General features: G+C 57.5%; 61 protein-coding genes (2 of these 61 running past the window's edge). 3 read left to right on the plus strand and 58 right to left on the minus strand.

Translation table 11 applies throughout. The features are described from left to right. From ADJ74_RS02235 to ADJ74_RS02435, 41 genes are all read right to left on the minus strand, one after another. Nucleotides 1-1,668, minus strand: partial view of a translocation/assembly module TamB domain-containing protein gene (locus ADJ74_RS02235; RefSeq protein ID WP_050341588.1) — the start only. Its footprint begins 2,667 nt before the window's first position; 1,668 of the gene's 4,335 nt are visible here — the first part of the coding sequence; its start codon is at nt 1,666-1,668; its stop codon lies beyond the left edge, outside the window. 39 nt (nt 1,669-1,707) lie between these two features. Then, a complete protein-coding gene (locus tag ADJ74_RS02240) occupies nt 1,708-3,234 on the minus strand; it encodes a TolC family protein (RefSeq protein WP_050344171.1) in 1,527 nt (508 codons plus the stop codon). A 345-nt stretch (nt 3,235-3,579) separates the two neighbouring features. Further along, a complete protein-coding gene (gene rplQ / locus ADJ74_RS02245; protein WP_009753893.1) occupies nt 3,580-3,912 on the minus strand; it encodes a 50S ribosomal protein L17 in 333 nt (110 codons plus the stop codon). Nucleotides 3,913-3,931: 19 nt separating this feature from the next. Next, nucleotides 3,932-4,891: a DNA-directed RNA polymerase subunit alpha gene (locus ADJ74_RS02250; RefSeq protein ID WP_050341591.1), complete on the minus strand. Its 960-nt coding sequence runs from the start codon at nt 4,889-4,891 to the stop codon at nt 3,932-3,934. A 50-nt stretch (nt 4,892-4,941) separates the two neighbouring features. Further along, nucleotides 4,942-5,535, minus strand: coding sequence for a 30S ribosomal protein S4 (gene rpsD, locus ADJ74_RS02255; protein WP_009753891.1), 594 nt, complete (start codon nt 5,533-5,535; stop codon nt 4,942-4,944). Nucleotides 5,536-5,555: 20 nt separating this feature from the next. Next, nucleotides 5,556-5,948, minus strand: a complete 393-nt coding sequence (gene rpsK / locus ADJ74_RS02260; protein ID WP_006307536.1) for a 30S ribosomal protein S11 — start codon at nt 5,946-5,948, stop codon at nt 5,556-5,558. Between the two features lie 15 nt (nt 5,949-5,963). After that, nucleotides 5,964-6,332 carry a 30S ribosomal protein S13 gene (rpsM, locus tag ADJ74_RS02265; protein WP_050341598.1) on the minus strand — a complete coding sequence of 123 codons (369 nt, stop codon included), beginning with the start codon at nt 6,330-6,332 and terminating at the stop codon, nt 5,964-5,966. 15 nt (nt 6,333-6,347) lie between these two features. Then, complete coding sequence (gene rpmJ / locus ADJ74_RS02270; RefSeq protein WP_006307538.1) at nt 6,348-6,461, minus strand: 50S ribosomal protein L36; 114 nt, start codon at nt 6,459-6,461, stop codon at nt 6,348-6,350. A 156-nt stretch (nt 6,462-6,617) separates the two neighbouring features. Then, on the minus strand, nt 6,618-6,836 hold the full coding sequence (gene infA, locus ADJ74_RS02275) for a translation initiation factor IF-1 (protein WP_006307539.1): 219 nt from the start codon (nt 6,834-6,836) through the stop codon (nt 6,618-6,620). 18 nt (nt 6,837-6,854) lie between these two features. Next, complete coding sequence (locus tag ADJ74_RS02280) at nt 6,855-7,502, minus strand: adenylate kinase (protein ID WP_050341602.1); 648 nt, start codon at nt 7,500-7,502, stop codon at nt 6,855-6,857. An 18-nt stretch (nt 7,503-7,520) separates the two neighbouring features. Beyond that, the gene (gene secY / locus ADJ74_RS02285) at nt 7,521-8,777 is read right to left on the minus strand and encodes a preprotein translocase subunit SecY (RefSeq protein ID WP_009753888.1); all 1,257 of its coding nucleotides are present in this window, start codon (nt 8,775-8,777) and stop codon (nt 7,521-7,523) included. A 1-nt stretch (nt 8,778) separates the two neighbouring features. Then, nucleotides 8,779-9,222: a 50S ribosomal protein L15 gene (rplO, locus tag ADJ74_RS02290; RefSeq protein ID WP_009753887.1), complete on the minus strand. Its 444-nt coding sequence runs from the start codon at nt 9,220-9,222 to the stop codon at nt 8,779-8,781. A gap of 19 nt (nt 9,223-9,241) precedes the next feature. Next, nucleotides 9,242-9,427, minus strand: coding sequence for a 50S ribosomal protein L30 (rpmD, locus tag ADJ74_RS02295; RefSeq protein ID WP_006692907.1), 186 nt, complete (start codon nt 9,425-9,427; stop codon nt 9,242-9,244). A gap of 15 nt (nt 9,428-9,442) precedes the next feature. Then, nucleotides 9,443-9,949 carry a 30S ribosomal protein S5 gene (rpsE, locus tag ADJ74_RS02300; protein WP_009753886.1) on the minus strand — a complete coding sequence of 169 codons (507 nt, stop codon included), beginning with the start codon at nt 9,947-9,949 and terminating at the stop codon, nt 9,443-9,445. Between the two features lie 12 nt (nt 9,950-9,961). After that, the gene (gene rplR, locus ADJ74_RS02305) at nt 9,962-10,321 is read right to left on the minus strand and encodes a 50S ribosomal protein L18 (RefSeq protein ID WP_009753885.1); all 360 of its coding nucleotides are present in this window, start codon (nt 10,319-10,321) and stop codon (nt 9,962-9,964) included. A 21-nt stretch (nt 10,322-10,342) separates the two neighbouring features. Then, on the minus strand, nt 10,343-10,894 hold the full coding sequence (rplF, locus tag ADJ74_RS02310; protein ID WP_009753884.1) for a 50S ribosomal protein L6: 552 nt from the start codon (nt 10,892-10,894) through the stop codon (nt 10,343-10,345). A gap of 22 nt (nt 10,895-10,916) precedes the next feature. Next, nucleotides 10,917-11,315 carry a 30S ribosomal protein S8 gene (gene rpsH / locus ADJ74_RS02315; RefSeq protein ID WP_009753883.1) on the minus strand — a complete coding sequence of 133 codons (399 nt, stop codon included), beginning with the start codon at nt 11,313-11,315 and terminating at the stop codon, nt 10,917-10,919. A 26-nt stretch (nt 11,316-11,341) separates the two neighbouring features. Continuing rightward, a complete protein-coding gene (locus ADJ74_RS02320) occupies nt 11,342-11,527 on the minus strand; it encodes a type Z 30S ribosomal protein S14 (RefSeq protein WP_009753882.1) in 186 nt (61 codons plus the stop codon). A gap of 19 nt (nt 11,528-11,546) precedes the next feature. Continuing rightward, on the minus strand, nt 11,547-12,086 hold the full coding sequence (gene rplE / locus ADJ74_RS02325; RefSeq protein ID WP_006691167.1) for a 50S ribosomal protein L5: 540 nt from the start codon (nt 12,084-12,086) through the stop codon (nt 11,547-11,549). 27 nt (nt 12,087-12,113) lie between these two features. Further along, entirely contained in the window at nt 12,114-12,440 is a 327-nt protein-coding gene (rplX, locus tag ADJ74_RS02330; RefSeq protein ID WP_009753881.1) for a 50S ribosomal protein L24, read from the minus strand. 15 nt (nt 12,441-12,455) lie between these two features. Continuing rightward, nucleotides 12,456-12,824: a 50S ribosomal protein L14 gene (rplN, locus tag ADJ74_RS02335; protein WP_009753880.1), complete on the minus strand. Its 369-nt coding sequence runs from the start codon at nt 12,822-12,824 to the stop codon at nt 12,456-12,458. A 15-nt stretch (nt 12,825-12,839) separates the two neighbouring features. Beyond that, on the minus strand, nt 12,840-13,097 hold the full coding sequence (gene rpsQ, locus ADJ74_RS02340; protein WP_006691170.1) for a 30S ribosomal protein S17: 258 nt from the start codon (nt 13,095-13,097) through the stop codon (nt 12,840-12,842). Nucleotides 13,098-13,269: 172 nt separating this feature from the next. Further along, entirely contained in the window at nt 13,270-13,461 is a 192-nt protein-coding gene (gene rpmC, locus ADJ74_RS02345) for a 50S ribosomal protein L29 (RefSeq protein WP_006307553.1), read from the minus strand. Further along, complete coding sequence (rplP, locus tag ADJ74_RS02350; RefSeq protein WP_009753878.1) at nt 13,451-13,888, minus strand: 50S ribosomal protein L16; 438 nt, start codon at nt 13,886-13,888, stop codon at nt 13,451-13,453. Before rplP ends, rpmC begins: the two co-directional genes overlap by 11 nt. Beyond that, nucleotides 13,888-14,559 (minus strand): 30S ribosomal protein S3, encoded by a 672-nt coding sequence (rpsC, locus tag ADJ74_RS02355; protein WP_009753877.1) that lies wholly within the window; start codon nt 14,557-14,559, stop codon nt 13,888-13,890. The genes rplP and rpsC overlap by 1 nt, the downstream gene beginning before the upstream one ends. Before the next feature lie 16 nt (nt 14,560-14,575). Continuing rightward, on the minus strand, nt 14,576-14,914 hold the full coding sequence (gene rplV, locus ADJ74_RS02360; RefSeq protein WP_009753876.1) for a 50S ribosomal protein L22: 339 nt from the start codon (nt 14,912-14,914) through the stop codon (nt 14,576-14,578). A gap of 18 nt (nt 14,915-14,932) precedes the next feature. Further along, entirely contained in the window at nt 14,933-15,214 is a 282-nt protein-coding gene (gene rpsS, locus ADJ74_RS02365; RefSeq protein WP_006695832.1) for a 30S ribosomal protein S19, read from the minus strand. Between the two features lie 122 nt (nt 15,215-15,336). After that, nucleotides 15,337-16,164 carry a 50S ribosomal protein L2 gene (gene rplB, locus ADJ74_RS02370; protein ID WP_009753875.1) on the minus strand — a complete coding sequence of 276 codons (828 nt, stop codon included), beginning with the start codon at nt 16,162-16,164 and terminating at the stop codon, nt 15,337-15,339. A gap of 20 nt (nt 16,165-16,184) precedes the next feature. After that, nucleotides 16,185-16,466: a 50S ribosomal protein L23 gene (rplW, locus tag ADJ74_RS02375; protein ID WP_009753874.1), complete on the minus strand. Its 282-nt coding sequence runs from the start codon at nt 16,464-16,466 to the stop codon at nt 16,185-16,187. Then, on the minus strand, nt 16,466-17,089 hold the full coding sequence (gene rplD, locus ADJ74_RS02380) for a 50S ribosomal protein L4 (RefSeq protein WP_009753873.1): 624 nt from the start codon (nt 17,087-17,089) through the stop codon (nt 16,466-16,468). Before rplD ends, rplW begins: the two co-directional genes overlap by 1 nt. A gap of 18 nt (nt 17,090-17,107) precedes the next feature. Further along, nucleotides 17,108-17,761 (minus strand): 50S ribosomal protein L3, encoded by a 654-nt coding sequence (rplC, locus tag ADJ74_RS02385; protein ID WP_039981354.1) that lies wholly within the window; start codon nt 17,759-17,761, stop codon nt 17,108-17,110. Nucleotides 17,762-17,776: 15 nt separating this feature from the next. Then, the gene (gene rpsJ, locus ADJ74_RS02390; RefSeq protein WP_006695835.1) at nt 17,777-18,088 is read right to left on the minus strand and encodes a 30S ribosomal protein S10; all 312 of its coding nucleotides are present in this window, start codon (nt 18,086-18,088) and stop codon (nt 17,777-17,779) included. 261 nt (nt 18,089-18,349) lie between these two features. After that, nucleotides 18,350-19,537, minus strand: coding sequence for an elongation factor Tu (tuf, locus tag ADJ74_RS02395; protein WP_050341608.1), 1,188 nt, complete (start codon nt 19,535-19,537; stop codon nt 18,350-18,352). Between the two features lie 14 nt (nt 19,538-19,551). Further along, entirely contained in the window at nt 19,552-21,630 is a 2,079-nt protein-coding gene (gene fusA, locus ADJ74_RS02400) for an elongation factor G (RefSeq protein WP_050341610.1), read from the minus strand. A 31-nt stretch (nt 21,631-21,661) separates the two neighbouring features. Then, nucleotides 21,662-22,132 (minus strand): 30S ribosomal protein S7, encoded by a 471-nt coding sequence (gene rpsG / locus ADJ74_RS02405; RefSeq protein ID WP_006691183.1) that lies wholly within the window; start codon nt 22,130-22,132, stop codon nt 21,662-21,664. Nucleotides 22,133-22,160: 28 nt separating this feature from the next. After that, nucleotides 22,161-22,538 (minus strand): 30S ribosomal protein S12, encoded by a 378-nt coding sequence (gene rpsL, locus ADJ74_RS02410; protein ID WP_006691184.1) that lies wholly within the window; start codon nt 22,536-22,538, stop codon nt 22,161-22,163. Between the two features lie 104 nt (nt 22,539-22,642). After that, nucleotides 22,643-22,894, minus strand: coding sequence for a ribosomal L7Ae/L30e/S12e/Gadd45 family protein (locus ADJ74_RS02415; RefSeq protein ID WP_050341612.1), 252 nt, complete (start codon nt 22,892-22,894; stop codon nt 22,643-22,645). Nucleotides 22,895-23,020: 126 nt separating this feature from the next. Next, a complete protein-coding gene (locus ADJ74_RS02420; RefSeq protein ID WP_050341614.1) occupies nt 23,021-25,033 on the minus strand; it encodes an LTA synthase family protein in 2,013 nt (670 codons plus the stop codon). A gap of 61 nt (nt 25,034-25,094) precedes the next feature. Continuing rightward, nucleotides 25,095-26,279, minus strand: a complete 1,185-nt coding sequence (locus ADJ74_RS02425) for an FtsW/RodA/SpoVE family cell cycle protein (protein ID WP_009753868.1) — start codon at nt 26,277-26,279, stop codon at nt 25,095-25,097. After that, on the minus strand, nt 26,279-26,938 hold the full coding sequence (trmB, locus tag ADJ74_RS02430) for a tRNA (guanosine(46)-N7)-methyltransferase TrmB (protein ID WP_009753867.1): 660 nt from the start codon (nt 26,936-26,938) through the stop codon (nt 26,279-26,281). Before trmB ends, ADJ74_RS02425 begins: the two co-directional genes overlap by 1 nt. Before the next feature lie 83 nt (nt 26,939-27,021). After that, nucleotides 27,022-28,686, minus strand: a complete 1,665-nt coding sequence (locus ADJ74_RS02435) for a ShlB/FhaC/HecB family hemolysin secretion/activation protein (RefSeq protein WP_050341616.1) — start codon at nt 28,684-28,686, stop codon at nt 27,022-27,024. 245 nt (nt 28,687-28,931) lie between these two features. Between ADJ74_RS02435 and ADJ74_RS11455 the strand changes: the two genes are divergently transcribed. From ADJ74_RS11455 to ADJ74_RS02445, 3 genes are all read left to right on the plus strand, one after another. Then, a complete protein-coding gene (locus tag ADJ74_RS11455; RefSeq protein ID WP_071586108.1) occupies nt 28,932-29,057 on the plus strand; it encodes a secretion protein HlyD in 126 nt (41 codons plus the stop codon). A 120-nt stretch (nt 29,058-29,177) separates the two neighbouring features. Continuing rightward, nucleotides 29,178-29,366 carry a hypothetical protein gene (locus ADJ74_RS02440; RefSeq protein WP_039981351.1) on the plus strand — a complete coding sequence of 63 codons (189 nt, stop codon included), beginning with the start codon at nt 29,178-29,180 and terminating at the stop codon, nt 29,364-29,366. Beyond that, nucleotides 29,363-29,839: a low molecular weight protein-tyrosine-phosphatase gene (locus ADJ74_RS02445; protein WP_050341618.1), complete on the plus strand. Its 477-nt coding sequence runs from the start codon at nt 29,363-29,365 to the stop codon at nt 29,837-29,839. The genes ADJ74_RS02440 and ADJ74_RS02445 overlap by 4 nt, the downstream gene beginning before the upstream one ends. 220 nt (nt 29,840-30,059) lie before the next feature. Here the strand turns inward: ADJ74_RS02445 and ADJ74_RS02450 are convergent, their stop codons facing one another. The 17 genes from ADJ74_RS02450 to ADJ74_RS02530 form a co-directional block, all read right to left on the minus strand. Then, entirely contained in the window at nt 30,060-30,287 is a 228-nt protein-coding gene (locus ADJ74_RS02450; RefSeq protein WP_050341620.1) for a PBECR4 domain-containing protein, read from the minus strand. 350 nt (nt 30,288-30,637) lie between these two features. Beyond that, complete coding sequence (locus ADJ74_RS02455; RefSeq protein ID WP_050341622.1) at nt 30,638-42,142, minus strand: YDG domain-containing protein; 11,505 nt, start codon at nt 42,140-42,142, stop codon at nt 30,638-30,640. A gap of 151 nt (nt 42,143-42,293) precedes the next feature. Beyond that, nucleotides 42,294-43,124 carry a PD-(D/E)XK nuclease family transposase gene (locus tag ADJ74_RS02460; RefSeq protein WP_050341624.1) on the minus strand — a complete coding sequence of 277 codons (831 nt, stop codon included), beginning with the start codon at nt 43,122-43,124 and terminating at the stop codon, nt 42,294-42,296. Between the two features lie 127 nt (nt 43,125-43,251). Continuing rightward, nucleotides 43,252-44,634 carry a flagellin gene (locus tag ADJ74_RS02465; RefSeq protein WP_009753861.1) on the minus strand — a complete coding sequence of 461 codons (1,383 nt, stop codon included), beginning with the start codon at nt 44,632-44,634 and terminating at the stop codon, nt 43,252-43,254. A gap of 203 nt (nt 44,635-44,837) precedes the next feature. Continuing rightward, a complete protein-coding gene (locus ADJ74_RS02470) occupies nt 44,838-45,179 on the minus strand; it encodes a hypothetical protein (RefSeq protein ID WP_216594521.1) in 342 nt (113 codons plus the stop codon). A 110-nt stretch (nt 45,180-45,289) separates the two neighbouring features. Then, nucleotides 45,290-45,679, minus strand: a complete 390-nt coding sequence (locus ADJ74_RS02475; RefSeq protein ID WP_006690221.1) for a biotin/lipoyl-containing protein — start codon at nt 45,677-45,679, stop codon at nt 45,290-45,292. A 51-nt stretch (nt 45,680-45,730) separates the two neighbouring features. Further along, on the minus strand, nt 45,731-45,868 hold the full coding sequence (locus tag ADJ74_RS11345; RefSeq protein WP_006690222.1) for a hypothetical protein: 138 nt from the start codon (nt 45,866-45,868) through the stop codon (nt 45,731-45,733). Between the two features lie 18 nt (nt 45,869-45,886). Beyond that, entirely contained in the window at nt 45,887-47,416 is a 1,530-nt protein-coding gene (locus tag ADJ74_RS02485; RefSeq protein WP_009753858.1) for an acyl-CoA carboxylase subunit beta, read from the minus strand. A gap of 68 nt (nt 47,417-47,484) precedes the next feature. Beyond that, nucleotides 47,485-47,901 (minus strand): methylmalonyl-CoA epimerase, encoded by a 417-nt coding sequence (gene mce / locus ADJ74_RS02490; protein WP_006690224.1) that lies wholly within the window; start codon nt 47,899-47,901, stop codon nt 47,485-47,487. A 42-nt stretch (nt 47,902-47,943) separates the two neighbouring features. Next, the gene (meaB, locus tag ADJ74_RS02495) at nt 47,944-48,885 is read right to left on the minus strand and encodes a methylmalonyl Co-A mutase-associated GTPase MeaB (protein WP_050341627.1); all 942 of its coding nucleotides are present in this window, start codon (nt 48,883-48,885) and stop codon (nt 47,944-47,946) included. 129 nt (nt 48,886-49,014) lie between these two features. Then, nucleotides 49,015-49,410: a cobalamin B12-binding domain-containing protein gene (locus tag ADJ74_RS02500; RefSeq protein WP_009753856.1), complete on the minus strand. Its 396-nt coding sequence runs from the start codon at nt 49,408-49,410 to the stop codon at nt 49,015-49,017. An 85-nt stretch (nt 49,411-49,495) separates the two neighbouring features. Further along, nucleotides 49,496-51,142, minus strand: a complete 1,647-nt coding sequence (locus ADJ74_RS02505; protein ID WP_006690227.1) for a methylmalonyl-CoA mutase — start codon at nt 51,140-51,142, stop codon at nt 49,496-49,498. 107 nt (nt 51,143-51,249) lie between these two features. Then, a complete protein-coding gene (locus ADJ74_RS02510) occupies nt 51,250-52,746 on the minus strand; it encodes an acetyl-CoA hydrolase/transferase family protein (protein ID WP_050341629.1) in 1,497 nt (498 codons plus the stop codon). Between the two features lie 519 nt (nt 52,747-53,265). Further along, nucleotides 53,266-53,928, minus strand: coding sequence for a redox-sensing transcriptional repressor Rex (locus ADJ74_RS02515; protein ID WP_050341631.1), 663 nt, complete (start codon nt 53,926-53,928; stop codon nt 53,266-53,268). 2 nt (nt 53,929-53,930) lie between these two features. Further along, the gene (locus ADJ74_RS02520; protein ID WP_009753853.1) at nt 53,931-55,274 is read right to left on the minus strand and encodes an O-antigen ligase; all 1,344 of its coding nucleotides are present in this window, start codon (nt 55,272-55,274) and stop codon (nt 53,931-53,933) included. A 5-nt stretch (nt 55,275-55,279) separates the two neighbouring features. Next, a complete protein-coding gene (locus tag ADJ74_RS02525; protein WP_050341633.1) occupies nt 55,280-56,581 on the minus strand; it encodes a folylpolyglutamate synthase/dihydrofolate synthase family protein in 1,302 nt (433 codons plus the stop codon). Between the two features lie 9 nt (nt 56,582-56,590). Next, nucleotides 56,591-57,376 carry the end of a valine--tRNA ligase gene (locus ADJ74_RS02530; RefSeq protein ID WP_050341635.1) on the minus strand. Its footprint extends 1,878 nt past the window's final position, so only the last 786 of its 2,664 coding nucleotides appear in the window; its start codon lies off the right edge, out of view; its stop codon occupies nt 56,591-56,593.

Genomic DNA, 57,376 nt, shown 5'->3' on the forward strand with positions numbered 1-57,376 from the left:
CGCCGACACCTTCATCTCCACGTGTGGATCCACGATATCGCCGTGCACCTCGCCGCTGATGTCCGCGAGTCCTGCAAAGCTCAGCCGATCATCGAGGCGGTTTAGCAGGGAGAGATCGACATGTCCGCCGTAAAAGCGGAGATCGAGCGCCGACCCGCCGCGGATCGTCCCCTCGACGCCAAGATCCGTTCCATGGGGAAGGTTTAGGCTGAGAAAATCAATCGTCAAATCCTGACCGCGCAGGGAAAAGGATGCATTCGCGCGCTCAATCGGCACGGCGCGGTACATCCCATCCAGCACCTCTGCGCTGCCGTAAACGGCAAGCCCCGTACGCTCCGTTCCCTGTCCCTCGATGCCGAGATCGGCAGAGAGTATGCCGCTGAGATCCGCAGGGAGCGGCAGCTGTGCGTCCGTCCGCAGGCGGTCAAGGGGAAGGCCCTCGATTTTCAGATGTGCCGCATAGGAGAGATCTGCCGCCGAAAGCGTGCCCTCACCCGCGATATTCCCGCCGAACGCCTCCGCTGCAAGATTTTGGAACGAGAGTATTCCGTCCGCGTATGCGACATCGGCATCGGCGCGGGTGACATCGATATCGCTGACCGTCCCGCCCTCTGCCGACACGTGCCCATCGACCGTCGGAGCATCCATCGTCCCCGTCACGCGGACATCGGCAGAGACAGTTCCCGTATAGGGGCTCTCGGCATAGACCGCCGCGGGGGCAAAGCGCTCCGCACGCACGCGCAGATCGAGATAGGGCGCATCCGTATCGAGGTGCACCGTACCGTCGACGCGCGCCGTCTGCTCCGCCGCCGTCGCCGTTGCCGCCACGAAGATAGCGCGCTCGTCAAAGCGCAGAGCCGCACTTGTCAGCGTCGTCTGCGTGCCGTAGAGATCGGCATCCGCCCGACCCCCCTCGATCCGCCCCTCCATCGTGCGCGCCCCGTCCACGAGACGCAGCCCCGCGCGCACGCGGTCAGCGTGCAGTGCACGGATCTGCACGCGCTCGGGCAGTGTCCCCTCGGGCAGGAGGGAGAGGAGCGGCGTCAGATCTGCATCATCTGCCGTGAGCTGCACATCCTGCACATCGCTCGTTTTCTCTCCGCGTACGCGCAGGGGGATCCCCATGAACTGTGCCGAGGCATCATAGGAGAATGCACCGCGGTCGATGTCCACCGCACCGCTCAGATCGGTCAGTTCATAGCTGCGCCCTGCCACAGTGGCATCCGCCGTACCGTCTGCGATGCGGATGCGCCCGACAAAGGCACTCGGCTCCGCATCGTCCGAGACGAGATCGGCATAGTTCCACGAGCCGTCCTCCCGCTGCACGAGATGCGCATGCACCCCCGTCAGCATGATCTCATCCACCGAGGTCGCCGGGGATAAAAGCAGAGAAAACAGACGAAGCGTCACCCGCGCCCTGTCGGCGCGGAGGACTTCCTCCGTCTGCTTATCGTAAATCACAATATCATCAATGGCGAGTTCATGCAGAGAACGTATCTCCACCGCGCCGATCTGCACATCCGTCCCAAGCTGCTGCGACGCGATGCGCCCCGCCGCCCGTCCGACCTCTGCCATAAAGGCCTCTGCCCGCACAATATGGACAGCGACCGCCGCGCAGAGGAGCACTGCCGCCAGCGCAATCGCGCAGACCCATGTCCTCTGTCTCATAGAACTCCCCTAAACGGACATCCGCAGATGTCCGCCGTCTCATTTTGCCATCGTCATCTCGTAGGCTGCATTGGCCGCACGGACGCGCTCGATGGAGGCAGCTGCCTCCTCCGCCGTCGGTGCCGGCTCCGCGGGACGTACCTGCGCCCCCTTCGGGGTCTCGAGCACGGCATCCTCATGGAGCACGGCTGCCTCACGGGCGGCACGGGCGCGCTTGCCATGATCGATCACACGACGATACTGCATTGCATCGAGATCGACAGGCACGCCCATGGCATTGTCGAGCGCCGCCTTGCTCATATTGTAGTTGTAGAGTGCCGTCGCGTAATTCGTGCGCGCCGTCGTCAGATTGTCCGAGGCACGCATGACCTCAAGGTTCGTCCCGACGCCCGCATTGTAGCGCACGCGGGCGATGTTGTAGTCCTCCTCCGCCTGCTTGACCGCCTTTTCTGTCGTGTCGATATTCTGTTCGGCGGCGCGCAGATTGAGGTACGCCGTATGCACATCGAGGCGGATGCGCTCATTCGTTGCCGCCAGAGCTTCCTCGGCTTTGCGCAGTTTTGCCTTCGCCTCGCGGATCTGCGCCGTCGTCGCCTCGTTGTCAAAGATGCGCCACGTCGCACTCAGGCCGAGGGTCCACATATCCTTGTCCCGCATGCTGTTCTTAAAGGCGTGCTCGCCCGCAATCGAGCGCGTCGCAGCTGCATTCAGCGTCGGAAGGTTCGCCGCCGACGCCTGCTCAACCGCCGCCTCTGCCTGCTTGACCGTATAGTGTGCCGCCGCCGCATCCGCACGGTAGACGAGGCCGTAGTCCGTGCAGTCCGACAAAGCGAGATCATACACCGTATAGCGCATCTCGTCGCTCGTCTCCAGCGTCGTATCCGTCGGCAGGCCGATCACGTTGTTCAGCGTTGCGACGGCGACGGCATAGTCGTTCTTCGCCGAGGTCAACGCCTGCTGCGCATTCGCGAGCTCCACCTCGGAGGCGAGCACGTCCGCACGTGCCACCGTGCCCGCGCGGAACTGCGCATTCACATCATCGAGATGCTTCGCGAGCGTCGCTACCGTCTCCTCGCGCACCTGTACCATATTGCGCGCCTGCAGAATGTTGAAATAATCCGTCGTTGCCGTCAGGCGAATGGTCTGCTTCGTCTGCTCCAGCGTAAGATCCGCCGCGTTCAGCCCGTAGCGTGCCTCCTTGCGCTGGGCATTGATCGTCGGATCAAAAAGTGCCATCGAAAGAGTCGCCTTATTTTCGTATGTATCCTTGTAGGGAGTGGGGTTGAGCTCCTTCACCTTGCCGCCGACGCGAGATCCCGTCCAGTCCCACGTAAGCAGGGGCCCTGCACTGCGGTTTGCCGCATGCAGCTGCTCATGCGCAGCGTCCACATCCGCGAGCGACTGCTTGATCGTGCGGTTGTTCGCGAGCGCCATCTGCACGCTATCCGCAAGGCTGAGCTTTACCGTCTCCGCCGACACGGGCGCAGCAAATAGTCCAATCGCCGCACTGAGTGCGAGAGCACACGCAATACGCCCTGCCAGATTTCCCTTTGTCTTCAAGGCCATTTCCTCCTCATCCGCTCCATGGAAATACGTCAGTGCAGCGGACTGCATGGCAGTCTGCGCACACAAAACTGTAGGTAGGTCCTATTATTTTACCAGCTTCCCAATCTTTTTTCAAATAAATTTATCGTTAACTCCCAGAGCATACAAAAAGACCGCCCGCAGGCGGTCTTTTTTATGATGGAATCGCTGATAAAATGAGGTCTGCCAGATTGGCGTAGATTTTTTCGTCCGAACGAGGTGGAAAACCGGACGCAGAGTGGTGCTCTGTGGAGGATTTTCCGCCGAAGTGCGGGCAAAAAAGATGCGTCAAGATGGTTGTACCGAATTTATCAGTGCTTCCTTAAATTAGACGAGCTCGATGATGGCCATCGGAGCGGCATCGCCGCGACGGGGACCGAGCTTCAAGATGCGGGTGTAACCGCTCTTCTTGTCCGTGTACTTCTCTGCGATTTCGCCGAAGAGCTTGCGCACGACATCCTCTTCCGCCAGAGCCGCAAGAGCCTGACGACGCGCACTGAGATCGCCGCGCTTCGCGAGCGTGATGAGGCCGTCGGCGAGGGAGCGCAGCTCCTTTGCCTTTGCCTCGGTCGTCTCAATGCGTCCATGCTTGAAGAAGGATGTGAGGATGCTCCTGAAGAGAGCCTTGCGGGCCGCGGAATTGCGTCCGAGCTTTCTCATGTGTTTCCCACTCCTATCGTTATTCGTTGTCCTGTCTCAAGGAGAGTCCAAGCTCCTCAAGTTTTTTCTTCACTTCATCCAGAGATTTGCGTCCCAGGTTGCGCACCTTCATCATATCGTCCTCGGTCTTCTGCGCGAGATCGGCAACCGTATTGATGCCGGCGCGCTTGAGGCAGTTGAAGGAACGAACGGAAAGATCCAGATCATCGATGGTCATCTCGAGCACCTTCGCGCTGTCGTCGACCTCCTCGGGCGGGAAGTTCGGAACTTCCTCCTCCTCCTCGACCACGCTGCCGTCCATGTTCTGGAACAGACGCAGGTGCATGACGAGGATCGCCGCCGCCTTGCTCACCGCTTCCTCCGGACGGATGGAGCCATTCGTCCATACGTCGAGGATGAGACGGTCATAGTCCGTGACGTTGCCGACACGCGTGTCCTCTACCGTGTAGTTGACACGCTGCACAGGTGAGAAGATGGAGTCGATGGGGATGACGCCGATGACGTCATCCGGTTTCTTGTTCCGATCCGCCGGAACGTAGCCGCGGCCGCGCTCAACGGTCATCTCGATCTTGAGTTTCCCCGTCTCCCCCATCGTTGCAATATGCAGTTCGGGGTTGAGGATCTCAATGTCGCTGCCGCACTCGATGTCGGCGGCGGTGACTTCGCGTGCGCCGGCCGCCTCGATGCGGATCGTGCGCGGCTCGCTGTCCTGCATGCGGATGCAGAGCTGCTTGAGTGCCAGCACGATGCTCGTCACATCATCCCGTACACCGGGAATGGTGGAGAACTCGTGCAGAACGCCGTCGATTTGGATGGAGGTGACCGCCGCTCCGTCCAAGGACGAGAGCAGCATCCGCCGCAGACTGTTGCCGAACGTCGTGCCGTAGCCTGGCTCGAGCGGCTCGCAGATGAAGCGGCCGTAACGTCCGTCCTCGCTGATCTCTGCGATCTCGATTTTCGGTTTCTCGATATCTGTCATCTATGTGCCTCCTCCATAATAAACGCGTAATGCAGACACATTCACATTCATTATTTGGAGTAAAGCTCGACGATGGCCTGTTCGTTGACCGGAACGTCAATCTCCTCACGATGGGGGAAACGTGTCACCGTGCCCGTCAGGTTTGCCTGATCGGCAGTGAGCCATGCGGGTGCGGAGAGTGCATTGCTGCTCTCCTTAAGCTCCTTGAAGAACGCGCCGGAGCGGCTCTTTTCGGCGACCTCGATCACATCGCCCTCATGGACGAGTGCGGAGGGGATGTCGACGCGCTTGCCGTTCACCGTGAAGTGTCCGTGGCGGACGAGCTGACGTGCCTGACGGCGCGTGTTAGCGAGGCCGAGGCGGAACACGACGTTGTCCATGCGGCGCTCGAGGAGGCAGAGGAGGTTTTCACCGGTGACGCCGGACATCTTCTTTGCCTTCTCATAGTAGCCGCGGAACTGACGCTCGAGAACTCCGTAGATGAACTTCGCCTTCTGCTTTTCCTTGAGCTGAAGTCCGTACTCAGAGACCTTGCGGTTCGTGCGGCGGAGCTGACGCGTCGACTGGCGCGAACGACCGAGGGTCGCCGGCTCGAGGCCGAGGGCACGGCAGCGCTTTAAGACTGGTACTCTATCAATTGCCATGTTGTTTCATCCACCTCCTGTTAGACGCGGCGACGCTTCGGCGGACGGCATCCATTGTGCGGGATGGGCGTCACGTCTTTGATCATGTTGACTTCGAGGCCCGTTGCCTGCAGCGAGCGAATGGCAGCCTCACGGCCGGCACCCGGTCCCTTGACATAGACCTCAACGGACTTGAGTCCGTGCTCCATTGCGGCCTTTGCCGCCGTCTCTGCTGCCATCTGTGCAGCGAACGGCGTGCTCTTGCGCGAGCCGCGGAAGCCGAGACCGCCCGCACTCGCCCACGAGAGCGCATTGCCGCTCTTGTCGGTGAGCGTGACGATCGTATTGTTGAACGTCGAGCTGATGTGTGCAACGCCCGACTCTATGTTCTTGCGAACTTTTTTCTTGGAACGTGTTGTTTTCTTAACAGCCACCTCTACGAGCCTCCTTTACTTTTTCTTGCCTGCGACGGCCTTCTTCGGGCCCTTGCGCGTGCGCGCATTGTTCTTCGTGTTCTGTCCGCGGACAGGCAGGCCGAGACGGTGGCGGCGGCCACGGTAGCAGCCGATATCAACGAGACGCTTGATGTTCATCTGAATTTCGCGGCGAAGGTCGCCCTCCACCACGGCGTTCTTGTCGATGGCATCACGAAGTCTGACGACTTCATCCTCCGTGAGGTCGCGCGTACGCGTATCGGGGTTCACGTCCGCAGCTGCGAGCAGCTTCTTCGAGGTCGTGAGACCAATGCCGAAGATGTACGTCAGCGCAATTTCAATTCTCTTGTCACGGGGCAAATCTACACCGGCAATACGTGCCATAAGTGCACCTCCTTTTTATCCTTGTCTTTGTTTATGCTTGGGGTTCTCGCAAATGACCATAACGCGGCCCTTGCGCTTGATGATCTTGCATTTTTCACAGATTTTCTTGACAGACGGTCTTACCTTCACTGCGCTTGCCTCCTTCCGTCTCCCTGCGCACGGGGCAGCGGAGCTGTGCCGCATACCCGAAAACGTCGATCTTATCTATTCTAGCATAAAAACCTCGTTTTGACCAGTTTTTCCTGCTAATCAGCCGAACGCCCTATAATCGGTGCTTTCCTCGTATTACTTAAAGCGATAGGTAATGCGTCCACGGGTCAGATCGTACGGGGTGAGTTCGATGGTCACCTTGTCGCCCGGAAGGATACGGATGAAGTTCATGCGTATTTTTCCGGAAACATGAGCGAGGACGACGTGTCCGTTCTCAAGCTCGACCTGGAACATCGCATTGGGAAGCTTCTCAACAACTCTTCCCTCTACCTCGATGACATCCTGCTTTGACATTCTTCCCTTTCGCTCCTTTTACGCCTCAAGGACGGCGGCAAGATCCGCCTCCACCTTTGCGATGTCCTGTCGGCCGTCGATCTCCTTGTAGACGCCCGCTTTCTTATAGTAGTCGATCAGCGGACGCGTCGAGGACTCATAGACGGAAAGACGGCTCTTCATTGTCTCCTCGCTGTCATCAGCACGCTGGTAGGTCTCACCACCGCAGTCGTCGCAGACCCCCTCCACCTTCGTCGGGTTGAACTTCACGTGGTAGGAATGTCCGCAGCTCTTGCAGATGCGGCGTCCGACAGCGCGCTCGATGAGATCGGCGGCGGGGACGCTAATGTTGAGAACGGCGGTGAGTGCCATCCCGTTGTCATTCAGGATCTCTGCGAGGGCATCCGCCTGCTCGACGGTGCGCGGGAATCCATCGAGGATGAATCCCTTCTCCTTGCAGTCCGGCTTACTGAGCCGCTCACGCACGATGCCGATGGTGACGGAATCGGGAACGAGCTTCCCTGCGTCCATGTAGGACTTCGCCTCTTTGCCGAGGGGGGTCCCCTCTTTCACGGCTTCACGAAACATATCGCCCGTGGAGATGTGAAGAACATTGTAGCGTTTTACAAGGTTTACCGCCTGCGTGCCCTTGCCGGCACCCGGGGGACCCATCAAAATGATCTGCATAGGGATCTCCTTCGTACGTTATTTCATAAAGCCTTCGTAGTGGCGCATGACCACCATCGACTCGATCTGCTTCATCGTCTGGAGGGCAACGCCCACGACGATGAGAAGTGCCGTGCCGCCGAAGTACACGCCCTGGATGTGCGTCGCCTCTGCGATGAGGTTCGGCAGAACCGCGATGAACGCGAGGAAGAACGCACCCGCGAGGGTGATGCGCGTCAGCACATAGTCGAGATAGTCCGCCGTCGCCTGACCGGGACGAAGCCCGGGGACGAAGCCGCCGTATTTTTTGAGGTTGTCCGCCATATCCTGGATCTTCACCGTCACCGATGTGTAGAAGTAGGTGAAGAAGATGATCATGAGGACATAGAGCGTCGTCTGGAGGGGTTTTCCCCACTCCAGATAGGACGCCGCCGTCTTGACCCACGGAATATCGACGAACTGTGCCACCGTGATCGGGAACATGAGCACCGACGAGGCAAAGATGATCGGGATAACGCCCGCCTGATTGACCTTGAACGGAATATGGCTCGAATGTCCCGTCGCCGTGCGGCCGCCGACGACACGCTTCGCATACGTGATTGGGATGCGGCGGAAGCCGGTCTCGATGTGAATGACGAAAACGATCATCGCCAATGCAATCACGCCAAATGCAAACACACTGAAGTAGCTGATTGTGCCTGCCTTGACGTAGGCGAGGATCGTGCCGATGTTCTTCGGCAGCGCTGCGACGATACCGGCGAAGATGATGAGCGAGATGCCGTTGCCGACACCGTTCGCTGTGATCTGCTCTCCGAGCCACATGAGGAACACCGTCCCCGCCGTCAGTGTGATGGCGATGATGAGGATGTTCACGGGGTTCGGGTTGAGAATCGCGGTCTTGAGGCCGATCGACATGCCGATCGCCTGGAAGAACGCGAGCACCACCGTCAGGTAGCGCGTGACCTTCGTCGTTTTCTTATGCCCCTCCGCGCCTTCCTTCGACCACTGCTCAAGCGTCGGTACAACGACGTTGAGCAGCTGGATGATGATGGCTGCGTTGATGTAGGGCGTAATGCTCATTGCAAAGACGGAAAATTTGCTGAACGCACCGCCCGAAAAGAGATCGAGCAGGCCGAACAGCGTTCCCTGCGAGAAGAGCTGCTCAATCGCCGTGGGGTCAACGCCCGGCACGGGGATGTGCGTTCCCATGCGGAACACGGCGAACATAATGAGCGTGAAGATGATCTTCTGCCGCAGCTCGGGAATCTGAAAGATGTTGCCAAGGGCACTGAGCACCTTAGACCACCTCTACTTTGCCGCCTGCTGCTGCGATTTTCTCCGCGGCACTCTGGGTAAAGCCCTGTGCGCGCACGGTGAGGTTCTTCGCCGTGAGCTCGCCGTCGCCGAGAATGCGGACGCCGTCACGAACGTTCTTCAGGATGCCCGCCTCGATGAGCGCAACGGGATCAACCGTCGTGCCGTCCTCAAAGCAGTTCAGGCTGCCGACGTTGACCTCGGCGAACGTCTTTGCCCAGACGTTCTTGAAGCCGCGCTTCGGCAGACGACGGTAGAGAGGCATCTGGCCGCCCTCAAAACCGGTGCGGACACCGCCGCCCGAGCGGGACTTCTGCCCCTTCATGCCGCGGCAGGAGGTCTTGCCCATGCCGGAGCCGATACCGCGGCCGACGCGCTTACGCACGGCACGCGAGCCCTCCGCAGGCTGTAATTCATGCAGTTTCATAGATTCTTGCCTCCCCTCTTCAATCTGCGATCTCTTCCACCGTGATGAGGTGGGAGACTTTGTGAAGCTGTCCACGCACGGCAGGCGTGTCGGGAAGCTCGGTCACGGAGTTGCGCTTGCGCAGTCCGAGTGATTTTACCGTTTTGCGCTGCGTCTCAGGACGACCGATCAAGCTGCGCGTCAGGGTAACTCTGACTTTTGCCATGTTCGTTCCTCCTTATCAGCCAAAAATCTCATGAACGGACTTGCCGCGAAGTGCTGCGACCTCTGCGGGGCTCTTGAGTCCCATGAGGCCTTCCATCGTGGCACGCACCATGTTGTTCGGGTTCGACGAGCCGAGCGACTTCGTGAGGATGTCGCGCACGCCTGCGAGCTCCAGAACGGCACGCGCCGGGCCGCCGGCGATAACGCCGGTACCTTTTGCGGCAGGCTTCAGGAGGACGCGGCCGGCACCGAAGATGCCCGTGATCTCATGCGGAACCGTACGCTCTTCGCGCAGCGGCACCTCGATGAGGCTCTTCTTGGCATCCTCAATACCCTTGCGGATCGCCTCGGGTACCTCGGCAGCCTTGCCGAGTCCGACGCCAACCTTGCCCTTCTTGTTGCCAACGACAACAAGTGCGCTGAAGGAGGAGCGTCGGCCGCCCTTGACAACCTTCGATACGCGGTTGATGAATACGACACGCTCCTCGAACTCCGGCGTCTCGTTTTCGTTATGTCTAGCCATGCTTTCCCTCCTTTAGAATTTCAGTCCGGCTTCGCGTGCCGCCTCTGCGAGAGCAGCGACGCGGCCATGGTAGATGTAGCCGCCGCGGTCAAAGACGACCTCGGTGATGCCCTTTTCAAGAGCCTTCTTCGCAACAGCTGCGCCGATGGCCTTTGCGGCCTCGACGTTGCCGCCGTACTGCGAGAAGCCCTTGTCCTTTGAGCTCGCGGAGACGAGCGTCACGCCCTTTTCATCGTCGATGATCTGTGCGTAGATGTTCTTTAGGCTGCGGAATACATTGAGACGCGGACGTGCCGCCGTTCCTGCAATGTGATTGCGCACGCGCAGATGGCGCTTCTGGCGCGCCTGATTCTTATCCTGCTTGATAAGCACAGTGTGTCACCCCTCTCCTTCTTATTTCTTGCCCTTCGCGCCGGCTTTGCCTTCCTTGCGGCGGATGTGCTCTCCGGCGTACTTGATGCCCTTGCCCTTGTACGGCTCCGGCTCGCGATGCGCGCGGATCTCAGCAGCGACCTGACCGACGGCTTCCTTGCTGATGCCGGAGACCGTGATGACCGTCGCCGAGGGGCACTCGAACGTGATGCCCTCGGGCGGCTCAACGACAACGGGGTGCGAGAAGCCAAGCGAGAGGTTGAGGTTCTTGCCCTGTTTTGCCGCACGATAGCCAACACCGCTAATCTCAAGGGTCTTGGTGAAGCCTTCCGAGACGCCGACCACCATGTTGTGAATCAGTGCACGGGAAAGGCCGTGGAGCGACCTGTGCGTTTTATCGTCCGACGGACGTGCGACCGTAACGACGCCGTCCTCGACGGTTATTTTCATATCCGGATGGATCACCCGCGAAAGCTCGCCCTTCGGGCCCTTGACCTTCACGAGATTCTCCGCACCGACCGTGACGGTAACACCGGACGGAATGTGAATCGGTGCTCTTCCAATTCGTGACATTGTTACACCTCCTGCCTGTGCGTTACCATACGAATGCGAGAACTTCGCCGCCGAGACCTGCCTTGCGGGCATCCTTGTCGCTCATGATCCCCTTAGACGTGGAGATCACGGAGATGCCGAGACCGCCGTAGACGCGCGGGAGCGCATCGTGCTTGGCGTACTGACGAAGTCCGGGCTTGGAGACGCGCTTCAGGCCGGAAATGACATGCTCACGCTTTGCTCCATACTTCAGCGTGACGGTGAGGACGCCCTGCTTGCCGTCCTCCTGGAAGGTGTAATTCTCGATGAAGCCTTCCTTTTTCAAGACCTCGGCGATTGCCGTCTTGACCTTTGAGCCCGGGATCGCGACGCTCTCGTGGTAGACCGAGTTCGCGTTGCGGATGCGGGTCAGCATATCTGCAATAGGATCAGTCATTGCCATGAATCGATATCCTCCTTATATACGTATTACCAACTTGCCTTCGTTACACCAGGGATGGCGCCCTTGTAACTCTGCTCACGGAAGCAGATACGGCACATATCAAACTTGCGGATGTAGCCATGCGGACGTCCGCAGATCTTGCAGCGGTTGTACTTACGCGTCGAGAACTTCGGCTCTTTGCTCCACTTCTCGATCATTGACTTCTTTGCCACAGTTGTTCCTCCTTGCCCGTCATGCGCGGAACGGCATACCCATGAGACGCAGGAGCTCTTTGGCCTCTTCGTCCGTATGCGCGCTCGTGACGATGACGATGTTCATGCCGCGGATCTTGTCGATCTTGTCGTAGTCAATCTCGGGGAAAATGAGCTGCTCGCGCAGACCCACGGCATAGTTGCCGCGCCCGTCGAATGCCTTCTCACTGACGCCGCGGAAATCGCGGACGCGCGGAAGTGCGACGTTCATGAATTTATCGAGGAACTGATACATGCGCGTGCCGCGCAGCGTGACCTTGCAGCCGATCGGCATGCCCTCACGGAGCTTCCATGCAGCGAGCGACTTCTTCGCGCGCGTGAGCTGGGGCTTCTGGCCGGCAATCGCGGTGAGATCCGTCACAGCGGCATCGAGTGCCTTCGGGTTGCCGACGGCTTCGCCGACGCCCATGTTGATGATGATCTTCTCCACCTTCGGGAGCTGCATGACGTTCTTGTAGCCGAACTTCTCCGTCAGCGCGGGAGCAACTTCCTTCTGATACTTCTCTTTGAGTCTATCCACTTTGCGTATTCCTCCTTTCCTCGAAAATTACTGCTCGATGGGCTCGCCGCACTTCTTGCAGGCGCGCACCTTGCGCTCGCCGATGATGCGGTGTGCGACGCGCGTCGCCTTGCCGCATGCGGGGCAAACGAGCTGCACCTTGCTCGCAAAGAGCGGTGCTTCCTTCGTGATGATACCGCCCTGCGGTGCGCTCTGGCTCGGCTTCGTGTGGCGCTTTACCTTGTTGACGCCCTCCACGATGACCTTGCCCTTCTTCGGCTGAGCGACGAGGACCTTGCCCTGCTTGCCCTTATCCTTACCGGAAAGAACGACGACCGTATCGCCCTTCTTGACGTTCAGTTTTGCCAGCGACAAAATAACACCTCCTCCTTAAAGAACTTCAGGCGCAAGCGAGACGATCTTCATGAAATCCTTCTCGCGCAGCTCACGTGCGACCGGTCCAAAGATACGCGTTCCGCGCGGCGTGTGGTCGTCCTTGATGATGACGGCCGCATTCTCGTCGAAGCGGATGTAGGAACCGTCGGGACGGCGGATCCCCTTGACGCTGCGGACGACGACCGCCTTGACGACATCGCCCTTCTTCACCGTGCCGCCCGGCGCTGCCGCCTTGACGGAGGCGACGATAACATCGCCGATGTTGGCATACTTACGGTATGAGCCGCCCAGTACGCGAATGCAGAGGATTTCCTTCGCTCCTGTGTTATCGCCGACATTCAGGATTGTTTCCTGCTGTATCATTGATCTGTTTCCTCCTTACTTCGCGCGCTCGACGATTTCGACCACGCGCCAGCGCTTCGTCTTCGAGAGCGGACGCGTCTCCATGATCGACACGCGATCACCGATGTGTGCATCGTTCTTCTCGTCATGCGCGTGGAACTTCACCGTCTTCTTGACCGGCTTCTTATACATCTTGTGCTGCTCGAGCTCCTCGACAGCGACGACAACCGTCTTGTCCATCTTGTCGGACACGACCTTGCCGACTCGTACCTTGCGTACATTTCTATCGCTCATCTCTATGAGCCTCCTTCCCATGCATATCATACCGACTTCTTCATCTTTTCCGCCCTCTCCGCGTCAACAAACCTCCACAGAGAACCGCTCTGCGTTCGGCTTGTTTTCTTGACAGGACGAAAAATCCATGCGAATTCGGTAGGACTCTTTCACCAGTTTACCTAACTGAGATTTAGGCGTTTGCCTGCTCGCGCTGAATGGTCTTGATGCGGGCAATCGTCTTCTTTACGTCCTTGATACGCATCGGGTTGTCGAGCTGTCCGGTGGCATGCTGGAAACGGAGGCCAAAGAGCTCTTCCTTGAGCGACGCGAGTTTTTCCGTGAGCTCATCGGCACTCAGGCCGCGAATCTCATCAACCTTCATTCACTTCACCGCCCTCTACTTCTTCACGTACGACGAACTTCGTCTTGATCGGGAGCTTATGCCCTGCGAGGCGCATGGCCTCTGCCGCCACTTCACGCGACACGCCGTCCATCTCAAAGAGGACGCGGCCGGGCTTTACGACAGCAACCCAGTACTCAGGCGAGCCTTTACCGGAGCCCATGCGGGTCTCTGCCGGCTTCGCCGTAACGGGCTTGTCCGGAAAAATCTTGATCCAGACCTTACCACCGCGCTTGATGTAACGCGTCATCGCGATACGCGCAGCCTCGATCTGGCGGTTCGTGATCCATGCAGGTTCCAGAGCGACGAGACCGTACTGGCCATGGCTGACCGTGTTGCCGCGCTGTGCCTTACCCTTCATGCGTCCGCGGAACTGCTTGCGGTACTTGACACGCTTTGGAAGTAACATTACGCCTCGCTCCTTTCCTTATTGTTTTTCGGTGCCTGCTTCTTGTCGGGGAGAACCTCGCCCTTGAAGATCCAGACCTTGATGCCGATGCGGCCGTAGGTCGTGTGTGCCTCAGCCGTTCCGTAGTCGATGTCTGCACGCAGCGTGTGCAGGGGAATGCTGCCCTCGCGATAGGACTCGCGGCGGGCGATCTCCGCGCCGCCGAGACGGCCGCTGACGGCGATCTTAATTCCCTTCGCGCCGAGACGCATCGTGCGTCCGACCGCCTGCTTCATCGCACGGCGGAACGCGATACGGCGCTCAAGCTGTGCCGCGATGTTCTCGGCGACGAGCGTCGCATCGAGGTCCGGCTGCTTGATCTCTGCGATATTGATGTCAACGCGCTTCTCGGTGAGGCCCTTGAGCCCCTCCTTGATCTGCTCGATGCCCGAGCCGCCGCGTCCGATGACCATGCCCGGCTTTGCCGTATGTATCGTGAGCTTCAGGCGGTTCTTGCTGCGCTCCGTCTCCACGCGGGGAACACCTGCGGTCTGGAGGCTCTTCTTGAGGTAATCGCGAATCTTGATGTCCTCATGCAGATTCTGCGCGAAATCCTTGTCTGCATACCAGCGGGCATCCCAGTCCTTGACGATGCCAAGGCGAATGCCATGGGGATTTACTTTCTGACCCAAACTGTTTCCCTCCCTATTACTTTTCGTTTACGGCAACCGTGATATGGGACGTGTGCTTCAAAATCTTGAACGCCTGTCCACGCGAACGCGGATGAATGCGCTTCAAGGTCGGCCCCTGGTCAACGAAAGCTGAGGAAATGAACAGTCGATCCACATCCATGTCGAAGTTGTTCTCTGCGTTTGCGATAGCAGAGCGAAGCACCTTCTCCACGGCGTCCGCGCCGACCTTCGGCGTGAACTTCAGGATCGCCAGAGCGTCAGCAACGCTCTTGCCGCGCACGAGGTTCATCACGATGCGAACCTTGCGCGGGGCGATACGGATGTATTTGGCGGTAGCCTTTACTTCCTGTGCCACGAATCGTCCTCCTCTCTATCAGCGCAGCGAGGTCTTGCGCTCTTCGCCCGCGTGACCCTTGAATGTACGTGTCGGCGCAAATTCGCCGAGCTTATGTCCGACCATATCCTCCGTCACGTAGACGGGAACATGCTTGCGTCCGTCATGGACGGCGATCGTATGACCCACGAAATCCGGGAAGATCGTCGAGCTGCGCGACCACGTGCGCACAACCTTCTTCTCATTCTTTTCGTTGAGTGCCTCGATCTTCTTCATCAGGCTCTCTGCGACGAAAGGCCCTTTCTTAATCGATCTTGACAAAGTTTTTCCTCCTTTCGTCGGACTGCAATCAATCCGACGAGGTTCTATCTGCAAGTTGCGGTGTTAAATCAGCAATTCAGAGGAATGCCCCAAAAGCAGGGGCTGTCCTCATGAGTTACTTATTACTTCCTACGATGCACAATCAGACGATTCGACGCCTTCTTCTTGCGGCGCGTCTTCTTGCCCATCGCAATCTTGCCCCACTTCGTCATCGGGCTCTTGCGTCCAACCGGCGAACGGCCCTCGCCGCCGCCATGCGGATGGTCGTTCGGGTTCATCGCGATACCGCGCGTCTCCGGACGGCGTCCGAGCCAACGGCTGCGGCCGGCCTTGCCGATGGTGATGTTCTCATGCTCGAGGTTGCCGACCTCGCCGATCGTCGCACGGCAGTTGACGTGCACACGGCGGATCTCGCCGGACGGCATGCGCAGGAGTGCATAGTCGCCTTCCTTTGCCATGAGCTGTGCCGACGTGCCCGCGCTGCGGACGAGCTGTGCGCCCTTGCCGATCTTCAGCTCAACGGCATGGATGATCGTACCGAGCGGGATGTTCTTCAGCGGGAGTGCGTTGCCCGGCTTGATATCCGCCTCGGCACCCGACTCCACGACATCGCCGACCTTGAGGCCGTTCGGCGCGAGGATATAGCGCTTCTCACCATCCGCATAGTTCAGGAGAGCAATGCGAGCGCTGCGGTTCGGATCGTACTCGATCGTCGCCACACGGGCGGGGATGCCGTCCTTCGTGCGCTTAAAATCGATGATGCGGTAGAGGCGCTTGTGTCCGCCGCCGCGATGGCGTACGGTCAGCTTGCCCTGCTGGTTGCGCCCGCCCGTCTTGGTGAGGCGGACGGTCAGGGACTTCTCCGGCTTGTCCGTCGTGATCTCATCGAAGGAAGAGACCGTCATGAAACGTCTGCCGGCAGAATACGGCTTAAAAGTTTTTACTGCCACGTTCGTACCTTCCTTTCGTCTCAGCCTTCAAAGAACTCGATCGTCTCACCCGGAGCAAGCTTTACGATGGCCTTCTTGTAATCCGGGCGCTTGCCCTCGGTACGTCCCATGCGCTTCTTCTTGCCGGTGACGTTGACCGTGTTGACCTTTGCGACCTTCACCTTGAAGACCTCTGCGACCGCCTTGGCGATCTCGATTTTATTGGCAGCCTTCGCAACGACGAAGACGTATTTGCCCTCAGCCATGAGCTGCGTCGTGCGCTCGGTGATCAGCGGGCGTACGAGAATATCACGTGCTTCCATTATGCGAATACCTCCTCGATACGGGTGATGGCATCCTTCGTAATGAAGAGCTTGTCGTGATGGAGAATGTCAAAGACATTGATTCCACTTGCCGTGATGGCTTTTACACCCGGAATATTGCTCGTCGAACGCTCCACGTTCACCGCTTCGTCCGCCGTGATGAAGAGGCTCTTTGCATCCACACCGAAGTCGCTCAGGAGCTTCACTGCTGCCTTCGTCTTCGGCGCGTCGAAATCGAGGTGATCGAGAACGATGAAATCGCCCGTGCGCACCTTATCGGAGAGCGCACACTTCAGAGCGAGACGGCGCTGCTTGCGCGGCATCGTGAAGCCGTACTTACGCGGATGCGGTCCAAAGACCGTGCCGCCGCCGACCCACAGAGGGCTGCGCGTCGAACCTGCACGGGCACGACCCGTTCCCTTCTGACGCCACGGCTTGCGTCCGCCGCCGCGCACGAGACCGCGCGTCTTCGTGGCATGCGTGCCAAGCCGCTGCGACGCGAGCTGGAGGACAACCGCCTGATGAAGGAGGCCGGCATTCATTTCAACATTGAAGAACGCATCGTTCAGGCTGATCTCGCCAACCTGGTTGTGCGCCATATCATAGACTGCTACATTTGCCATACTGCGATTCCTCCTTCCTTATTCTTTCGCTGCCTTTGCAGGCTTTACGGTATCTTTAATCACAACGAATCCCTTCTTCGGGCCCGGAATCGCGCCCTTGATGAGAATGAGGTTGCGGTCGGCGTCCACACGGACGACCGTCAGACGCTGCACGGTGACGCGCTCGCCGCCCATGCGGCCCGGGAGCTTCTTGCCCTTGAGGACGCGTCCGCCCGGACCGGAGATCATCGCACCCGTCGAGCCCGGCTCACGATGCGACTTCGAGCCGTGGCCCATGGGGCCGCGCGCAAAGTTGTGACGCTTGATGCCGCCCGCGAAGCCCTTGCCCTTCGACGTGCCGACCACATCGACGAGGTCGCCCTCAGCGAAGATGTCGACGCCGATCGTGTCGCCTACATTGTATTCGGAAGGAGCGGCAAGGCGCATCTCACGAATGAAGCGCACTGCCTTCACGCCCGCCTTCTCAAACTGACCCTTGAGCGGCTTCGTGACGTTCTTCTCCTTAATGTCGCCAAACCCGATCTGCACAGCGTTGTAGCCGTCCGACTCCACCGTCTTGCTGCGGAGCACGAAGTTGTTGCCGGACTCCACGACCGTCACGGGGACGACGCGGCCTTCCTCTGTGAAGATCTGAGTCATACCCAGTTTTCTTCCTAAAATAGCCTTAGCCAAGGCATCCACCTCCTATTAGAGCTTAATCTCGATGTCAACGCCAGCCGGCAGATCGAGACGCATGAGTGAATCGACCGTCTTGTTCGTCGGCTGCAGGATGTCGATGAGACGCTTGTGCGTGCGCATCTCGAACTGCTCACGCGAGTCCTTGTTGACATGCGGGGAACGGAGAATCGTGTAGACATTCTTCTCCGTCGGAAGTGGAATGGGCCCGGAGACCATCGCACCCGTCTTCTTCGCTGTGTCGACGATCTTCGCCGCACTCTGATCGAGTGCCTTGTGGTCATAGGCCTTCAAACGAATTCTGATTTTCTGCTGTTTCGCCAAAGTAGTTTTCCTCCTTCGTCCGGGGTCCCGCCCCAAACATTTCTCCACGGCAGTTCCCTCTGCCCCATCGGGGCATAGCCATCTGCCATGTCATCGCATGGAGTACGTCGTCTGTCGTATGATTCCAAAAGATGAAAAGAAGTTTTTATTCTACTCCCCATCGGAAATTCCGGTCCAATTCCATCGTACCGTCATTTCCCTCGAAAAGGAGCGACGCGAGCGCGCCGCTCCTCTCCCTAGGGAATATCAAGAGACTAAGAATTAGCCTTCAATCGCCGTAACACGACCCGCGCCAACCGTGTGGCCGCCCTCGCGGATAGCGAAGCGGAGGCCCTGCTCGATGGCGATCGGGGTGATGAGCTCGACTTCCATCTCGACGTTATCGCCAGGCATAACCATCTCCGTGCCCTCGGGGAGACGGACAACACCCGTCACGTCCGTGGTACGGAAGTAGAACTGCGGACGATAGTTCGTGAAGAACGGCGTATGACGGCCGCCCTCTTCCTTCGTCAGGACGTAGACCTGCGCCTTGAACTTCGTGTGCGGGTTAATGGAACCCGGCTTTGCGAGAACCTGACCGCGCTCGATGTCCTTGCGGTCCACACCACGGAGCAGTGCGCCGATGTTGTCACCGGCAACCGCGCTGTCGAGCAGCTTGCGGAACATCTCAATGCCCGTAACAACCGTGCTGCGCGCCTCATCCTGAAGGCCGACGATCTCAACCGTGTCGTTCAGCTTCAGCTCACCGCGCTCCACACGACCCGTTGCGACCGTGCCGCGGCCCGTGATCGTGAAGACATCCTCGACCGGCATGAGGAACGGCTTGTCCGTGTCACGCGTCGGCGTCGGGATGTAGTCGTCAACCGCATCCATGAGCTCCAGGATCTTTGCCTTCATCGCATCGTCACCCTCGAGTGCCTTCAGCGCGGAGCCAGCAATAACGGGGATCTCATCGCCGGGGAAGTCATAGCTCGAGAGGAGCTCGCGAACTTCCATCTCAACGAGCTCGAGAAGCTCGGGATCGTCGACCTGGTCAACCTTGTTGAGGAAGACAACGATCGCGGGAACGCCAACCTGGCGAGCGAGCAGGATGTGCTCACGCGTCTGGGGCATCGGGCCGTCTGCTGCCGAGACGACGAGGATTGCGCCGTCCATCTGTGCAGCACCCGTGATCATGTTCTTGACATAGTCCGCATGGCCCGGGCAGTCCACGTGTGCATAGTGACGCTTGTCCGTCTCATACTCAACATGTGCTGTGTTGATCGTGATGCCGCGCTCACGCTCCTCCGGTGCCTTATCGATGTCCGCATAGTCCTCGAACTTCGCATAGCCCTTCTCGGAGAGAACCTTCGTGATCGCCGCCGTCAGCGTCGTCTTGCCGTGGTCAACGTGACCGATCGTGCCGATGTTGACATGGGGTTTGCTGCGGTTAAACTTTTCCTTTGCCATTTAACAATTCCTCCTTATTCGCCTTTGTTCTTGGCGACAACAGCGTCAGCTATATTCTTAGGAACCTCGTCGTAGAAGGAAACCTCCATCGAGTAGTTCCCGCGACCCTGGGTCTTGGAACGGAGATCCGTCGAGTAGCCGAACATCTCCGAGAGCGGAACGTACGCATTGATGACCTGCACGCCGTTGCGCGGCTCCATGCCGTCGATGCGTCCACGGCGGGAGTTCAGATCGCCGATAACGTCGCCCATATACTCCTCAGGCACCGTGACCTCAACCTTGACGTACGGCTCGAGGAGAACGGGGTTTGCCTTCTCCGCGCCTGCCTTAAACGCCATCGAGCCGGCGACCTTGAACGCCGCCTCGGAGGAGTCGACCTCGTGGAACGAGCCGTCGTAGACGATGACCTTGATGTCGACCATCGGATAGCCTGCGACAACGCCGCTCTCCATTGCCTGACGAACACCGGCCTCGATCGGGTTGATGAACTCCTTCGGAATCACGCCGCCGACGACCTTGTTCTCGAAGCTGAAGCCCTCGCCCGCTTCCTGCGGAATGAGCTCGAGCCAGCAGTGACCGTACTGACCATGACCGCCGGACTGACGGACGAACTTGCCTTCCGCCTTGACCTGCTTGCGGATCGTCTCGCGGTATGCAACCTGCGGCTCACCGACCTTGCAGTCGACCTTGAACTCGCGGAGCATACGGTCGACGATGATCTGCAGATGCAGCTCGCCCATGCCCGAGATGATGACCTGGCCCGTCTCAGCGTCCGTATGAACGCGGAACGTCGGATCCTCCTCAGCGAGCTTCTGGAGGGCGATGCCCATCTTCTCCTGATCGTTCTTCGTCGCGGGTTCCACCGCAACGGAGATAACGGGATCCGGAAACTCCATCGACTCAAGGATGATCGGATTGTTCTCATCGCAGAGCGTATCGCCCGTCGTCGTGTTCTTCAGACCGACCGCCGCCGCGATATCGCCGCTGTAGACGATGTCGATCTCCTTGCGGTTGTTCGCGTGCATCTGGAGAATGCGGCCGATACGCTCCTTGCTGTCCTTCGTCGCATTGTAGACATACGAGCCGGAGTTCAGCGTGCCGGAGTAAACGCGGAAAAACGCGAGCTTTCCGACGAACGGATCCGTCATGATCTTAAACGCGAGTGCCGAGAACGGTGCACTGTCCGACGCCGGACGGTGATCCTCCTCACCCGTGTCAGGGTTCACACCTGCGATCGGCGGGATATCCGTCGGGGCAGGCATGTAGTCAACGATCGCATCAAGCAGGGGCTGGACGCCCTTGTTGCGGTACGACGTGCCGCACGTCACCGGCGTCATCTCGCAGGCGATGGTCGCCTTGCGGATCGCGCCGCGGATCTCCTCCTCGGTCAGCTCCTCGCCGCCGAGGTACTTCTCCATCAGCTCATCGTCCGTCTCAGCGCATGCCTCAAGGAGCTTGTCGCGGTACTCTGCCGCCTGCTCCTTGTACTCAGCAGGAATCTCAACCTCATCGGTCACCTTGCCGAGATCATCCTCGTAGACGATGGCATCCATCTTCACGAGGTCAATGATGCCCTTGAACTCATCCTCTGCGCCGATCGGCAGCTGAATCGCCACCGGGTTCGCATTAAGACGCTCGCGCATCATCTTCATGACGTTGAAGAAATCCGCGCCCGTAATGTCCATCTTGTTGACGTACGCCATGCGCGGGACATTGTAACGCTCTGCCTGACGCCAGACCGTCTCCGTCTGCGGCTCAACACCGCCGCGGGCGGTCAGGACGGCGACCGTGCCGTCCAGCACACGCAGCGAGCGCTCTACCTCGACCGTAAAGTCAACGTGACCCGGCGTATCAATGATATTGATGCGATGGTCTTTCCAGTGGCAGGTCGTCGCCGCCGACGTAATCGTAATGCCGCGTTCCTGTTCCTGAACCATCCAGTCCATGGTGGCAGCGCCCTCATGAACCTCGCCGATCTTGTGCGTTACGCCCGTGTAGAAGAGAATGCGCTCGGTGGTCGTCGTCTTGCCGGCATCGATGTGCGCCATGATGCCGATATTCCGCGTTTTTTCAAGGGAATATTCTCTTGCCACTGTTTCCTATCGCTCCTTACACTACTGGGGATTACCAGCGATAATGTGCGAATGCCTTGTTGGCCTCCGCCATCTTGTGCGTATCTTCCTTTTTCTTGATCGCCGCGCCCGTATTGTTCGCAGCGTCCATCAGCTCTGCCGAGAGGCGTGCATCCATCGTCTTCTCGCCGCGCAGACGCGCATAGCCGACAAGCCAGCGGATGCCGAGTGTCATGCGGCGGTCCGCACGAACCTCGACCGGCACCTGATAGTTGGCACCGCCGACGCGGCGTGCCTTGACCTCGAGCACAGGCATGACATTGCGCAGTGCCGTCTCGAACACCTCGAGCGGATCCTGCCCCGTCTTCTCGCGAATCGTCTCGAACGCATCATAGACGACGCGCTGTGCGACGCTCTTCTTGCCCGAGAGCATAACCTTGTTGATAAACTTCGTCACCGTCTTGGAATGATATACCGGATCCGGCAGAACATCCCTCTTCGGCACAGGGCCCTTACGTGGCATAGCCCAACCTCCTTAACGATATACTGCCTTACTTCTTCTTCGCACGCTTCGCGCCGTACTTCGAGCGCGCCTGTGCGCGATCCTGCACACCAGCGGTATCGAGCGACCCGCGAATGATGTGGTAACGGACACCCGGCAGATCCTTGACACGGCCGCCGCGAATGAGGACGACGCTGTGCTCCTGCAGATTGTGCCCAATGCCCGGGATATATGCGGTCACCTCGATGCTGTTCGTCAGGCGAACACGAGCAACCTTTCTAAGAGCAGAGTTCGGCTTCTTCGGCGTGGACGTGTAGACACGCGTGCAGACGCCGCGCTTCTGCGGGCTGTTCTTCAGTGCTGGTGCTTTCGATTTCTCCTCAAGGCTCTTCCGGCTCTTGCGAATGAGCTGATTGATCGTTGGCATACTGCACCTCCTTCCTTTGTCGTCATTCCAATTCTTTTTGTATGAAAACGCAGATTCTGCGTTTTTACCGTAGGGACGCCGATACACCAGTCAAACTGGATGCATCAGTGCTTCCGTAAAACCGCCACCGCCGCAGCACTCACGTCAAGGCGGGCATGTTCGCCCAGCTCTGCCCGTGTCGCCGTACGGTTTGGCTCGATGCCCGCCGCCGCACACGCCGCAAGCAGCGCAGCAAGCACGCGATCATCCGCGTCCGATGCGATGAACACCGCCTCTGCCGCGCCGCTCTGCACGGCTTTACACACCTGATGGACGCCCGCAATACAGCGTGCTGTGCGCAATTTCTCCAGAGACATAGTCCACCTCCAAAAAGGGACTTTCACATAATATCATTCGTAAAAACCCTTGTCAACGCATATTTTACAAAGTTTTACATTTACACTTTTCCTAGCGTGTCTTTCTGCATCAAAAGCAAGAAAAACTCAAAGATCCTCTTTCCTGATCAGCAGCTCCGGATGCCGCACATAGTAGGCCGTCAGCTCGACGTACGCATCGCGCTCCTCCGTAAATCGCGCCGTATCGATCTGCCACGGCAGCGTTCCTGCCGTCACCGTCAGTGCCTGTGCCGTACGATCTTGATAGTGCCCGACCTCCTCCTGCGTCAGCCATGCGTATGGCGTAACGACATGGTCGAGATGCTCCGTCAGCGGTTTTTCAATGGAGCAGTAGGAGAACCCCTGCGGCGCAATCAGTTCGATCAATGTCGGCAGGATGTTCATGTGCCCGCCGATCGTATTTCCTGCCAAATGTTCCGTGGTCAGCTGCGGATGATGCATCGAGAACGAGGTCATCAGCCGCTCGCGCAGCAGCAGCTCTCTGCGTTCTGTCACCCCCGGAATCAACGGGAACTCTCCGCCCACATGATCCCCCGTCACGATGAAGAGGCTGTCGGGATAAACCGCCCGCATTTCGTCAATAAAACGGCAGAGTGCCTGATCGGCATACCATGCACAGGCAAGACCGCGATACTTCAGTGAGTCCTTCCGCACGCCGCGGTCTGTCAGTCGCCTCGCGTCGAATCCATACTCCTCAAACGGGAGCAGATACGGGCCATGATTCGACGTCGTATAGATGAAGTGAAACGATGGGACATCGTCCTCCGCGCGTATCCGCCGCCCCACCTCCGCAAGGAAAAGATGGTCGTAGACCCCAAGCCATGTGCGTGGTGCACCTGGCGGGCATATATCGGGGCCGCCGTACGCCGCATCGAAGCCAAGCGCCGGGATGAAATGCGTCAAGCTCCCCCAGTTCAGTCCCCCACCATACCAGAAAGACGTACGATAGCCGAGACGCTTGAGGATGAGCGGCAGAGCTGTCGGCAGCGTGCGCTCCCAGAAGAGCACATTTTCGTTCAGCTCCAAGTCCGCATCGTAGACACCGGCAAGCAGACTCGTGAGCGACGGCTGTGAGATCATGCCGCCCGAGAGAAAATTGTCGATGCAGACGGTATGCTCTTCCGCGCGGAATCGCGCCCCTGCCTCCATCAGCCCCAGCGGTGCGTACGGTGCATCAAAATGCACCTGCCCGTAGCTCTCTGCGAGCAGAAAGAAAATGCGGCGCGGCGGTGTGATGACTGCGCCCCGTGCCGTCCGCGCAAATGCGCACAGAGGATCGGGCAGAAGCGGTGCATCAGAGGAAATAATGGCGGGCAGGATCACTGCCGTATCCGCATCCGTGTGCCGCATCGCCGCATGAACAGTGCGCCGCCGCAGCAGTTTCAGTGCGATGAGGTCATCCATCGTCGCCTTGCCGAGGAACACATCCTTCTTGACCGTGACCGGTACCTCGTCCCACTCCGGCTTTTTTCGGTGACGCAGCGTCCCTCCATAGCGCAGCCAGTAAAAAAACACAATCGACAGTACGAATACACATGTATTCACTGCGTACTGCCCCGTCCCATCCGCCAGTGTCGGATACGCAAACGGCGGCAGTGCCAAAAGAACATTCCCTGCGGCATAGCAGAACGCCAGATAGGGCAGATAGCTCAGCAGCAGCCACGCGCCGTGGTTCTGATGAAAGAAAATATCCGCCAGATTTCGCTTGTCGGCGTTGCGTCCAAGCAGGAGAATTGGATTGAACGTATCGTGAAAATGTGAATAGAAAATCATCTTCCCGAGAAACGCCGTATAAAGGACAGCGGCGTAGAGGAGAAATACCGCCAGCCGCACGGTATCCCCAACGGCAAAGTACGCAGGAAAAAACGCTCCCGGCAGAGAGACGAGGAGCAGGAGGGCGAGATAGAGATATGCGTTGACATCCATCCCCCACCAGAAACCGTAGCGGAAGCATGTCAGCCATTTCCTCCACTCGCCGCACGGTGACTTCTTCGGACGATAGACCAAGATGAAGATCAGTCGGAATACGGCGCAGAGCAACGGCGGCAGGAGGAACATCTTCACATCCTGCTGCATCCCCAGAACAAAGCTACTGAACATCGCATCTCCTCGAAAAATGCTGCATGAAGGGGCGCCCCTTATGCACCAGCTGCATACTTTCCTATTGCACCACGTGTATCCTGCTCCGCCGCACCTCCGGCGGCTCATGCTTCTTTTTTTTCACGGGCGGTGCATCCTTGCTGCGGTCCGCGATACCGAGCAGCATCCCCATCCCCGCCATCGTCACGATCAGCGACGAACCGCCGTAGCTGATGAACGGCAGCGGCACGCCAACGACGGGGAGCAGTCCCGCGACCATTGCGAGATTGGCGAGTGCCTGTCCGACCACAAGGAAGATGATGCCGAGGGCGAGCACCTGTCCGAACGTATCCTTTGCCCGCGTCGCTACGCGAATGCTCGCGACCAACAGAACGGCGAACAGGAAGAAGATCAACAGCACACCGAAAAAGCCATGCTCCTGACTGAAAATTGCAAAGGCGAAATCCGTATGCGCCTCAGGAAGGTACTCATATTTACTCACGCCATCGCCGAAACCCATGCCGAAAATACCGCCCGAGCCGATCGTCGAGAGGGACTGCACCATCTGATAGCCCGCGTTCCGTGCATCCGACCACGGATCGAGCCACACCTCCATGCGCTTCATGCGATAGGGCTGCAGCGTTCCGATCGCAAGCGCCGCCAATGCGACAGGGATCAGGATCAGCACCCAGCGGCGCGGCGGAACGAGCAGGACGAGTGCCATAAAAAGCGGCACACCGAACACGATGCACGCCGTTCCAAAGTCCGGCTCACGATAGACGAGAAACGCCATGAGGAGAATTGCGCCAAACGGAATTGCAACACGCGGCCAGTCGCGGTCCATGCGGAACCGCTCCTTTGCGAGCACCGCCGAGATCGAGAACGAGCCCATGAGCACGCCCATGAGCTTGGCAAACTCCGCCGGCTGAAAGCTCAAGGGGCCAAGGGCGATCCATCGCTGCGCGCCGTTAATCGTCGTCCCCACAAAGAGAACCGCCACGAGCAGGAAGAGATTGATCCCCAGCCCGATGAACATGAGCCCGCGCAGTCGCTGATAGTTCATCCGCCGGCAGAGCCAGCAGGCAATCGTGCCGAGCAAGAGCCATTGGAGATGCCGCTGCAGAAAATAATACGGATTCTCGAAGTTCATCGCCGCCAGCACATAGCTCGAACTGAACACATTGATCGTTCCTGTCACGAGGAGAATCACCATAACAATGACGATTGGCTCCGTCTCGCTCTTAAAGAGCGTATACCGCGTGTGCATCACATATCCCCTGCGGGGCGATGTGCCACGAGCCGCCCGATCTTTGCGCCGCGTGCGCTGAACTTTCGCTCATACTCCGTCATGATATTGTCCGCCTCGCCGAGTGCATGAAGGTCGTGCGTCACATCCGTCAGACGCCACCCCTCACGCTCCATGGTCTCAAGCGAGTAGGCAAAGAGCCCCGTATTATCCGTTTTGAAACGAATCTCGCCGCCCTCCCTGAGCACCGTGCGGTAACGCGCGAGGAACACCTCGCTCGTCAGGCGGCGTTTCGCATGCCGCGCCTTCGGCCACGGATCGGAGAAGTTCAGATAGATGCGATCGACCTCATGCGGGGCAAAAAGCTCCGTCAGACGCGCCGCGTCGAAGACGAGCAGGCGGACATTCGTCAGCTCCCGCTCTGCGGCCTTACGTGCCGCGAAGTAAAGCACGCCCTGCTGCGCCTCGAGCCCGACGTAATTCACCTCGGGATGGCGTGCCGCAAGCTCCGTCAGGAAATCCCCCTTGCCGACACCGATCTCCACGTGAAGAGGCGCACTGCGTCCGAACTGCTCCGCCCAGTGCCCGGCTGAGCCCGTCCAGTCCCCGCCGAGCGGCGTGACAAACGCCGCATAGTCCAAAATCGCCGCGTCAATCCACGGCTTTCTCCTCAGTCTCATATCCCCATCCCGCTCCGTATGAAATAACGCGCCCCCGTCAGCGCAGCAAGCGCGCAGAGGGGGCGCATCGCATCAATCGTTGCTTACCATATCTTGCCCAGCTGGAACCAGACGCGGCCGCGTGCGTTATTCTTCGGTGCGACCGACAAATCCGAACCGATGCGCCGTGCATAGTCGAGACGTGCAAACCAGTCGCCCGGTGCGCTGTATGCTGCCCCGATTCCCCAGCCGCGCAGCGACACGTGGTTGTCTCCCTCGCCCACCGGGCTCTTGCTCACGCGCACGACGCCCGTATCGTAGAACGTGCTGAGCGTCAATCCGCGCACAGGCGTATGGTAGCGCAGCTCCGCTGTGCCGAGCACGCCCTCATCGCCCGAGCCCTCGCCCTGTGCGTAGGCACGCACGCCATTCGGGCCGCCAAGGTAGAACTCCTCCGAGCTGTCGAGATTGCGGCTTGCCTTCTGCCCCGACACCTTCACGAGGAAATCCGTCGCGTGCCCAATCTTCTGCACGGCCGTCAGGTCGGCCTCGAGCTTGGCATACGTCCCCTCGTCGACATTGTTGACCATGCCGAGCACCGTGCTGTAGAACGAATCATAGCTCAACGTGCCAAGCGTCACATTCGTGCTGTAGTCAAGACTCAGCCCGCCCGACTGCTGCGAACCGATCAGCCCCGCGTAGATGCTGTGCGTATGCTTCTTTCCCTCGAGGTCAAACGCCGTAATGTCGTCCTCCAGATCGCGGTAGTTGTACCCATAACGCAGAGCGAGACTGCGGTTCGTCTGATGGAAAATCGGCACGCGTCCAAAGATCGTCACCGTCGTCGACTTGCCCTCTGCGCCGATCTTTGCGAGCTGTCCGCCGACCTCGTAGTTCATGCGCGAAATGCCCACACCGAGCGTCGAGCCGCCGCGTCCGACCACCGTCTCATAGTTCGCGTAGAAATTGCGCAGACTCCCATTGGAGATCAGCCCACCGACATTCACCTTGTCGCCCGTGCCCGACGGATCGTAGAGCGTCTCCTGCAGACCGTAGCGGTAGCGTCCCGTCGAGGGGCTGCCGTAGTTCTCCACATAGAAAATCGTATTGGACTCCTTCGAGTCCTCGATGCGCACCGTCAGCTTGCTCGTGCCGAACTCCCTGCCGGGGCTCAGCACACCCACGGCGCGCGCGCCTGTCGCATCCGACACCGAGTAGAGCGCCGTCTCGAGCTTATCCGTCGTGATGATGTCATCCGCCTTCAGCGCCGCAATGATACGCTGTGCCACGGGCGTCTTGAGGCGGCTGCGATTGTCAATCGTGATCTCATCATAGCGTCCCGGGATGATGCGCAGGACGACCGTCCCGTCCGGACTGTCCTGCGGCGGAAGGTACGCCGCCGCGGCGGGATAGCCGTGGGTACGGCAGTATGTCGTCAGCGCATCCACCGTACGGCGCAGATCGGCAATCGTCTTGCCCTTGCCCATCCCCTCCTGCAGGAGCGTGACAAGCGGCGCCTTGTCTAGATTCAGATCGGGCGCCTCCAGAATGAAGTTCTCCACCGTAAACGTCGCATCATAATGATCCTGTTGATACGTCGGCGTCCGATCCTCCACGCCGATCTCCGGCGTCAGCAGCTCACCTGCAATATCCGCCTCGGGCCGTGCAAGCGACGGCGCGGCATCTGCCGCCGTCCCCGCACAGAGCACCGCCGTGCAGAGCAGCGCCGCTGCGCCCCTATGCGCCTTCTTCCATCTGCGATGATACATTCCACTATGCACGATCGAACTCAACTCCTACATGATGCTGTCGAACACTCTTCCTCATCTGAGGTGCCATTATACTAGACACACAAATCCATTTATATTCTAACACCTTCATAAAAACATTTCAACTTTCGCAGTTCCGATTCAATACAGGATTCGTAAATAAAGTACGAAAGCTTAACATGTTCACGGTAAAACTTGGGAATTAAGGAATCGCTGATAAAATGAAGTCTGCCAGATTGGCGTAGATTTTTTGTCCGAACAAGGAGGAAAACCGGACGCATAGCAAAGGCTATGTGGAGGATTTTCCGCCGAAGTGCGGGCGAAAAAGATGCGTCAAGATGGTAGTGCTGAATTTATCAGTGCTTCCTTAAGCCATAATTTGCTATAATACGTATGGGAATATCTTCCGCCCGAACCCGGCAGAGATGAATTACAAAGAACTCGCTGATCGGACATCATTTTTCAAAGAACAGGAAAAGGGGGTAAGCTCTGTGTGTGAAATCATGGAAGAACTGATGGCAAGAGGTCGTCAGGAGGGACTTAGTAAAGGGCGCACGGAGGAGCGTCGGCACAATATCCTACGTATGCTGTCCAAAGGAAAATCAACAGCAGAGATCGCTGATCTGCTGGATATTCCCCTACACGAGGTTGAGTCACTGGCACGAGGAAAATCTGCATGACACAAAAAAAGAAAGACAAAGTAAATATTCTATTTGTCTGCCACGGCAACATCTGTCGCTCGCCGATGGCGGAGTTCGTGATGAAACATCTCGTTCGCGAGGCGGGACTGGCGGATCGCATCCGTGTCGCATCCAAGGCGCTCCATACGGATGAAATCGGCAGCGACACCCACCATGGCACGCGTGCCGTGCTGGACGCACACGCCATCCCATACGAGAAACGCAGTGCGGCGCTCATGACACGCGCCGACTATGACGCCTACGACATCATCATCGGAATGGACGAGGAGAACATGCGTGACCTCGCCCGCCTCACGGGCGGCGATCCCAAAGGCAAGGTACACCGCCTCCTCTCCTACATTGGCGAAAACCGCGACATCGCCGACCCGTGGTACACAGGGAACTTTGACGTGACCTACTGCGACGTGGATGCAGGATGCCGCGCACTGCTCGCGGAACTAGAGAAGCACTGATAAACACCTCATTTTATCAACGATCCCCTAGCAAAAGAACGCCCCATCGGTGGATTTCTCCGTCGATGGGGCGCTCTTTATCGTATTCATTTCATCGCATCCCGTATATCCTGCGGAAGCGCATCTTGATTGATTTCATGCACAATCTTCTCATCAACGTATACGCATGCCCACGCTTCTTTTGTTCCAGCGCGCTTAGAATATACTGCATAGACCTTCCTCAGCACATCTGAAAGAACACCTTCGGCGTCACCTGCTCTGCATAGCGAACTCCCGTCAAATGCGCAAAATTACTCTCCGAAAAAACAATCTGTTTCCATTCCGTCCCCGCTCCTGCAGAAGAATCTTGATAAATGACAGCAAACACTCGTCCCGCGAGTTTCTCACGATAAGCGATACTCGACTCATGTAGAATTTTTACTGTTTCGTCGCGGGTAAATTTCTTCATCTTTGCGAAACCACCTGACTATAAAAATTGGGGACATCCAAACGAATGCCCCCAACTATACCGATTTTACCGCCGCTCCCCGGCTTCCTAGCCCTCATGTCTAGGTCTTCTGTAGAGTTTTACCGTCGCTCTCCGACTTCTCAGCCCTTATGTCTGAGTCTTAATGTGGAGTTTTTCAGGTGTCGGCTCACCCTTTTCCTATATTATATAGCACACCAAGTCGTTTGACAAGAACGACTTTAGAGAAGCACTGATGAACACCTCATTTTATCAACGATCCCCTAGCAAAAGAACGCCCCATCGACACAGTATCGTCAATGGGGCGCTCTTTATTTTGTGTTTTGTAAATCTCAGCCGAATACCTCGTCAACGATGGTGTAGACCGTATCGTCAAGGACGTTGATATCGCTCCGCGTGATATCCTTTCCATCCCTCATCACATTGACGGCGGGCGGAACGGGATCAACCTGTGCCGTTGGCTTGCGGCTGTAGTGATTCGTGCGGTCGAGCGACGCATTCTCATACGCGTACTCGTCCGGCGTCATCTTGCTTACCTGCGTCATCGCCTTGTAGTACTCATAGTCGGGAATGTATGGACCGATGTAGAGTGCAGTGTCGTTTGCAGGATCTTGGATGAAGCGATAGTTCCGCGACACCGCGTCGCCGTCTTTTGCACCGTTCGGCGCATGGTACGTACCGTTCACGGCATAGTGTCCGACGCGCAGACGCGCATTCGGCGAACTATAGTCAATCGTGCCCGGAAGCTTTTCGTCCGGTACAATCTCCGGAACCTCATTATGACTAAGGTTTGTTCCCTGTGGCGTTCCCGTGTAGCTGGTGGGCAGTCCCTCATTGATCCAGCGTTCCTGCGGGTCAGCCTTCAGCACGATCTCCTTCGGCGTGATCTTGCCTAGCCCCTTGGCATTTGTCACCTCATCGCCCTTGCTGTCCACGATCTTATAGTTCGCGGCATCCGCTCCCGAGAGGCCAAGTGCATAGGCAACACCGACATCAGCAGTCGTGCCGTTCCCTTGGTTCCAGACACCGTCCTTCCATGCAACATTCTCGGTGTCATACGTTGCTGTGGTCGCATTCGACACATCATCGCCCGTGATGAGGGCACGCTTCGCCGCATCATTGGCATGACGGAATCGCATGAGTCCGTCGCCGCTCTGCGTGATGAGATTGCCGTCGGCATCCCGCGCCGCATTCACAATGCCGCGCGTGCCGTCATACTCCTTCGTCAGGTACGGCAGTGTCTCCGCCGTGATCGCTCGGCGGTTGATCTTGCCCGCGCCATCGCCACGGATTTTTCCGTCCCAACCGTTCTCAAAATCGAAGTTCTGCTTGCTCAGCTGCACCTCGTACTGCACACCGCGGCTGTTCTCGCTCGCATCCTTGCTGCGTTTTCCACCCGTCGGCTGATACGTCCCCTTAATGTCCGCGATATCCTTGTCCTGCAGGGCAAAGGGCTTCCACCCCTCCGCGCGGGGCAGGCGCATACGGCTATCCGATCGATCGAGGCGCGACCGTGCGTCGTTTACGGCATTCGTGCCATCGTACTCCTTTACCGCATCCTTGAACTTCATGCGGAAATCGCTCTCGCGCACGCTTGCCTTCGTAATCCGGCCCTTGCCATAGCCCGTTTCATCGAAGTCATAGTTGCCCGCATCATTGCCGAGCAGTGTACGCATCGCATCACCCAGCTTGCGGTACTGCACATCCTTCGGCGGCTCGCCGGTCTGATTTGCGTCGGCGTTTTTCGTAAAGGCACTGTCGGTTCTGCCGTAGCCGTAGTCGCTCGGCAAGGTAATGTCGTTATTTGCCGCATCACGCAAGATCAGCTGCTCGCCGCTGGGATTCACACCATCGCGGCGCATCGTCGCACGCGCATCCGCGTCCTTCACGAGCGCAGTCACATCCGTGTTCGTGCTCGTCCCGTCGTATGCACGCGACACATCACCGAACGTGATATCGAGGCGGCGCGGTGTAATCGTATTGTTGTTCGTCGAGGTCTGAGAGATCACATTTCCGCGTTGGTCGACAAGCTCATAGTTTCCTGCATGGGCAGCATCGACAGCAATATTATAGTTGACTTTCTTGTTGGGTTCCGCCTTCTTATCCTCAAATGTCGCCGTCGAGATATTCTGCACGCCGTCATTCGTGAGAAGCCCGCGATCGCCGTTCTCTTCCTCCAGCTGCACGATGTCCGCCCCCGACGTAACCTGATTTCCACGATAGTACGTCTTGATCGTCGGGTCGCCGCTGTCATAGACCTTGAGCGTTCCGTCATACTCCTTCGTCAGCTGTCCCGGCGCATACGCCGTGACCTGCCGCTTCGTGATGACGCCGTTCGCCGTCTTTGTGATTGGCCCCGTGATGTCAAAATTGCCGCCTGTATAGTTCAGTGTGTAGGTCACGTGCGGCTGCGCACCACCCGCCACATTCGGCGTGTCGTAGTGCGTCGATGCCTCATCGGCGCGAATCGTGAGCTCGTTCTTGATGTCAATCGGCGTACCATTGATGTTCACCGTCGCACTCGTGAGATAGTTCTTGAGTGCGTCCGGCGTATTCTGCCCATTGTACTTGACCTTCGTCGTGCCGTCATAGACCTTTGTGGCATCTGCGAGCGTCAGACCGTTTGCAATATCATTCGGCGTGATCGTACGCGGTGTGATCTTGCCCTTGCCCGACACCGTGTCGCTGTCCACGCGATAGTTTCTCGCCGCGCTGCCCGCATGGTTGTCGGCGTAGTTCTTAAATGCCGCCTTCACACCGCTGTACGCGATATCCTTGTCGAGGATCGTGCCGTCCGCCGCACGGCTGACGTTCGGATCGGAGTAAAGCCCGTCAATCTTATCCGCCGCCGTCTGGTCGAAGTCAAAGTGATCTGCCGTCTTCGCGAATCCATTGAGTTTCAGCTTATTCGCCGCCGGATGCGGTGCCGTCGTCGAACCATTGGGGCGAACAACCGTCCGTGTGCCGTCATAGAGCTTGTCGATGTTGTCCACGCCAACCGTTAGCGTCTTCTTGTAAATATCCGCTGCGCGTCCCGTCACCGTATGCGTAGTATCGTGCCCGTCAATCGTGTAGTTAGCAAGCGTATCCGCATCGCCCGAGAGGGTCAGTTTGTAGTCCACCGTGCGCCCATTGGGTGCAGTGGACAGATGGACTCCGTTTTGTGCATTGGCTTTCGTCTCTGCCGAGGCATCCTTATCGCTGTATGTGCCCTCGACTTTGAGTTGGATCTTGCCCTGATCTTCCTTGACAATATGGGTGATATTCTCATTCGCCAGTGCGTTGACATAGTCGCGGTTCGTCTCGTCAAATGTCTGCTGCCCATCGTACTCCTTGATGAGGTGGGTCGGGAGCAGTGTCGCAAGGTCGCGCTTCGTAATGGTGTCACCTGTATGATCCACGTCGCGGGTACGTGTACCCGAAAACTCAAAGTTCGTCGTATTGATTGTTACATTGTACTTGATGCCGTTCGCATGCGCAACGTTCTCATTGTTGTACTGTGCACTGTTCAGGCTGATATCGGTAAGGTTGATCGGCACCGTATTCCCGCCGCCAAGATCCAGTGTGCTGTTCTGGAAATATTTCTTGACGTGCGTCATGTCGGTGTAGTTCCGCCCGCCCTCACTCCAAACAACATCCTTCGTGCCATCGTACATCTTCGTGGCGTTACTGATGTTGAACCGGAAATCATTTGCCGTGACCGAGCGCTTTCGGATCGTACCCTTGCCATATGCAGTATCTGCAACCGTATAGTTGTTCGCGAGTGCGCCCGTGAGTACGCTCCGGACATTCGTATACCGGACATCCTTGCCGCGCTCGACAACATTGCCGTCCGCATCGGTGACAACATTCGGATCACTGTGGAACATCGCATCCGTATCGCCCGCACCGTAGAGACTGTTCACACTCCCCGTTGCAGAGCCAAAGGTCGCACTCGTAATGTTGTCTGCCGCAAGTGTCGCAGCCCCCCGCCCGTCGGAATTGCCCGCCATCACGGAGTTGATCGTCTTTGTATTGTTGGTCGCCGTCGTATCGTACGGCTTATCCACATCCGCAAAGCCGAGCGTCATCGCGCGCGGTGTAATCGTACCCGTCGCCGTGACGTTGTTCAGCCCTGTCTCGGCATCGACCTCCGTCGCACCGTACTTGAGCGTGTAGTTCTTGCCCGCATCACCGCCGATCTTGACCGTGTAGTTGATATTCTGCGACGTGACCGCGCCACCGCCATTGCGTGCAACATTCTTGTCCGCATACTTTGCGGTCACCTGCACGGTCGCATCAGGCGTTCCGTCCGCTTTGCGCACGAGTTTGTTATCATCTGTCGTGCCCGCCGCATAGACGACATTGCCCTTTGCATCGTGATCGACAAAGGCGTTGTAGTGAAGCTCGTCCGTATTGTGTACCTTGTCCGTCGCATCATAGATCTTGTTGATGTCCGACGTTTTCTTCAGACCGAGGTTCAACACGCGGCGGTCAATCGTGCCCGTGTCTGTCATCTCGAACTCATTTTTGCCCGAGATTTCGATGTTGTTGCTTTTCAAACGGAACTTGTACGTCACCGTATCCGGTGTCCCATTTGTCGCATTCGGACTAGAATAGTGCGTCCCCGCTTCATCAATTTCAAGATCGCCGCGCAGATCAGCCGTATGCCCACCGCCGAGGTTCGCTGTCGCCGTGGTGATATAGTTCTTTACATCCGCCTGAGCGCTCGAACCGTTGTACTTCACCGTCCTAGTGCCGTCATAGACCTTATGTGCGCCCGTGGTGGCAAAGGTGATATCCGACGTATTGATATTCGCTTTCGTGATCGTGCCCGTACCGTAGCCGTTCGTCGCAAACTCATAGTTGTTCGCACCGAACGCCGTACCCATCGCCGCACCAAGCCCCGCATACTGCACAGACTTCGCGCCCGCATTCGGATTCGCCTGGAACGTCGCATCCATCGTGCCCGTACCGTACCGACTCGTAATGCCCGTCAGACCCGTGAGATTCGTTCCGCTGACATTGGCAGAGCTATCCTCACGGAGCACCGCTGCATCATCACCCGAGACAGACGGCGTGGTCGTATTGTTCGTCTCCGTGCCGTCATAGGACTTCGATACAGGCGCAAACGTCACGTCCACCTTACGCTTTGTGATTGTGTTATTCGTCGTCGAGAAATTGCCGTTATTATCCGCGCCGTTATATTTCAGATTGTAGTTGCCAGCATTGGCACCATCGATCGCGAGCGTGTAGTTCACGGTTTTGCCCGTGCCCGCGTTCTTGTCCGCATACACGGCGGTCGTCGTGTATGTTGCGCCATCGTTGCCGGTCAGCCCCGAGAGCGACACCTGATCATTGAGCGCGCTGCCCGTGATGACATTGCCCGCCGCATTCTTCACTACCGTTGTTGCATCATAGGTCTTTGAGAGCGGATTCCTGACCGTTGCGGTGACATCCTTCTTCGTGATAACGCCGTCGCCCTTCGTCGTGAACGAGGTGACACCCGTCCCGAGGGAGAAGTTCCCATTCGTTCCGGTATAGCTCAGCTTGTACGTGACGCGGTCAGTCGCGCTACCGCCGTCCACATCCTTCGTATCATACTTCGCCTCCTCGAGCTTTAGATCGCCGAGGATATCCACCGCAGGAGCAGAGCCGACCGTCACCGTCGCGCTCGTAATATACTTCTTCTGATCGATGGTCGTGCTCGAACCGTCCGTCCACTTGACATCCCGTGTCCCGTCATAGACCTTCTCCGCCTGACGTTTGGTAAAGGTAATCGAATTGTCATTCAGCTCATACGGCGTGATCTCGCCAAGCCCCTGTGCCGTAGATGCAAGCTTATAGTTCCCCTCATCCGCACCGCCAAGGGTAAGACCTGAGTAGTTGATCCAGTTCTTCTGAACCTTATCCTTCTCTGTTCCCTCGGTCGGCGTCCACGTATTGACACCATCACCGTTGACGTTCTTACTCTGGAATGCTTCGTTATGCGTGGCAAGGTTGACCGTATCGCCCGCGATCACCGCGCCCGCCGTAAAGCCGACCTGCGCCGGTGTAACGGTCGGGTTCGTCGCATGGTCGACACTCGTCGTACCATCGTAGACCTTCGTGATCTTTGCAAACGATCCCGTCAGATCCTTCGGCGTGATCTTTCCTGTCGCCGAAAGTTCGAGTCCTGACTCTGCGTCTGTGACCGTGCCGCCCTTCTTAAAGGAGTAGTTCGTCGCGTTGCCGTTGATCGCGACCTTATAAAGGATATCCTTGTCTACAATATTGCCGCCGCTGCGCTTGACATTCTTGTCTGCAGAGCCGCTTTCCATATAGTTCGACGTGATATTGAAACTCGTCCCGTCCGTAGTAACAAGTTTATCCTTGGCCGTTGACCCTGTCGCATAGCGCACATTTCCCGTGCTGTCGCTGTCCCGCAGCGCATTCCAATTCTTTGTCGCCGTGTTCTTGAGCGTGGTCGCGCCGTCATACACCTTGTCGATGCCGGAATTCTGCACGAGGTTGAGACTGAGGGTGCGGCGGGTAATGCTGCCATTCCCCGAGACCTTGCCCGTGCCGTTCTCAAGCGCAACACCATTCAGTGTATAGTTCCTGATCTTTGTGGCATCCCCTGTAGCCTCCACATTGTAGAGCACCTTTGTCGCAGTCGCAACATTCGCCGTTGGATTGTCGCTGCTGTCCGCAAACTGCGCGCCCTGCGAACTGAGTCGGAAGAACACGTCGTTCTGATCGGTGGCAATGATGCCCGTCGCAGGCCCGGAGTTGGGTGTCAGATGGTCGCCCGTTTTCAGCGTATAGCTGCTCGTGCCGTCATAGACCTTCGTCGCGTTTGCAATATTGCCGTTCGCATCCCGCACCTGGAAATTATTCGGGGAGATGTCGCGGCGGTTGATCGTTCCCTTGCCGTACACCGTATCATCGACCGTATAGTTGCCCGCCGTGGTCGACCCGAACTCATTCTTGAACGCGTTGCGCATATTCGTATACTGCACATCATGCGGCGTACCGTTGCTTGCATTCACATTTTCGCCAAATGTGGCATCCTTATTTCCACGCCCGTATGTACTGGTCGTCGTCGTATTGGCAGGGCTGACCATCCCCTGATACCGGTTCGTGAGACGGGTCGCCGTGACGTTGTCGACACCGAGGACATCCGCAAGCACAGAGCTTGCGGGATCATCCGTAAAACCTGTGACCGTCGCGGAGGTGTTTCCCGCCGTGCCGTCATAGGTCTTCGACACATCGCCCATCTTGACCTTCAGCTTGCGCGGTGTGATCTTGCCCGCATTGGCAACCGTGATAGGCACATTCATCGTTACAGTCGTGGCGGCACCCGATCCGCTCTTCGTACTGATGACATTGTTGCCCGCATCGACGATCTGATAGTCGTCCGCATACATACCCGTCAGTTTTCCAGTATAGGTGACGGACTTGGTGGTAACATTGCCGCTGCCATCGTACGCGACATCCTTGGTCGCATATACTGCCGTGGAGTCGTTCGTACGCTTCTCCGTCGTACCACCATGCACAGCCCATCCCGTAAAGTTGACGACTGTATCACCCTTGACGACATTTTGATTGCCGTCCGTATGTGCGGTGAGTCCGTCGTAGACCTTCTCAATCTGCTGTGTATTTGCACGCAGCGAAGCAGGGGTAATAGACCCCGTAGTAGACACCCTACCGGGATTATTTGCATTCACTGTTTCGAGATTGCGCTTCGAGACCGTTGTGCCGAACTCGTAGTTCGTGAGCGGATTTTCGGTCGGATTGGTTGTCGTCGCAATGACCTTGTAGGCGATTTTTTCCGCCTCCGAAACATGGCTTGTCTCCGTCGTGCCGTCCGCCTTTGTGAAATTCGCAGCGCTCGGATCCAACAACTCGAACTTCACCTTGTTCTGATCCACACTCACGATGCCCGTATCGCCGATCGCGGGTGCATTCGCAGAGAGATAGACAGAGCTGTCCGGTCTATAGTTCGAGGTACCGTCATAGACCTTCGTCGCTGTTGCGAGCGTATTGTCGCTCGTCTTGTAGACATTGAACGAAGAAGGATCGATGCGGCGGCGCGTGATCGTTCCATCGCCGTACTGCTTCGCATCGAGCTTGTAGTTCGTGCCGAGTGAGTTCGTCAGACCCGCATACTCTACACTGCGGCTGCCCGCATTGCGGTTCTCGGCGAATGTCGTCACCGTCTTATCGCCGTAGCGGCTGGTCACGCCCGCCGTGCTCAGACTGCCGACGCCGACACTGTCCGCATTCAGGACAGCCTTGTTCAGCCCGTCGTCCAGATCACTTGCCGTGATCTGCGTGTTCGTCACCGTACCGTCATAGATCTTCGTCACATCGGCGAACTTCACCTTGACGGGGCGCGGCGTAATCGTGCCCGTATATGCGCCCGTAAGCGTCTTCGTAGTCTCAATCGGCGTTACACCCACCGTACCGAGGGTATAGTTCTGCGCCTCCGCTCCCGATCCGGGATTGAAGGACGCATAATAGGTGACACTCTGCGTCGTCGGATTGCCGCTGCCGTCGAGAACAACGTTCTTTGTCGCATACTTCGCCGTCGAGGTATTTGTGCGCGCCGTATCTCCTGCGACCCACCCAGAGAGCGTGACGAGATCATCACCCTTGATGATGTGACGCTTGCCGTCGGTCTGGTCGTCCATTGCGTCGTAGACCTTCGTGATATGCTGATTCACAACAGTCGCCGTGAGAGCCTTTGGCGTGATCTTGCCCGCGCCCGTCGCATGGAACGTACTGCCAAGATCCTTCTTGGTCGTACTGTCCATGATGTAGTAGTCGGAGAGGCGGTAGTTGGTCGCGTCATCCGTATGCCCCGTCACCTCATAGGCGAGCTTTTCGACATCCCGCACATTCTTGCTATAGGTGGTGCCGTCACTCTGCGCGAAATGTCCCTTGCCGCCTGTGAGTGCAAATGTGATATGGTTGCGGTCGCGTTCAACCAGCCCCGTCGTGCCACCGGTCGCGGCATTCGAGGAGAGATAGACATCGGAGGTCGGCGTATACTCGTCGTTGCCGTCGTAGACCTTTTTCGCATCGACCTTTGCATGGGTCGTCTTATCATAGACGTTGAAGTTGTCCCTGAGGATCTGGCGCGGGATAATCTTGCCATCGAGGTAGACATTGCCGCCTGTGACCGCTGTCTTTGTCCCACTCGCAGGCGTATAGTACAGCGCATAGTTGCCCGCGTCATTGCCCTGCAGCCCGACATTCGTGTACTGGAGCTTGTGTTCACCCGCATGGAGCTGCTCCACACCCGCCGCGTTCGTATACTTCGGATCGCCTACGTTTGTGAGTGCAACATCATCCCGCGTGGTATCATCGTCGCCCGTCATGATCGCGCCGTCGGGCATCGTCGGCGTACCTGCGTTGATCTGCGCGAGAGTCAGACCTGTCTTGGTGTCGTCCAGATTGATGTTCGGGGGCGTATTGGTCTGCAGCATCGCAGTGTCGAGCACCTTGGATGTACCGTCATAGATTTTGTCGTCTGCCGTCTTTTTTTGGATCGTGAGATAGAGCGGTGCCTTGGTAATGGTAGCCTTGCCCGTCAGGTTGCTGAGGGAGCTGCCGACAAACGTATAGTTCCCTGCATCTGTGCCGCTGAAACCGATCTCCCCCGAAAACTTAACATCGTGCGTACCGACATTTCTGGTAGCATTTCCACTACCGTCAACCATACGGGCCTTGAAAATTTTTCCCGGTTTATTAAAATCAAGTTGAACCGAGCCCGCAGCAATATCCTCTTCGGTAAATCCCGAGGAGGTGATACGGCCGCTCGTGAGCGCATCACGGAATGCCTTGGTCACGTCGCTCTTTCCGTTATACATGCGTTTCGGATTGATATTGCCGCTGTTAAGGCGGACATCACGCGGCGTGATTGTGACATTGACCCCACTCAGATTCGGGCCGTCCTGATCCGACCAGAGCATTGCCTTCGTCCCTGCGTTGCGGATGCCGTTCGTGCGGTCGTAGTCCTTCGTACTGCTGTTGACGTAGTCAATGACACGGCTCGTATCCGCACCCGCACCAAAGCTGACATTCGCCTTTGTCCCTGCGGCGGTTGGATTCGCCGTAGAGCCGTCCACAACCTTCATATAGTAGCTGTTGTACTCCGCCGTGATATCCTTGCCATCATTACTCTTGACCGTGTTGCCCGTATCGTCCTTGGGCGTTCCGTCCGGCTTGAAATAGCGATAGTTGTACGTCGCCGTCGCTGTCCCACTCATAAATGCCGTCAACATCGGCGTAGTACGCCCCTCGTAGATACGCCACGTCGCACCGGGCGCCCCCGTGTTGTTGATATCAAAGCCGGCATAAGAACTCGCCGCGGTCTTAGGTCTTTTAGGGATTGTGCCTGTCTCTTTGAATTTAGTTACCAATCCCGTAGAGGTATCAACTAAATATGTATTCGTCGCTATATTTTGGTTCAGCCCTGATTGATTCGTTGCAAGTCTAGGATTAGTACCAGTCACATAGCTATTTCTAACTGTTGTTCCATTGGACGGAGCTATGAAATAAACCAGTTCTGTCCCTATCGTTCCGGCAATCTTGCTTGCATCGCTATAGGTATTGCTTATTACAGTCCCTAATCCTGACGTTCCTATGACGGCACCGCCTTCACCTATGCGGGCTTTACTATAAACACCGTCAAGCGTCGTGCTTGCCGTTGTCTGCCCGACAATACCACCATGTTGACCTGCTTCGCCATCTACTTGACTATCTTTTATATAGACATTTTTAATTTTCGTTCCGCTCGCGTATCCAATAAGACCTCCCGCCCATCGATCTTGGTTTCCAGTTTTATCGCCGGTGACCATCGCTCCTGTAACACCAACGTTCTCAATACGAGATCCACTGACCTGGCCAAATGGAGCAGTATATGTCCCGCCCGTAATCGTAAAGTTTTGCAGCTTAAAGAAATTCCCATCGAACTTTCCCGTAAAGGGTGTTGTCCCTGAACCGGCAATGGGGGTTATTGATCCACCCAAGAAATCAATATCGTTCTCGAGCATATAATTCTTTGTGAGACCATTCTTGATATTCTGGAACTCTGTTTTATTAGCGACAAGCTGATAATATTCTGGGCTGACCCCCGCCGGATTGCCAGTCGTTGGATTGACCTTATAGTTCGTCGGCACAGTGCCTCGATAACCGATATGGGCATAGCCGCCGTTTGCTGTATCCGTATGGAGCACAACGGGATTCGTTGTATGCACATTTGCCGCATTGAGGAAGCGGATGTTCTTGCCGTGCACCTCGACGGTATTCGCCGTGATCTTGCCCATATTGACGACATCGGAAAGACCGGCGGCACTCGCACTGAGGGGTGATACGTTGTTCGCCATATCTGCATCAGTGTTTACCGTACTGGTATCCTGCGTGGAGACGTAGAGATTCCCTACGTTCACGGATGCTGTCTTGCCGAAGATTACGCCGTTCGGATTGACGATGTAGACGTTCTTTCCGCCCTCGATCTTACCATTGATATTCGAGGTGTTCGCGCCCGTGACGATATTCAGATAGTTGTTGGTCTGCGTGACATTATTTGTGTTTACGTCATAGTCATAGCGCACACGTTCTCCGCTTGCGATAGAGTAATCCCGCCACTCGATCACCTTGTTAGGATTTGAGCCAACCGAAACGATATTCGTATCATTTCCAACCTGCGTAATCGTGGCATTTACCGTATTATCAGTATTCTTACTAACAACGCTCCCACCCGTCGGCGCGGCAAAGCCGACCTGCGGAATCAAAAAAGCGCCCGCCATACCGGCGATGATTGCATAGCGCACACGCTGTGTCAATTCCCGTGTCCGATACTTTCCCATGATTCCGATCTCCCATCTGATGCGATATTTCTCATCTATATTTATCGAAAGTTATAGCTCATTTTATAATAGCATAGATGCGTGAAGAAGACAAGAAATCCCGTCGAATCGTCCTAGGACCATTCGACGGGATTGATCTGTTATGTGCTCATCAAAGCATCGCCTTGTAGCGTTCCTGGTTGATCTTTGGAATAGCAAGCATATCCATCGCCTTTTCCGCTGTGAGTTTGCAAGTAGTCATCACGGCGCGTATCGAAGATAGACGTTCCTGCTCGATCCCTTTTTCGATCCCCGCTTCTCTGCCCTGCTCATATTCTTCCTTCAGCAGCTGTTCCCATAACGCACTCACGTGGCTCACTCCTTCCTCGTTCTGCTTGAATGCTCTCGTCCGCTGTGCAAGAACATCGTAGTACATCTTCTCCGGCTGGGCGCAGCGAAAGTCGTGCATCAACCGCCCCAATGATGTCGATGTGTCTGTCATCGCACTATTTACATAGATAATGTGCGAGCCGTCGTCAAACACATTACTGTATCCCTCTATCATACGACGAATCACGTAGAGAGGTTGTCCGAAGCCAAGGACATCGGTCTCCGTGATAAATATAACATACGACTCAGGCAGTTTCTCATAGTCCACCCCTGCCGGCAGTGCATTCGCATCCATGATACTGCTGTGATAGCGTGCTCTGCGTGGATCTGCCCCGCTCTTTGCACGTTGGATTTCGATGTTAAACTCACGTCCGTCAGCAAATGCGTGCACATCGAGCCGTACATCATGCCCGCGTAGATTCTTCACCGTATCCTGCGTAATAACACGCTCTGCACGAAGATTGGGCTGATCGAGAATAATCTGCAAGACCAAATCTACGCACGGGAGACTGTCTTGAAAGACTGCGGTCATAAAGACATCATCAAGAAGTGTAAAACTCTGAATCACTTCTTGATAGCGCATGCGTCGTGCTTCATCCAAATCTCGTGCCATCAAATCGCCCCTATGACTATTTTAGCCGATTCTATTCCTGCGTGCAAGATCGAAAGAGAAAAGCCTCCCCCGCTGTTGCGGGGGAGGCGAACCGCCTCAGCGGTAGTGGACACAAGCCCATGATATTTTACTTTAACAAGCTGAGCACTGTGCTCGAGTTCTGGTTTGCCTGCGCAAGCATCGCCTGTGCCGCCTGCGTGAGGACGTTGTTCTTCGTGTACGCCGTCATTTCCTTCGCCATATCCGCATCGCGAATGGTTGACTCTGACGCCTGCACGTTCTCCGAGGCAACGACGAGGTTGTTGCTCGTATATTTGAGACGGTTCTGTACCGCACCAATTGCGACCGCCTGATCAGTTGCGCGAATCAGCGCGTTTTCAAAGACATTAATCGCAGCATTTGCCGCTTCCTTTGTCGTGACCTGTACCTTTGGTCCGCCTCCAACAACATCTATTGTAACCGGTGGTGTAACTGTGGGAACAACGTGATTCCATCCTCTTCCGTCCGAGGACTGCAGACCAAGAGCCGCTGAGCGCATATCAGTGAAGCCAATTTTAACTGCCTGATTCGCACGCGTTCCCGTCTGTAGAACGAGTGAGTTATCTGGGGAAGGATTCTGTGCGCGTACGGTCTCCTTAAAGGCATCAAGAACCGCATTAACCTCATTGCGCATTTTTCCTGCCTTGTCGGTGACAGAAAAGGTGATTGCCGTAACCTGTCCATCGACCCCTTCACCAAACGCTCGAATGGTGAGTGCATTCTGGTTATCCGGCGTATATACCGTTCGTCCGTATTCATCTACGCCAACATCTGGACCAGTACTATGAAAAGATGCATGCTGAGACGTAATAAGACCGATCATATTTGTGATTGTACCCGTACCGATTGGAGAAAGGGTACCTGTATAGGTAACACCATTTTTTACCCAAGAGGCTGTAAGAGTATCACTTGGATCAATGCCTACAGCATTTCCATCTCGTCGTTTGAGACGCGCTAATTGAGTTAGACCATTCGTATCGGTTGCCAGACTCATATTTGTGAAACTTGTTTGCGTTCCTAATCCGGCTTCCCCACGAACTAAGCCATTCTTCGAACCATCAATCAGATACTTCCCATTGTACGTCGTCAAGGCATTCTCATCGATCTGGTCGATCAGCTTATCGACCTCTTTCTGGATGAGTCTGCGGTCCTCGTCCGTATTCGTATCGTTCGCAGCGTTGATCGCCTTTTCCTTCAGGGTCTTGAGAACCTCGATGGTGGACTGCACAGCGCCCTCTGCCGTACGCAGAAGTGCTGCACCGTTCTTTGTATTCTTATCATCCTGATCGAGGGAGCGCACCTGCACGCGCATCCGCTCGGAGATCGCCATCCCCGAGGCGTCGTCGCCGGCACTGTTGATCTTCATGCCCGAAGAGACCTTTTGCAGGCTCTGTGACAGCGCGCTCTGATTCTTGTTCAACGTGTTGAGCGTATTCACCGCCGACATATTGTTTTTGACCACCATCGCCATAAAGACTGCCTCCCTGACTGTTATCTATGGTTCGTCCATGCCATTCTATGATTGCATAAATAGACGGAATCCACCGTCCTAATATTTTTATCGACGAAAGGAAGGGACAACTTAAGAATGTGCTATTATTTTATTTTCATTCTTTCTTCCGTACGACACGATACACAGGACATCACGCGACTCATCTGATTTTGTCCTGATCATCAGGAGAAAACCATGCCGTTTTCCTGGGCAAACGCGCGCAGTTCATCCTCCGGCACCTCTGCGATCTGAGCTGCTGTATGGAGTGGTGTGCCTGCCCGCATAAAGCGCAATGCGGTATGAAGCGTGCCAGCCTGGCGCCCCTCAGCTCGCCCCTCAGCTCGCCCCTCGGCTCGCCCGCGCCGCATTCCCTCTTCGATGCCAGCACGGTGTTGTTTCTGGTATTCCATATAGAGTGTCATGTATTCCCGCCTCATTTCGTCCTGTCGTTTGACACGCTCAACTTCCTGCTCTATTTCCTGTACGAGTTCGCTCTGTGCCTTCTGTCCATCAACGAATTTCACAATTGGCTTGTATCTTCTGCTCTCATTATAGATAATCCCTTCCCTTCGGTCAACATAAGCATCAAAAAAGGAGCCCCTTGCGGGACTCCCAATGTTTTTGATAAAAGAGCTTAGCCAAGGATGACGAGCGAGTCACGCACCTTGACCGACTGGCCAGCCGTGACGTTGATCGCCTTAACCGTGCCGTCAGCATCTGCAGCAATCTCGTTCTGCATCTTCATCGCCTCGAGGATAAGGAGCGTGTCGCCTGCCTTGACCGACTGACCGACCGAGACCTTGACCTCAACAATCTTGCCCGGCATCGGTGCGTCCACCGAGCGCTCACCGGCAGCAGCAGCCTTCGGTGCGGCAGCGGGAGCAGCCGGAGCAGCAGCCTTCGGCGCAGCAGCCGGAGCAGCGGCCTTCGGTGCCGCAGCGGGCGCAGCAGCACCCGCAGCGCGCACTTCCTCAACCTCAACTTCATAAGCAGTGCCGTTGACCGTGATGTTGAACTTTTTCATGTGTGATTCCTCCAACGCTAAAATTGACAATACTCTTATCCCGCAGGACGCTCAGCGCCTGCTGCGGTTGGCAAGCGTCCAGACCTCGGCGGGTTTGACGCTCACAGCAACGACCTTGTTGCCCGTCGTCGCCTGGACGGCGGCGGTAATGGCGGCGATGACTTCGGGCGCCACATTGTTTGCAGCCATTCTATCCCTCCTGCTGAATCAAAGCGGAATGTTCCCGTGCTTCTTCGCGGGGTTGTCCTCACGCTTGCTCGAAAGAGCGTTGAGTGCCGTGATGATGTAGGGGCGCGTCTCGCTCGGCGTGATGACCATGTCGATGTAGCCGCGCTCTGCCGCCTTGTACGGGGTTGCGAACTCCTCGATGTACTCTGCCGTACGTGCCTCCTTGTCGGGATCCTTGCGGAAGATGATGTTTGCCGCACCCGCAGGTCCCATGACGGCGATCTCAGAGGTCGGCCATGCCATGACCTGATCGGCACCCAGCTCGCGGTTGCACATGGCGATGTAGGAACCGCCGTACGCCTTGCGCGTGATGACCGTGATCTTGGGTACGGTTGCTTCGCTGTATGCGTAGAGCATCTTCGCGCCGTGGCGGATGATGCCGCTGTACTCCTGATCGACGCCCGGCAGGAAGCCCGGTACGTCGACGAGGTTGACGAGCGGGATATTGAACGCATCGCAGAAGCGGATGAAGCGCGAGGACTTGTTCGACGCGTCGACATCGAGGCAGCCTGCCATGACGTTCGGCTCGTTTGCAATGATGCCGACGGTACGTCCGTCAAAGCGTGCGAAGCAGCAGATGATGTTCGTTGCGAAGTGCTGATGCACCTCGTAGAACTCGCCGTTGTCGACGAGGCTGCGGATGACATCCTTCATGTCGTACGGTGCGTTCGGGTTGTCCGGCACGACCGTGTTGAGGCTCTCATCCTGACGATTCGGATCGTCGCCCGTCTCCACGCGCGGCGTTTCCTCCATGTTGTTGCTCGGGAGGAAGGAGAGCAGGTAGCGGATCTGCTCGATGCAGTCCTCATCGTTCTCCGCCGCAAAGTGTGCGACGCCGGAGCGGGAGTTGTGCGTCATCGCACCGCCAAGCTCCTCCGCCGTGACCTCCTCCGCCGTGACGGATTTGATGACGGCAGGTCCGGTGATGAACATCTGGCTCGTGTTCTTCACCATGAAGATGAAGTCCGTGAGTGCCGGGCTGTAGACCGCGCCGCCCGCGCAGGGTCCCATGATGACGGAGATCTGCGGAATGACGCCCGATGCCTTCGTGTTGCGGTAGAAGATGCCGCCGTAGCCCGAGAGCGCATCGACCGCCTCCTGGATGCGTGCGCCGCCCGAATCGTTGATGCCGATGCAGGGTGCGCCCATCTTCATGGCGAGGTCCATGACCTTCCAGATCTTATGTGCGTGCTTTTCGCCGAGCGAGCCGCCCTCGACCGTGAAGTCCTGCGCAAATGCGTAGACGAGACGGCCGTCAATCGTGCCGTAGCCCGTCACAACGCCCTCGCCGGGCAGTTCCTTTTTCTCCTGTCCAAAATTGGTGCAGCGATGGCGCACGAACATGTCGAGCTCGACGAAGGTGTCCTCATCGAACAGCAGGTTCAGGCGCTCACGTGCAGTGAGTTTGCCCTTGCTGTGCTGCTTTGCGATGCTCTTTTCACCACCGCCCTGCATGAGATGCTCTTTTTTCGCCAGCATCAGCTCAATTTTTTCCTGGACTGTGGACATTCTATCCCTCCTGTATCTCTGTCAAATCCTCGGGTTGCCCGAGGAGATCAACTGCGGCAGTATGCTGCTCAGCGATCCGGATGCTCACAGATTTCGAGGAGAACGCCCTTCGTCGCCTTCGGATGAAGAAAGGCGATCTTTGCGCCGCCCGCACCGATGCGCGGCTTCTCGTCGATCATGCGGACGCCCTTCGCCATGAGATCAGCAATGGCGTTCTCGATGTTGTCGACGCGCAGGGCAACGTGCTGGATGCCCTCGCCCTTCTTCTCGATGTATTTTGTGATCGGGCTGTCAGGCGCCGTGCCGATCAGCAGCTCAATCTCACTGCCGTTCGGCGTCGGATGGAAGGTCGTCGTGACCTTCTGCTCTGCGACGGTCTCCTGATTCGTGCAGGGAATGCCGATGATGTCCGACCAGAGTTTCTTTCCTTCTTCGAGATCCTGTACGGCAATGCCGATGTGATCTACACCAAGAATTTTGAACATGTCAAACTTCCTCCTTGGAGAAGTGCGTCTCTGCGCACTCACTCACTTCGTTAACATTTCGCTCATGACCCCGCCCACTACGGTGTAAGGGTCGGTCTCATGTGCCTTGATTCGCGCCACATAGTCGTCCAGTCGTCCCGTATCGACGATGCGGCTCTCGATGCTCCGCCGTACGCCCGCATGGAGGATGTCGAGCATCTCATCGCGCGTGCGGCGGGTGCGCCGCTCGGCAAGCACGCCGTTCTCCTCGATGTGGCTGCGGTGCTCCTCGATTGTGTCGACGAGCTCCGTGATGCCTTCGCCGCGGTTCGCGACGACCTTGCGGATGGGCGGACGCCAGTCAGACATGTGATCGTCCAGATCGAGCATCATGTTGATCTCACGGACGAGCTTGTCTGCCCCGTCGAGATCGGACTTGTTGATCGCGAACACGTCGCCGATCTCCAAAATGCCCGCCTTGATCGCCTGAATGTCATCGCCCATGCCCGGAATCAGCACAACCATCGTCGTGTCCGCCGCCCGCACAATATCCACCTCGGACTGCCCGACGCCGACGGTCTCGACAAAAATGACATCTTTGCCGAACGCATCCATCGCCTTGACCGCATCTGCCGTCTTGTGGGAGAGGCCGCCGAGGCTGCCGCGTGTGCCCATGCTGCGGATGAAGACGCCCTCGTCGAGCGTCAGGTCATTCATACGGATGCGGTCGCCCAGTATGGCGCCGCCGGAAAAGGGGCTTGTGGGGTCGACGGCAATGATGCCGACGGTCTTTCCGCGCTTTCTGTACTCCTTGGCAAGCTTATCCGTCATCGTGCTCTTGCCGGCACCCGGCGGACCCGTGATGCCAAGGACGTAAGCATGACCGGTATGCGGATAGAGCGCCTTCATGATGTCGGTGGCATCCGCCCGCTCATTCTCGATCGCCGTAATGGCGCGCGAGAGTGCCAGGCGATTTCCCTTCAGCACCTCGGCTGCAATATCCATACGCCCACCTCCTTCGCGCTGTGATTTCATAAGAACATAGGGAATGGATGACCGGACAATCGGATTGCCTGTCATCCATCCTTTCAGGAAAGCACCGCACGAGGCAGTGTCTCCAAGCGAATCAGGCGCTTATGCCTTCACATGTTCCTTGATGAAATTCACAACGTCGCTCGTCGGTGTGCCCGGCGTGAAGACCTCGGCAATGCCCGCTGCCTTCAGTGCAGGGATGTCGCCCTCGGGGATGACGCCGCCGCCGATGACGAGGACGTCGTCCATTCCCTTGCCGCGGATGAGCTCGACAACCTTCGGGAAAAGATGCGGATGCGCACCCGAGAGGATGCTCAGCGCAACGACGTTGACGTCTTCCTGCAGAGCAGCCTCGGCGATCTCCTCCGGCGTCTGGCGAAGTCCCGTGTAGACGACCTCAAAGCCGGCATCGCGCAGGGCGCGTGCGACGACCTTCGCGCCGCGATCATGACCATCCAGACCCGGTTTTGCAACGAGCACTCTGATTTTTTCTGCCATTTTTCTATTCCTCCTGAACGGAGCCGCCGCACGCCTCGTGCGGCGTCCCCTGTGCATTCATCCAACAGCCGTTCGCGCGTACCGCTTAGAGATTGACGTGTGCCTCGTACTCGCCGAACACCTCACGCATGACACCGCAGATTTCGCCGAGTGTCGCGTAGGTCTTGACCGCTGCGAGGATATGCGGCATGAGGTTCTCGTGCTCGTCGGCGCAGGCCTTCTTGAGCGCGGCAAGGGCTGCCTGAACGGCGGCGTTGTCGCGCTTTGCCTTCATGGCCTCGACCTTTGCCTTCTGCTTCTCGCCGACGGAAGCGTCCACCTTGAGGAGGTTCTTCGGAGCTTCCTCCTCCACTTGGAACTTGTTGACGCCGACGATGACGCGTGCACCGGACTCAACGTCCATCTGCCACTTGTACGCGCTGTCCTGGATCTCTTTCTGGATGTAGCCCTTCTCAATCGCCGCAACCGCGCCGCCGAGATCGTCGATCTTCTTGATGTACTCCCACGCCTCTTTCTCGATGCGGTTCGTCATCGCCTCGACGTAGTAAGAGCCGGCGAGCGGATCAACCACATCGGCAAGTCCGCTCTCGTACGCCACGATCTGCTGCGTACGGAGGGCAACCATGACCGACTCCTCCGTCGGAAGCGCGAGCGCCTCGTCACGGGAGTTCGTATGGAGCGACTGCGTGCCGCCCATGACCGCCGCTGCGGTCTGGAGCGCGACGCGGACGATGTTGTTGTTCGGCTGCTGTGCGGTGAGCATCGAGCCTGCCGTCTGCGTATGGACGCGGAGCATCATGGATTTCGGCTTCTCTGCATGGAAGCGCTCCTTCATGACCTTCGCCCAGATACGGCGGGAGGCGCGGAACTTCGCAACCTCCTCGAGGACGTTGTTGTGTGCGTTCCAGAAGAAGGAGAGGCGTCCGGCAAACGCATCGACGCTGAGGCCTGCCTTGATCGCAGCCTCAACGTAGGCAATGCCGTCCGCGATGGTGAATGCAATCTCCTGCGATGCCGTGGAACCGGCCTCGCGGATGTGGTAGCCCGAGATGGAGATGGTGTTCCAGTTCGGGACGTTCTTGGAGCAATATTCAAAGATGTTTGTGATGAGGCGCATAGACGGGCGCGGCGGGAAGATGTACGTACCGCGTGCCGCATACTCCTTCAGAATGTCATTCTGGATGGTGCCCTTAAGCTTGTCCGCCGAGACGCCCTGCTTCTCTGCCACAGCAATATACATTGCGAGCAGGACGGATGCAGGAGCGTTGATCGTCATGGACGTGGAGACCTTGCCGAGATCGATCTGATCAAAGAGGATCTCCATATCGGCAAGGGAGTCGATCGCGACGCCAACCTTGCCGACCTCGCCCTCGGAGATCGGATCCGTGGAGTCGTAGCCGATCTGCGTTGGGAGGTCAAATGCACAGGAAAGTCCCGTCGCACCGCTCTCGATGAGGTAACGATAGCGCTTGTTGGACTCCTCCGCCGTGGAGAATCCTGCGTACATGCGCATCGTCCAGAAGCGTCCGCGGTACATCGTCGGCTGCACGCCGCGCGTGTAAGGATAGACGCCGGGGAAACTGATGTCCTCTGCATAGTCCGTCTCCTGGATATCGAGCGGGGTGTAGAGCCCCTGCTCGGGGATGTGCGGACGTGCCGGGAACTTTGCCGTGGCTTTTTCTACGGCAGCATTGTACTTGTCAAGCTCCGCCTGGATCTTTTCATTGCTCATGAAAGTCTTCTCCTTTACCTTTTACAGTTCTCATTGGGTTATATAATATATACTGTGGACGGGAGCGCAGATGCCGCGCTCCCGAAAGCACCGATGGATACGTCGGATTACTTCTGCATCGAGCCCGTTGCGAGGAAGCGCTGATGGAAGGACAGCGCCTCGTCCAGCAGATGCGGTGTCTGTGCGCCCTTCGTTGCGGCAAGGGCGCGCTCGTAGTAGTCGAGCAGGAGCGGACGGAAGTCCGGGTGTGCGCAGTGGTTGATGATCTCGAGGGCACGCTCACGCGGGCACTTGCCGCGCAGGTCGGCAACGCCCTGCTCCGTGATGACGACGTCCACGTCGTGTGCGCCGTGGTCGACGTGCGAACAGAACGGAACGATGGACGAGATCTTGCCGCCCTTTGCCTCGGACTGCGTATAGAAGATCGTGAGGTAGGCGTTGCGTGCGAAGTCGCCACTGCCGCCGATGCCGTTCATCATCTTTGAGCCCGTGACGTGCGTGGAGTTGACGTTGCCGTAGATGTCGACCTCGATCGCCGTGTTCATCGCAATGACGCCGAGACGGCGGACAACCTCAGGGTTGTTCGAGATTTCCTGCGGACGGAGCATCATGATCTTCTTGTACTTGTCGATGTCCTTGTAGAAGCGCTGGAGCCCCTCAGGCGACGGCGAGAACGCCGTGCCGGACGCAAATTTCAGCTTGCCCGCATCGGCGAGGTCGAACATGCCGTCCTGAATGACCTCGGTATAGACCTCGAGATCCGTGAAATCGGAGTTCACAAACCCGGCGATAACGGCGTTCGCCACATTGCCGACGCCCGACTGCAGGGGAAGCAGTCCCTTGGGCATGCGCCCCTCGGCGATCTCCTTTTTGAGGAAATCCACCGTGAACGCGCCCATTTTGCGTGCAATATCATCGACCGGCGCAAGAGCGCGGGTCTTGTCCGTGATGTCGCAGGGAACGATGTATTTGATTTTCTCATGCGGACATGGAATGAACGTCGTACCGATGCGGTCGCCCGCCTTTGTGATGGGGATCGGGAGACGGTTCGGCGGATCGAGCGGGATATAGATGTCGTGCATTCCGACGAGTTCCATCGGCTGGCTCGTGTTCACCTCGACGATGACCACGTCTGCGCTCTGGACAAACGACGGCGTGTTGCCGACCGAGGTGGAAGGGATGATGCCCTCCTCCGTGATGGCGACCGCCTCCACGAGGGCAACATCGATCTTGCCGAGGAAGCCTTCGCGCGACTGCTGTGCCACCTCGGAGAGGTGCATGTCGATATAGTTGATCTTGCCGGAGTTGATGGCGCTGCGCAGTGCCGTGTTCGTCTGGTACGGGAGGCGCTGCTTGATCCCCTCTGCCTCTGCGAGTGCACCGTCGAGCTCAGGGCCCGTCGAAGCCCCCGTCCAGATATTTACTTTGAACGGATTCTTCTTCATGCGTTCAGCGATGGCAAGCGGCACTGCCTTCGGATAGCCGGACGGAGTGAAGCCGCTCGCGCCGATGGTCATACCGTTGGCAAAGTACTCCGCTGCCGTCTCCGCACTTACAATACGATCCGTCAGGGACTTCGGTACGCGATCGGAAATATCGATCATAGAATAACCTCCCTCAGATACAGCGGACAGTACGCGGAACACACGAACTATCACAGCACATGTCTCATGACTGTGATTTTTAGGAAACACTGATAAAATGAGGTCTGCCAGATTGGCGTAGATTTTTTCGTCCGAACGAGGTGGAAAACCGGACGCAGAGTGGTGCTCTGTGGAGGATTTTCCGCCGAAGTGCGGGCAAAAAAGATGCGTCAAGATGGTTGTACCGAATTTATCAGTGCTTCCTTTATTTCATGTTTTCCTTACCGCCGTCACCCATGAATACTCTCCTGACGCAGTCGGCATATAATTTTGACAGCAATCTTGAATCCCTCTGTTTTCTCGTAAATCCCCCGTAAATAGGGGCTGTATGGGGTATCCGAAATAACTGTAGATTATCGTACCTCTCTACGCCAATTATATCTTTCCTAAGAATATCACGAAAAAAAAATGCCGTCAAGATTACATTGACGGCATTTTCTGTGAATTTGTGAAAAAAGAGGAAAAGTATTTATTCGTCCTTTATTTTTTTTCAGACAACACGTCATTTTCCGTGCCGCGATGCGTCAGGTAGTAGGAGAGCGCGCTCAGTCCCACCGACAGATCCTCGCTGACGAAGGGGACGGACGGCGGCACGTGCAGCTTCACGGGAGCAAAATTCCAGATGCCGCGGATGCCCGCCGCGATGAGCTGATCTGCAGCGCTCTGCGCTTGTGCAGCGGGAACAGCAATCACACCGATCTGAATATTCCGCTCGGCGATGATCTCTGCGAGATAGGCAATGTCCTCCACGCGCCGTTCCCCGACACGCGTGCCGATGACGACGGGGTTGCTGTCAAAGATCGCGGCAAGGCGGAAGCCGAGGCGAGCAATGCCCTGATAGTTCGCGAGCGCCGCGCCCAGATGCCCCATGCCGACAATGGCGAGGCTGAGGTGCTGGTCGAGGCCGAGGATGCCGCCGATACTCTCCTTGAGCTCTGCGACGTAGTAACCGACGCCCTTTTTTCCGAACTGTCCGAAGGTGGTGAGATCCTTGCGGATCTGCTCGGGATTGATCGAGAGACGGCGGCCGAGTTCCTCGGAGGAAGCGATGCTGACGCCTTCGTCACTGAGCTGCCGCAGGCAGCGGTAGTAGCGCGGCAGGCGATCGACGGTTGCCTTGGATATCGATGGATGTTCCTGCATAGTTATCCTTCCTTCATCTCCCCCGCCATCGTATGCACGGCCGCAGCCATCGCGGCGAGCATCCAGAGCAGCATAGAGGACGGTATATTAAAGAGAAGATGATCCGTGATCCCGTTCAGGGCAACGGAGAGCATGGCGAGCCCGATGCCGAGGGCAAGGCCCTCCACAAATTTTTTGCTGCGCCATGCCATGAGTGCCTCACGCACATCGGCGACGGCGTGCCACTCGTGTTCGTGTGCCGCGAGCACGTCCGCCCACGGCGGGGTTTTGCGCGGCAGGCGGAAGGCGAGCAGCAGCGAGCCGAAGAAGAACCAGAAGAAGGCGAGCGCCCCCGGGATGCCGATCTCCGCCGCATAGTTCAGATACATATTGTGCGCGTGAACGATCTGCACGGGTGCTCCCTGCAGATAGAAGTCATACTCTGGGTAGACCATGAAGTACATCCCCCAGCCGATGCCGAGGAAGGGATGATCCATAATCATCGCCACGGTGCTCTCCCAGAAGGCAAGCCGCATCTCCGAGGAGGTGTCGATCCGCGTAAAGACGGAGAGCAGGCGATCCGAGAGTACGGGGTCAAAGAAGAGGACCCCCGCGCCAATGGCGACGATGCCGAGGAGCACGCGCCAGTCACGCAGTACACCGTACCCCGCCAAGAGGATACCGATCACGAGGCACGCACCGCGCGCATAGGTCATGCCAAGACACGCGAGCGCGAGGACGAGGATCGTGAGCGCCAGGCCGCGTCGCCAGCCCGAGAGGCCGACCGCCAGGCCGAGTGCCAGGCAGGCGACGATGTCGAGGTAGCCCGCGAGGATGTTTGGATTCTCCCACGTCGAGAAAACGCGCTTCGACAGTTCCGGAAATGCCGCGCCGTCCACCCATTTCATCGCCGAGATGTCGATGCCGAAGATGAACTGATAGAAGCCGTAGAGAATGACTAGCGCAGCAGACAGGGCCATCGCAATCACAACGCGCTGCACCTCACGGGATGTGCGTACCGTTTGACCGACAAGCAAATAGGTTGAGACATAGATGGGAACGAGATGGGAGAAATTATAAAGACTGAACGAAACATCCGGCGCAATAAACACTGACAGAAAGCTGATGACAAGAAAGAGCAGCGCCGGCGCATCGTACGGCATCCGGCACAGATGGAAATCTCGCTCAATACACAGGCGCAGAAGAATCGCAACACAGCCAATCCCCAGTGCCACATGAGCCGCAAGCGGCAGGAGCGGGATAAGGAACGCCTCGGCGATGACGGCATACATCATGCAGCGTCCCAGACGCGCCCCCCAACGCTGCCGGCGGTGCCTGCGGCGGCGTTCCTGGATATCCTCTGCCATACGCCTCACCTCCTTGCCGTGAGCATGGCGCGAATGCCGCCCACGAGGTAGAGTGATCCTGCCGCGACGAGCAGCGCATCCGCTGCGCGTGCGCGCGCAAGCGCCTCTGAGAGGCCCGCCGCAGGATCACCTGCTGCATGTGTGACTGCCCCCATGCCCGCTGCCACAGCGGCGACGAGATCCGCGCCCGCAGCGCGCTCCGAGTTGGGGCGTACGGTCACGACCTGATCGCCGGGGCGCAGAAGAATCGCCAGCATGCGGTCGATGTCCTTGTCCTTCAGGATACCGAGCAGAAAGACGCGCGGCTGCGCAGGAAAATAGGCGTCGAGCCCCGCGCGCAGCGCCTGCATTCCGGCGGGATTATGCGCGCCGTCCACGACGACAGTCTGTCCCCCGCAGGAGAGGATCTCAAAACGTGCGGGATGATGCACCGTACGCAGAGCCGTACGGACAGCGTCCTCGGTGATACGCTCATCCTCAGGAGCCATAAGCTCCGCCGCCATGATGACGAGCGCGGCGTTCTCCGCCTGATAGGGTCCCGCAAGAGCGATTTCAAAGGGTTCCGGTGCACGAGAGACGACGGAGCGGAACGAAACGCACTGACCGCCGTTCTCCATACGGAGCATCTGCGCAGAAAAGTCCTCCCCATAGACGAAGAGGTCGGCACCCAGCTCCTCTGCGCGTGCCGCAATGATGGAAAGGGGCTCGCCCGCTGCCGCCGTAATGACGGGCACGCCCTCCTTGATGATGCCTGCCTTATGCTCCGCGATGCCCGCGAGCGTACCGCCGCAGCGGTCGGCATGATCCATTGCCACATTGGTGATGATCGTCAGTTCCGGCAGGACGACATTCGTCGAGTCAAGCAGCCCGCCGAGCCCCGTTTCGACCACGGCGACCTCCGCCTTTTCTTCCGCAAAATAGAGGAAGGCGAGTGCCGTCAGTGCCTCAAACTGCGTGGGATGTTCATGCCCCTCCGCCGTCATGGCATCGGCCGCCGCGCGCACGCGCGTAAGAAGCGCCGCAAACTGCTCCTCTCCGATCTCCTCTCCGCCGACGCTCATGCGCTCCGTATAGGAGACGAGATGCGGCGAAAGGTACCGTCCGGATCGGATGCCGGACGCGCGGCATACGGCGTCCATCATCTGCGTGACGGAGCCCTTGCCGTTTGTTCCTGCGATATGAATGACGCGATAGCTGCGCTCAGGATGTCCGAGCCGTGCGCACAGCTCCTCCATGCGCGCGAGCCCGAGGCGAATGCCGAAGGTATTCAGTTCATCCAGATAATGCAGTGACTCCTCGTAGTTCATCAAATCACCTCAGAGCTTCTCGAGATCCGTGAGGCGCGTCCGTATGAGGGCGATCTTCTCCTCATAGCCAGCCAGCTTCTCACGCTCTGCGGCAACGACGGCGGCAGGAGCCTTCGACGTAAATCCCTCATTCGAGAGTTTGCCCGTCAGGCGTGCGATCTCCTTTTCGAGATTCGCACGCTCCTTCGTCAGGCGCGCCGTCTCCTTCTCCACATCAATCAGCCCCGCGAGCGGCAGATAGACCGCCGCGCCCGCGAGTGCTCCCGTCACCACATTCTCCGGATCGGGGGCATCCGCCGCGAGGAAGGAGACCTCCGAAGCGGATGCGAGGGCAAAGAAGTAGTCCTCGTGCGCGGCAAACACATCGGCGAGAGCCGCGTCGCGCACGCGCAGGATGAGCGTGCTCTTCTTGCTCGGCGGCGTGCCGAGCTCCGCACGCAGATTGCGCGTCGTCTTAATGACCTCCATGATCGCAGTCATCGACGCCTCTGCCTCCGCGTCGATTTCCGCCTCCGACACCTCGGGCCACGGCGCACGCATAATGCTCTCGCCCTCGTGCGGCAGTTTCTGCCAGATCTCCTCGGTCAGGAACGGCATGAAGGGATGCAAAAGGCGCATCGTACGCTCCAGCACGGTACGCAGAACATAGAGCGCCGTATTCTTTGCGCGGACATTCTCCTTGTCATAGAGGCGTGCCTTCGTCAGCTCGATGTACCAGTCGCAGAACTCGCTCCACAGGAACTCGTAGATCGTGCGTCCCGCCTCACCGAGCTCATAGTGCTCGAGGTTTGCCGT

The sequence above is a fragment of the Selenomonas sp. oral taxon 478 genome (assembly GCF_001189555.1).
Lineage (GTDB): Bacteria > Bacillota > Negativicutes > Selenomonadales > Selenomonadaceae > Centipeda > Centipeda felix.

What these genes read in the sequence shown, in the direction of transcription:
- ADJ74_RS02240 (WP_050344171.1), bottom strand. Translation starts at nt 3,234, where the DNA reads ATGGCCTTGAAGACAAAGGGAAATCTGGCAGGGCGTATTGCGTGTGCT.
- rplQ (WP_009753893.1), bottom strand. Translation starts at nt 3,912, where the DNA reads ATGAGAAAGCTCGGACGCAATTCCGCGGCCCGCAAGGCTCTCTTCAGG.
- ADJ74_RS02250 (WP_050341591.1), bottom strand. Translation starts at nt 4,891, where the DNA reads ATGACAGATATCGAGAAACCGAAAATCGAGATCGCAGAGATCAGCGAG.
- rpsD (WP_009753891.1), bottom strand. Translation starts at nt 5,535, where the DNA reads ATGGCAATTGATAGAGTACCAGTCTTAAAGCGCTGCCGTGCCCTCGGC.
- rpsM (WP_050341598.1), bottom strand. Translation starts at nt 6,332, where the DNA reads ATGGCACGTATTGCCGGTGTAGATTTGCCCCGTGACAAGAGAATTGAA.
- infA (WP_006307539.1), bottom strand. Translation starts at nt 6,836, where the DNA reads ATGTCAAAGCAGGATGTCATCGAGGTAGAGGGAAGAGTTGTTGAGAAG.
- ADJ74_RS02280 (WP_050341602.1), bottom strand. Translation starts at nt 7,502, where the DNA reads ATGCAGATCATTTTGATGGGTCCCCCGGGTGCCGGCAAGGGCACGCAG.
- rplO (WP_009753887.1), bottom strand. Translation starts at nt 9,222, where the DNA reads ATGAAACTGCATGAATTACAGCCTGCGGAGGGCTCGCGTGCCGTGCGT.
- rpmD (WP_006692907.1), bottom strand. Translation starts at nt 9,427, where the DNA reads ATGGCAAAAGTCAGAGTTACCCTGACGCGCAGCTTGATCGGTCGTCCT.
- rpsE (WP_009753886.1), bottom strand. Translation starts at nt 9,949, where the DNA reads ATGGCTAGACATAACGAAAACGAGACGCCGGAGTTCGAGGAGCGTGTC.
- rplF (WP_009753884.1), bottom strand. Translation starts at nt 10,894, where the DNA reads ATGTCACGAATTGGAAGAGCACCGATTCACATTCCGTCCGGTGTTACC.
- rpsH (WP_009753883.1), bottom strand. Translation starts at nt 11,315, where the DNA reads ATGGCAATGACTGATCCTATTGCAGATATGCTGACCCGCATCCGCAAC.
- rplN (WP_009753880.1), bottom strand. Translation starts at nt 12,824, where the DNA reads ATGATACAGCAGGAAACAATCCTGAATGTCGGCGATAACACAGGAGCG.
- rpsQ (WP_006691170.1), bottom strand. Translation starts at nt 13,097, where the DNA reads ATGAGCGATAGAAATGTACGCAAGGTACGAGTCGGCAAGGTCGTGTCC.
- rpmC (WP_006307553.1), bottom strand. Translation starts at nt 13,461, where the DNA reads ATGAAGGTTGATGAGATTCGCGGCCTGAGTGCCGATGAGCTCACGGAA.
- rplP (WP_009753878.1), bottom strand. Translation starts at nt 13,888, where the DNA reads ATGTTACTTCCAAAGCGTGTCAAGTACCGCAAGCAGTTCCGCGGACGC.
- rplW (WP_009753874.1), bottom strand. Translation starts at nt 16,466, where the DNA reads ATGGAAGCACGTGATATTCTCGTACGCCCGCTGATCACCGAGCGCACG.
- rplD (WP_009753873.1), bottom strand. Translation starts at nt 17,089, where the DNA reads ATGGCAAATGTAGCAGTCTATGATATGGCGCACAACCAGGTTGGCGAG.
- tuf (WP_050341608.1), bottom strand. Translation starts at nt 19,537, where the DNA reads ATGGCAAAGGAAAAGTTTAACCGCAGCAAACCCCATGTCAACATCGGC.
- rpsG (WP_006691183.1), bottom strand. Translation starts at nt 22,132, where the DNA reads ATGCCACGTAAGGGCCCTGTGCCGAAGAGGGATGTTCTGCCGGATCCG.
- rpsL (WP_006691184.1), bottom strand. Translation starts at nt 22,538, where the DNA reads ATGCCAACGATCAATCAGCTCATTCGCAAGAGCCGGAAGAGCCTTGAG.
- ADJ74_RS02415 (WP_050341612.1), bottom strand. Translation starts at nt 22,894, where the DNA reads ATGTCTCTGGAGAAATTGCGCACAGCACGCTGTATTGCGGGCGTCCAT.
- ADJ74_RS02420 (WP_050341614.1), bottom strand. Translation starts at nt 25,033, where the DNA reads ATGTTCAGTAGCTTTGTTCTGGGGATGCAGCAGGATGTGAAGATGTTC.
- ADJ74_RS02425 (WP_009753868.1), bottom strand. Translation starts at nt 26,279, where the DNA reads ATGCACACGCGGTATACGCTCTTTAAGAGCGAGACGGAGCCAATCGTC.
- trmB (WP_009753867.1), bottom strand. Translation starts at nt 26,938, where the DNA reads ATGAGACTGAGGAGAAAGCCGTGGATTGACGCGGCGATTTTGGACTAT.
- ADJ74_RS02435 (WP_050341616.1), bottom strand. Translation starts at nt 28,686, where the DNA reads ATGTATCATCGCAGATGGAAGAAGGCGCATAGGGGCGCAGCGGCGCTG.
- ADJ74_RS02445 (WP_050341618.1), top strand. Translation starts at nt 29,363, where the DNA reads ATGACACAAAAAAAGAAAGACAAAGTAAATATTCTATTTGTCTGCCAC.
- ADJ74_RS02450 (WP_050341620.1), bottom strand. Translation starts at nt 30,287, where the DNA reads ATGAAGAAATTTACCCGCGACGAAACAGTAAAAATTCTACATGAGTCG.
- ADJ74_RS02455 (WP_050341622.1), bottom strand. Translation starts at nt 42,142, where the DNA reads ATGGGAAAGTATCGGACACGGGAATTGACACAGCGTGTGCGCTATGCA.
- ADJ74_RS02460 (WP_050341624.1), bottom strand. Translation starts at nt 43,124, where the DNA reads ATGGCACGAGATTTGGATGAAGCACGACGCATGCGCTATCAAGAAGTG.
- ADJ74_RS02465 (WP_009753861.1), bottom strand. Translation starts at nt 44,634, where the DNA reads ATGGCGATGGTGGTCAAAAACAATATGTCGGCGGTGAATACGCTCAAC.
- ADJ74_RS02475 (WP_006690221.1), bottom strand. Translation starts at nt 45,679, where the DNA reads ATGAAAAAGTTCAACATCACGGTCAACGGCACTGCTTATGAAGTTGAG.
- ADJ74_RS11345 (WP_006690222.1), bottom strand. Translation starts at nt 45,868, where the DNA reads ATGGCTGCAAACAATGTGGCGCCCGAAGTCATCGCCGCCATTACCGCC.
- ADJ74_RS02485 (WP_009753858.1), bottom strand. Translation starts at nt 47,416, where the DNA reads ATGTCCACAGTCCAGGAAAAAATTGAGCTGATGCTGGCGAAAAAAGAG.
- mce (WP_006690224.1), bottom strand. Translation starts at nt 47,901, where the DNA reads ATGTTCAAAATTCTTGGTGTAGATCACATCGGCATTGCCGTACAGGAT.
- meaB (WP_050341627.1), bottom strand. Translation starts at nt 48,885, where the DNA reads ATGGATATTGCAGCCGAGGTGCTGAAGGGAAATCGCCTGGCACTCTCG.
- ADJ74_RS02500 (WP_009753856.1), bottom strand. Translation starts at nt 49,410, where the DNA reads ATGGCAGAAAAAATCAGAGTGCTCGTTGCAAAACCGGGTCTGGATGGT.
- ADJ74_RS02505 (WP_006690227.1), bottom strand. Translation starts at nt 51,142, where the DNA reads ATGAGCAATGAAAAGATCCAGGCGGAGCTTGACAAGTACAATGCTGCC.
- ADJ74_RS02510 (WP_050341629.1), bottom strand. Translation starts at nt 52,746, where the DNA reads ATGATCGATATTTCCGATCGCGTACCGAAGTCCCTGACGGATCGTATT.
- ADJ74_RS02515 (WP_050341631.1), bottom strand. Translation starts at nt 53,928, where the DNA reads ATGCAGGAACATCCATCGATATCCAAGGCAACCGTCGATCGCCTGCCG.
- ADJ74_RS02520 (WP_009753853.1), bottom strand. Translation starts at nt 55,274, where the DNA reads ATGGCAGAGGATATCCAGGAACGCCGCCGCAGGCACCGCCGGCAGCGT.
- ADJ74_RS02525 (WP_050341633.1), bottom strand. Translation starts at nt 56,581, where the DNA reads ATGAACTACGAGGAGTCACTGCATTATCTGGATGAACTGAATACCTTC.